Origin of the sequence: Streptomyces sp. NPDC018693 (assembly GCF_044391385.1) — a bacterium.
Lineage (GTDB): Bacteria > Actinomycetota > Actinomycetes > Streptomycetales > Streptomycetaceae > Streptomyces.
In genome coordinates, this window is record NZ_JBIRZZ010000002.1 from 207,885 (window position 1) to 265,555 (window position 57,671).

The 57,671-nt window shown below is 69.6% G+C and carries 49 protein-coding genes and 1 riboswitch (2 of these 50 cut by a window edge); of the genes, 27 read left to right on the plus strand and 22 right to left on the minus strand.

Annotated elements, in window-relative coordinates; translation table 11 throughout:
* A protein-coding gene (locus tag ACH5AC_RS05275) for an HAD-IIB family hydrolase (RefSeq protein WP_398860280.1) crosses the window boundary here: on the plus strand, window positions 1-658 show its 3' portion. 242 nt of this gene lie to the left of the window's left edge; 658 of the gene's 900 nt are visible here — the last part of the coding sequence; its start codon lies off the left edge, out of view; it ends in the stop codon at window positions 656-658.
* Window positions 659-672: 14 nt separating this feature from the next.
* On the opposite strand, the gene ACH5AC_RS05280 is transcribed toward ACH5AC_RS05275, so the two are convergent.
* From ACH5AC_RS05280 to hisC, 6 genes are all read right to left on the minus strand, one after another.
* Window positions 673-1,731: a peptidoglycan DD-metalloendopeptidase family protein gene (locus tag ACH5AC_RS05280; protein WP_398860281.1), complete on the minus strand. Its 1,059-nt coding sequence runs from the start codon at window positions 1,729-1,731 to the stop codon at window positions 673-675.
* A 129-nt stretch (window positions 1,732-1,860) separates the two neighbouring features.
* Entirely contained in the window at window positions 1,861-3,456 is a 1,596-nt protein-coding gene (locus tag ACH5AC_RS05285; protein ID WP_398860906.1) for a GAF domain-containing sensor histidine kinase, read from the minus strand.
* A 158-nt stretch (window positions 3,457-3,614) separates the two neighbouring features.
* On the minus strand, window positions 3,615-7,148 hold the full coding sequence (cydD, locus tag ACH5AC_RS05290; protein WP_398860282.1) for a thiol reductant ABC exporter subunit CydD: 3,534 nt from the start codon (window positions 7,146-7,148) through the stop codon (window positions 3,615-3,617).
* Between the two features lie 32 nt (window positions 7,149-7,180).
* Window positions 7,181-8,185 (minus strand): cytochrome d ubiquinol oxidase subunit II, encoded by a 1,005-nt coding sequence (gene cydB / locus ACH5AC_RS05295; protein ID WP_398860283.1) that lies wholly within the window; start codon window positions 8,183-8,185, stop codon window positions 7,181-7,183.
* A gap of 20 nt (window positions 8,186-8,205) precedes the next feature.
* Entirely contained in the window at window positions 8,206-9,714 is a 1,509-nt protein-coding gene (locus ACH5AC_RS05300) for a cytochrome ubiquinol oxidase subunit I (RefSeq protein WP_398860284.1), read from the minus strand.
* A 250-nt stretch (window positions 9,715-9,964) separates the two neighbouring features.
* Entirely contained in the window at window positions 9,965-11,044 is a 1,080-nt protein-coding gene (gene hisC, locus ACH5AC_RS05305) for a histidinol-phosphate transaminase (protein WP_398860285.1), read from the minus strand.
* Between the two features lie 417 nt (window positions 11,045-11,461).
* Between hisC and ACH5AC_RS05310 the strand changes: the two genes are divergently transcribed.
* The 3 genes from ACH5AC_RS05310 (at window position 11,462) to ACH5AC_RS05320 (ending at window position 15,075) form a co-directional block, all read left to right on the plus strand.
* Window positions 11,462-12,574, plus strand: coding sequence for a LacI family DNA-binding transcriptional regulator (locus ACH5AC_RS05310; RefSeq protein WP_398860286.1), 1,113 nt, complete (start codon window positions 11,462-11,464; stop codon window positions 12,572-12,574).
* A 318-nt stretch (window positions 12,575-12,892) separates the two neighbouring features.
* A complete protein-coding gene (locus ACH5AC_RS05315) occupies window positions 12,893-13,978 on the plus strand; it encodes a metallophosphoesterase (protein ID WP_398860287.1) in 1,086 nt (361 codons plus the stop codon).
* Window positions 13,979-14,181: 203 nt separating this feature from the next.
* Entirely contained in the window at window positions 14,182-15,075 is an 894-nt protein-coding gene (locus ACH5AC_RS05320; protein ID WP_398860288.1) for a hypothetical protein, read from the plus strand.
* 177 nt (window positions 15,076-15,252) lie between these two features.
* Here the strand turns inward: ACH5AC_RS05320 and ACH5AC_RS05325 are convergent, their stop codons facing one another.
* Window positions 15,253-16,227, minus strand: coding sequence for a LysR family transcriptional regulator (locus tag ACH5AC_RS05325; RefSeq protein WP_398860289.1), 975 nt, complete (start codon window positions 16,225-16,227; stop codon window positions 15,253-15,255).
* Window positions 16,228-16,396: 169 nt separating this feature from the next.
* Here ACH5AC_RS05325 and ACH5AC_RS05330 point away from each other — a divergent pair, with 169 nt between their 5' ends.
* On the plus strand, window positions 16,397-16,783 hold the full coding sequence (locus tag ACH5AC_RS05330; RefSeq protein WP_398860290.1) for a VOC family protein: 387 nt from the start codon (window positions 16,397-16,399) through the stop codon (window positions 16,781-16,783).
* A 175-nt stretch (window positions 16,784-16,958) separates the two neighbouring features.
* Here ACH5AC_RS05330 and ACH5AC_RS05335 read toward each other — a convergent pair whose 3' ends face one another.
* On the minus strand, window positions 16,959-17,555 hold the full coding sequence (locus ACH5AC_RS05335) for a DUF1326 domain-containing protein (RefSeq protein ID WP_398860291.1): 597 nt from the start codon (window positions 17,553-17,555) through the stop codon (window positions 16,959-16,961).
* Between the two features lie 181 nt (window positions 17,556-17,736).
* A complete protein-coding gene (gene thiC, locus ACH5AC_RS05340) occupies window positions 17,737-19,533 on the minus strand; it encodes a phosphomethylpyrimidine synthase ThiC (protein ID WP_398860292.1) in 1,797 nt (598 codons plus the stop codon).
* Window positions 19,526-19,715, minus strand: a riboswitch (TPP riboswitch). It overlaps the preceding gene by 8 nt.
* Before the next feature lie 71 nt (window positions 19,716-19,786).
* Between thiC and ACH5AC_RS05345 the strand changes: the two genes are divergently transcribed.
* Window positions 19,787-21,625: a YibE/F family protein gene (locus tag ACH5AC_RS05345; RefSeq protein ID WP_398860293.1), complete on the plus strand. Its 1,839-nt coding sequence runs from the start codon at window positions 19,787-19,789 to the stop codon at window positions 21,623-21,625.
* 101 nt (window positions 21,626-21,726) lie between these two features.
* On the opposite strand, the gene ACH5AC_RS05350 is transcribed toward ACH5AC_RS05345, so the two are convergent.
* From ACH5AC_RS05350 to ACH5AC_RS05365, 4 genes are all read right to left on the minus strand, one after another.
* Window positions 21,727-22,173, minus strand: a complete 447-nt coding sequence (locus ACH5AC_RS05350; RefSeq protein ID WP_398860294.1) for an SsgA family sporulation/cell division regulator — start codon at window positions 22,171-22,173, stop codon at window positions 21,727-21,729.
* Between the two features lie 107 nt (window positions 22,174-22,280).
* A complete protein-coding gene (locus ACH5AC_RS05355) occupies window positions 22,281-22,994 on the minus strand; it encodes an IclR family transcriptional regulator (RefSeq protein WP_398860907.1) in 714 nt (237 codons plus the stop codon).
* A 345-nt stretch (window positions 22,995-23,339) separates the two neighbouring features.
* Window positions 23,340-23,552 (minus strand): DUF5326 family protein, encoded by a 213-nt coding sequence (locus ACH5AC_RS05360; protein WP_398860296.1) that lies wholly within the window; start codon window positions 23,550-23,552, stop codon window positions 23,340-23,342.
* Window positions 23,553-23,731: 179 nt separating this feature from the next.
* On the minus strand, window positions 23,732-24,049 hold the full coding sequence (locus ACH5AC_RS05365; RefSeq protein ID WP_398860908.1) for a cupin domain-containing protein: 318 nt from the start codon (window positions 24,047-24,049) through the stop codon (window positions 23,732-23,734).
* Between the two features lie 58 nt (window positions 24,050-24,107).
* On the opposite strand from ACH5AC_RS05365, the gene ACH5AC_RS05370 reads away from it, so the two are divergent.
* From ACH5AC_RS05370 to ACH5AC_RS05400, 7 genes are all read left to right on the plus strand, one after another.
* Window positions 24,108-24,485: a phage holin family protein gene (locus tag ACH5AC_RS05370; protein WP_398860297.1), complete on the plus strand. Its 378-nt coding sequence runs from the start codon at window positions 24,108-24,110 to the stop codon at window positions 24,483-24,485.
* Between the two features lie 3 nt (window positions 24,486-24,488).
* Window positions 24,489-24,980 carry a low molecular weight protein-tyrosine-phosphatase gene (locus ACH5AC_RS05375; protein WP_398860298.1) on the plus strand — a complete coding sequence of 164 codons (492 nt, stop codon included), beginning with the start codon at window positions 24,489-24,491 and terminating at the stop codon, window positions 24,978-24,980.
* On the plus strand, window positions 24,977-26,116 hold the full coding sequence (locus tag ACH5AC_RS05380) for a cystathionine gamma-lyase (protein WP_398860300.1): 1,140 nt from the start codon (window positions 24,977-24,979) through the stop codon (window positions 26,114-26,116). Before ACH5AC_RS05375 ends, ACH5AC_RS05380 begins: the two co-directional genes overlap by 4 nt.
* Window positions 26,117-26,346: 230 nt before the next feature.
* Window positions 26,347-27,252 (plus strand): LysR family transcriptional regulator, encoded by a 906-nt coding sequence (locus ACH5AC_RS05385; RefSeq protein ID WP_398860301.1) that lies wholly within the window; start codon window positions 26,347-26,349, stop codon window positions 27,250-27,252.
* A 112-nt stretch (window positions 27,253-27,364) separates the two neighbouring features.
* Window positions 27,365-27,847 (plus strand): NUDIX domain-containing protein, encoded by a 483-nt coding sequence (locus ACH5AC_RS05390; RefSeq protein ID WP_398860302.1) that lies wholly within the window; start codon window positions 27,365-27,367, stop codon window positions 27,845-27,847.
* Between the two features lie 176 nt (window positions 27,848-28,023).
* Entirely contained in the window at window positions 28,024-28,890 is an 867-nt protein-coding gene (locus tag ACH5AC_RS05395; RefSeq protein ID WP_398860303.1) for a GNAT family N-acetyltransferase, read from the plus strand.
* A 117-nt stretch (window positions 28,891-29,007) separates the two neighbouring features.
* On the plus strand, window positions 29,008-29,460 hold the full coding sequence (locus tag ACH5AC_RS05400; RefSeq protein ID WP_398860304.1) for a GNAT family N-acetyltransferase: 453 nt from the start codon (window positions 29,008-29,010) through the stop codon (window positions 29,458-29,460).
* Window positions 29,461-29,513: 53 nt separating this feature from the next.
* Here the strand turns inward: ACH5AC_RS05400 and ACH5AC_RS05405 are convergent, their stop codons facing one another.
* Entirely contained in the window at window positions 29,514-30,899 is a 1,386-nt protein-coding gene (locus ACH5AC_RS05405; protein WP_398860305.1) for a serine hydrolase domain-containing protein, read from the minus strand.
* 274 nt (window positions 30,900-31,173) lie between these two features.
* Between ACH5AC_RS05405 and ACH5AC_RS05410 the strand changes: the two genes are divergently transcribed.
* Window positions 31,174-31,740, plus strand: coding sequence for a dihydrofolate reductase family protein (locus tag ACH5AC_RS05410; RefSeq protein WP_398860306.1), 567 nt, complete (start codon window positions 31,174-31,176; stop codon window positions 31,738-31,740).
* 122 nt (window positions 31,741-31,862) lie between these two features.
* Here the strand turns inward: ACH5AC_RS05410 and dnaB are convergent, their stop codons facing one another.
* Window positions 31,863-33,341 carry a replicative DNA helicase gene (gene dnaB, locus ACH5AC_RS05415; protein WP_398860307.1) on the minus strand — a complete coding sequence of 493 codons (1,479 nt, stop codon included), beginning with the start codon at window positions 33,339-33,341 and terminating at the stop codon, window positions 31,863-31,865.
* Window positions 33,342-33,801: 460 nt separating this feature from the next.
* Between dnaB and ACH5AC_RS05420 the strand changes: the two genes are divergently transcribed.
* On the plus strand, window positions 33,802-35,139 hold the full coding sequence (locus tag ACH5AC_RS05420) for an MATE family efflux transporter (RefSeq protein WP_398860308.1): 1,338 nt from the start codon (window positions 33,802-33,804) through the stop codon (window positions 35,137-35,139).
* A 72-nt stretch (window positions 35,140-35,211) separates the two neighbouring features.
* Here ACH5AC_RS05420 and rplI read toward each other — a convergent pair whose 3' ends face one another.
* From rplI to rpsF, 4 genes are all read right to left on the minus strand, one after another.
* Entirely contained in the window at window positions 35,212-35,658 is a 447-nt protein-coding gene (gene rplI / locus ACH5AC_RS05425) for a 50S ribosomal protein L9 (RefSeq protein WP_356579645.1), read from the minus strand.
* 18 nt (window positions 35,659-35,676) lie between these two features.
* Window positions 35,677-35,913 (minus strand): 30S ribosomal protein S18, encoded by a 237-nt coding sequence (rpsR, locus tag ACH5AC_RS05430; RefSeq protein ID WP_003949403.1) that lies wholly within the window; start codon window positions 35,911-35,913, stop codon window positions 35,677-35,679.
* Window positions 35,914-35,970: 57 nt separating this feature from the next.
* Entirely contained in the window at window positions 35,971-36,552 is a 582-nt protein-coding gene (locus tag ACH5AC_RS05435; protein ID WP_398860309.1) for a single-stranded DNA-binding protein, read from the minus strand.
* A gap of 77 nt (window positions 36,553-36,629) precedes the next feature.
* Window positions 36,630-36,920, minus strand: coding sequence for a 30S ribosomal protein S6 (rpsF, locus tag ACH5AC_RS05440; protein WP_003956532.1), 291 nt, complete (start codon window positions 36,918-36,920; stop codon window positions 36,630-36,632).
* 287 nt (window positions 36,921-37,207) lie between these two features.
* Between rpsF and ACH5AC_RS05445 the strand changes: the two genes are divergently transcribed.
* The 3 genes from ACH5AC_RS05445 to ACH5AC_RS05455 all read left to right on the plus strand — a co-directional run bounded on the left by ACH5AC_RS05445 (window position 37,208) and on the right by ACH5AC_RS05455 (window position 39,944).
* Window positions 37,208-37,525, plus strand: coding sequence for a hypothetical protein (locus tag ACH5AC_RS05445; protein ID WP_398860310.1), 318 nt, complete (start codon window positions 37,208-37,210; stop codon window positions 37,523-37,525).
* Between the two features lie 191 nt (window positions 37,526-37,716).
* The gene (femX, locus tag ACH5AC_RS05450; RefSeq protein WP_398860311.1) at window positions 37,717-38,838 is read left to right on the plus strand and encodes a peptidoglycan bridge formation glycyltransferase FemX; all 1,122 of its coding nucleotides are present in this window, start codon (window positions 37,717-37,719) and stop codon (window positions 38,836-38,838) included.
* 74 nt (window positions 38,839-38,912) lie between these two features.
* The gene (locus ACH5AC_RS05455; RefSeq protein WP_398860312.1) at window positions 38,913-39,944 is read left to right on the plus strand and encodes an alanine racemase; all 1,032 of its coding nucleotides are present in this window, start codon (window positions 38,913-38,915) and stop codon (window positions 39,942-39,944) included.
* A gap of 96 nt (window positions 39,945-40,040) precedes the next feature.
* Here ACH5AC_RS05455 and ACH5AC_RS05460 read toward each other — a convergent pair whose 3' ends face one another.
* Complete coding sequence (locus ACH5AC_RS05460) at window positions 40,041-41,540, minus strand: glycosyltransferase family 87 protein (RefSeq protein ID WP_398860314.1); 1,500 nt, start codon at window positions 41,538-41,540, stop codon at window positions 40,041-40,043.
* 130 nt (window positions 41,541-41,670) lie between these two features.
* Window positions 41,671-44,343, minus strand: a complete 2,673-nt coding sequence (locus tag ACH5AC_RS05465; RefSeq protein WP_398860315.1) for a transglycosylase domain-containing protein — start codon at window positions 44,341-44,343, stop codon at window positions 41,671-41,673.
* Between the two features lie 352 nt (window positions 44,344-44,695).
* On the opposite strand from ACH5AC_RS05465, the gene ACH5AC_RS05470 reads away from it, so the two are divergent.
* The 4 genes from ACH5AC_RS05470 to ACH5AC_RS05485 all read left to right on the plus strand — a co-directional run bounded on the left by ACH5AC_RS05470 (window position 44,696) and on the right by ACH5AC_RS05485 (window position 48,515).
* Window positions 44,696-45,379: a helix-turn-helix transcriptional regulator gene (locus ACH5AC_RS05470; RefSeq protein WP_398860316.1), complete on the plus strand. Its 684-nt coding sequence runs from the start codon at window positions 44,696-44,698 to the stop codon at window positions 45,377-45,379.
* Between the two features lie 44 nt (window positions 45,380-45,423).
* Window positions 45,424-46,506 carry an inositol-3-phosphate synthase gene (locus ACH5AC_RS05475; RefSeq protein WP_398860317.1) on the plus strand — a complete coding sequence of 361 codons (1,083 nt, stop codon included), beginning with the start codon at window positions 45,424-45,426 and terminating at the stop codon, window positions 46,504-46,506.
* A 137-nt stretch (window positions 46,507-46,643) separates the two neighbouring features.
* Window positions 46,644-47,912: an MFS transporter gene (locus ACH5AC_RS05480; protein ID WP_398860319.1), complete on the plus strand. Its 1,269-nt coding sequence runs from the start codon at window positions 46,644-46,646 to the stop codon at window positions 47,910-47,912.
* 132 nt (window positions 47,913-48,044) lie between these two features.
* Window positions 48,045-48,515 (plus strand): hypothetical protein, encoded by a 471-nt coding sequence (locus ACH5AC_RS05485; RefSeq protein WP_398860321.1) that lies wholly within the window; start codon window positions 48,045-48,047, stop codon window positions 48,513-48,515.
* Window positions 48,516-48,618: 103 nt separating this feature from the next.
* On the opposite strand, the gene ACH5AC_RS05490 is transcribed toward ACH5AC_RS05485, so the two are convergent.
* On the minus strand, window positions 48,619-50,082 hold the full coding sequence (locus tag ACH5AC_RS05490) for a CCA tRNA nucleotidyltransferase (protein ID WP_398860322.1): 1,464 nt from the start codon (window positions 50,080-50,082) through the stop codon (window positions 48,619-48,621).
* A 192-nt stretch (window positions 50,083-50,274) separates the two neighbouring features.
* Between ACH5AC_RS05490 and ACH5AC_RS05495 the strand changes: the two genes are divergently transcribed.
* The 5 genes from ACH5AC_RS05495 to ACH5AC_RS05515 all read left to right on the plus strand — a co-directional run.
* The gene (locus ACH5AC_RS05495) at window positions 50,275-52,683 is read left to right on the plus strand and encodes a DUF6049 family protein (RefSeq protein WP_398860323.1); all 2,409 of its coding nucleotides are present in this window, start codon (window positions 50,275-50,277) and stop codon (window positions 52,681-52,683) included.
* 44 nt (window positions 52,684-52,727) lie between these two features.
* Window positions 52,728-55,010, plus strand: a complete 2,283-nt coding sequence (gene murJ / locus ACH5AC_RS05500; RefSeq protein WP_398860324.1) for a murein biosynthesis integral membrane protein MurJ — start codon at window positions 52,728-52,730, stop codon at window positions 55,008-55,010.
* Between the two features lie 140 nt (window positions 55,011-55,150).
* Window positions 55,151-56,869 (plus strand): protein kinase family protein, encoded by a 1,719-nt coding sequence (locus ACH5AC_RS05505; protein ID WP_398860326.1) that lies wholly within the window; start codon window positions 55,151-55,153, stop codon window positions 56,867-56,869.
* 24 nt (window positions 56,870-56,893) lie between these two features.
* Window positions 56,894-57,622: an RNA polymerase sigma factor SigM gene (gene sigM, locus ACH5AC_RS05510; RefSeq protein WP_398860327.1), complete on the plus strand. Its 729-nt coding sequence runs from the start codon at window positions 56,894-56,896 to the stop codon at window positions 57,620-57,622.
* A protein-coding gene (locus ACH5AC_RS05515) for an anti-sigma factor family protein (protein ID WP_398860329.1) crosses the window boundary here: on the plus strand, window positions 57,619-57,671 show its 5' portion. The gene runs 829 nt beyond the window's last position; only the first 53 of its 882 coding nucleotides appear in the window; its start codon is at window positions 57,619-57,621; its stop codon lies off the right edge, out of view. Before sigM ends, ACH5AC_RS05515 begins: the two co-directional genes overlap by 4 nt.

Sequence of the window (57,671 nt, forward strand, 5' to 3'; positions counted from 1 at the left end):
CCTGGCCATCTGCGGCAACGGCGCCGCCGTGGTCGACCTGCACGGCGGCCCCGGCACCCACCGGTTCGTCAAGGTGCGGGAGCTCGCGCGGGGGAACGCCCTGGACGCCGTACGCCTGCTGCGTGAGGCGGCGCCGGGCACCGTGTACGCGATCGAGCAGACGTACGGCTTCAACCAGGAGCCGGACTATCCGAAGCTGCACATGGAGATACCGGACACCCTGGCGCCCGCCGAGGACCTGCTGGGGCCGGACGCCCGAAGCGCGCACGAGCCGGTGCTGAAGATCCTCGCCTATCACCCCACGCTCGACCCCGACGCCTTCCTCACCCTCGCCCGCCTCGCCGTCGGCGACCGCGCCAACGTCACCCGGTCCAGCCCCAGCGCCCTGCTGGAGATCAGCGGACCCGAGGTCTCCAAGGCCAGCACGCTCGCCCTGTGCTGCGCGGAGCGCGGCATCTCGCACGAGGAGGTCGTCGCCTTCGGGGACATGCCGAACGACGTCGAGATGCTGACCTGGGCCGGCCGGTCCTACGCCATGGGCAACGCGCACCCCGACGTGATCGCGGCGGCCTCCGGACGGACCGTCGCCAACAACGAGGACGGAGTCGCCGTCGTCATCGAGCAACTGCTGGACGAGCGCGGCCGACAGTCGGTCTGACTCAGACGGTCGGTCTAACTCAACGGCACCCCGCGGGCCGTCAGCCACGCCACCGGGTCCACCGCCGAGCCCATCTCGGGGGTGATCCGCACCTCGAAGTGCAGGTGCGGGCCGGTGGAGTTGCCGGTGCTGCCCGACTGGCCGATCCACTGGCCGGCGACCACCCGCTCCCCCTGGTCGACGGCGACCGAGGCCAGATGGGCGTACTGGGTGTAGTAGCCGCCGGTGTGTTCGAGCACGACCTGCATGCCGAAGGCGCCACCGCACGCCACCCGCGCCACCCGGCCCGCACCGACGGCCCGCACCGGCGTCCCCACCGGCACCGCGAAGTCCTGCCCGGTGTGCCGGTTCGCCCAGCGCGCCCCGCCGCTGCCGTAGCCCGCCGACATCTCGTACGTCTCCACGGGCGCCACCCACGCCTGCGTGAAGCGCGCCTGCGGCTGGTCGAGGCGTGTCGCGCCCCGGCACGCGCCCGCGGCGACCGAGGCGTCCGCCTGGCCCTGCAACTGCGACCGGGCCGCTTCCAGCTTGCGCTCGATGTCCTTCTTCAGGGTGGCGAGTTCGGCGTTGCGCCGCTCCAGCGCCTGCCAGGCCGCGGCCGCCTTCGCCTCGGAGGCGGCCAGCCGCTGCTCGGCCCGGCGGCTCTTGCCGATCGCGTTGTCCACGGCGAGATTGGCCTGCGAGAAGGCGTGCTGACCGCGCATCAGCTCTTCCGGGCTGTCCGCGAGGACGATCTGCGCGGCGGCCGGCAGCCCCCCGCCGCTGCGGTACTGGGCTCGGGCGATCCGGCCCAGGTCCTCCCGGAGGGCGGCGAGTTCGCGCCGCTTGCCGTCGAGGAGCGACTCGATCCGCGCGGCCTCGGCCCGCTGGACGTCGGCCGCGCGCCGGCCCTCCTCGTACTGCCGGGTCGCCGCGGCCGCCTCCTCGTACAGCCGCGCCACCTCGGCTCCGATCCCGGAGCCGTATCCCCCGGGGCCGCCGAGCCCGTCCCCCGTCGTCGGGCGTGCCGCGAGCACGGCGGCCGCGCACAGCAGGACGGAGACCAGCAGGAGGCAGCGGCGAAGTGAGCGCATGCCAGCGATCATGACCCGGCGCCGCGCAGCGGACCCTGTTCAAGTCATACGCCTGGGGGACGGGGCGCCTCGGATGGCCCAGGGCACGGCCCGGGGCAGTGGCTCGGTGGGTCGGCTGAGCGCGGCGGCTCAGTGGGGTGCCTCCCAGGTCACAGTCGCACCGGCGCCGTCTTCCCCGATGCCGGGGCCGTGGTGGCTGTCGCCGCCGAGGGACTCCGCGCGGCGCTGGAGATTGCGCAGGCCGCTGCGGCGGCCGCCGTCGGGGATACCGACCCCGTCGTCGGCGACGGTCAGACGGACGCCCGGGCGGCCGTCGGGCAGGGTGACGGTGGCGTCCACGACGACCTCGATCCGGGAGGCCCGCGCGTGCCGGAAGGCGTTGGACAGCGCCTCCCGCAGGGCCGCGACGAGGTTCTTGCCGGTGAGGTCGCCGACCAGGCTGTCGACCGGTCCGACGAAGCGGTGGGAGGGGCGGAAGCCGAGCGGCACCGCCGCCGTGTTGATCTCCCGCAGCACGCGCGTGCGCAGCCCCGACGTCACCTCGCCGGGCCCCTGCTGCAACGCGAAGATCGCGCTGCGGATCTCCTGGATGGTGATGTCGAGTTCGTCGACCGCCCTGCCGACGCCCCGGGTCACCTCCGGCACGACGGACCGGCGCTGGGCTCTCTCCAGCATCATGCCCGTCGCGAACAGCCGCTGGATGACGAGGTCGTGCAGATCGCGGGCGATCCGGTCGCGGTCCTCGAACACCGCGAGCCGCTCCCGGTCCCGCTGCGCCTCCGCCATCATCAGCGCGAGCGCCGCCTGCGAGGCGAACTGCGCGGCGAGGGTGCGCTCGGTCCCGCTGAACGGCCGCCCGCCGCGCGCGCGGGGCGTGACGAGCGTGCCCAGCACCCGCCCGTCGCTCTGCAGCGGCAGCATCATCACCGGGCCGTAGCCCCGGGAGTACGCGGCGACCAGGCGCGGGTCGTCGGCCGCGTCCGCGACGAACACCGCGCGCCCGGCGAGGAGTTCGGCGACGATCTCGCTGTCCGCCGGAACGACCCGGCCGAGCAGGCCCGACGGCTCGTCGGAGGCGACCGCGACGATCTCCAGGCCCCCCTCGTCGGCCGGGAGCAGCACGATGCCGGCGGCCGCCCCGGACAGCCTGCGGGCCTGCTCGGCGACGACCTGGAGCGCGTCGTCGGCGTCCCCGCCGGACAGCAGAGCGGTGGTCACGGCGACCGATCCGTCGATCCACCGCTCACGCTGCTTGGCGGCCTCGTACAGGCGGGCGTTGCCGATGGCGATGCCCGCCTCGGTGGCCAGCACCCGCACCAGGTTGAGGTCGTGGTCGTCGAACGGCTCCCCGTCCCGCTTCTCCGTCAGGTACAGGTTGCCGAAGACTTCGCCGTGCACCCGGATCGGGACGCCCAGGAAGCCGCGCATCGGCGGATGGTGCTCGGGGAAGCCGCAGGAGCGCGGGTCCTCGGTCGGATCCGTGAGCCGTACCGGCACCGGGTCGTGGATGAGGGCGCCCAGCAGCCCCTTGTGGCCGTCGGGACGCCGTCCGATGCGCTCCGCCGTCTCCTCGTCGACGCCGTGGTGGACGAATTCGGACAGGCCGTCCCGGTCCTCGGCGACCACGCCGATGGCCGCGTAACGGGCCCGGGTCAGCGCGGCCGCCGTCTCACAGATGCGGTCCAGCGTCGAGTGCAGCTCCAGCCCGCTGCCGACGGACCGCATCGCCTCCAGCAACTGGGGGACCCGCGCGGCCAGTTCCGCCGAGGGGTCGGCGGGCGGTTCGGAGAGCGGTGCGCTGGACACGATCTGCGCCTAGATCGACCTGGTGATCCGGGGAGGCCGGAATGGCGTTGCCCGGGAAACTCGGGGCGTCGGCCTGGTCATGCGGTCCTCAGCAGCGACTCCGCCGCTTCCTCCCGCTCGACCATCCTGCGCAGCGGTCCCTGGGCGGCGGCCAGCCGCGCGTACGGGCCGCGCTGCACCACCCGGCCCCCGTCCAGCACGATCACCTCGTCCACCGCCTCCAGTCCGGCCAGCCGATGCGTGATCAGCAGCGTGGTACGGCCCTCGGTGGCGGCCAGCAGATCGGCGGTGAGCGCGTCGGCCGTGGGCAGGTCGAGATGCTCGGCGGGCTCGTCGAGCACCAGCACCGGGAAGTCGGCCAGCAGCGCCCGTGCCAGTGCGAGCCGCTGCCGCTGCCCGCCGGACAGCCGGGCCCCGTGCTCCCCCACCAGCGTGTCCAGCCCCTCGGGCAGGCTGTCGGCCCACTCCAGCAGCCGGGCCCGCCCGAGCGCGTCGCGCAGCTCGTCCTCGTCGGCGTCCCGCTTGGCGAGCAGCAGGTTCTCGCGGACCGAGCTGTCGAAGAGGTGCGCGTCCTGGGCGCACAGCCCGACGAGCCGTCGTACGTCGTCGCCGTCCAGGGCGTACGCGTCCACGCCGCCCAGCGTGTACCCGCCGGCGTCCGCGTCCAGGAAGCGCAGCAGCACCTGGGCGAGCGTCGTCTTGCCGGAGCCGGAGGGACCGACCACGGCGATCCGACGGCCCTCGGCGAGGGTGAGGCCGACGTCGGCGAGCGCGTCCCGGTCCTGCCCGGCGTGCCGGGCGGTGAGCCCCTTGACCACGAGCGGGAAGGGCGATGCGGGCGCCTTGCGGGGCCGCTCCGGCTCGCGCACGGGCTCGGGGGAGTCCAGCACCTCGTGCACCCGCTCCGCGCTCCTGCGTACCCGCTGGCGGAACTGCACGGCGAGCGGCAGCCCGAGTACGGCCTCGAAGGCGGCCAGCGGGGTGAGCACCACGACGGCCATCGCGACACCGCTCAGCCGTCCGTCCACGACCGCCTGGGCGCCGACCAGCGCGGCGGCCGCGACGGTCAGCCCGGACACCAGCGCGGTGAGCCCGTCGCCGAGCGCGGTGGCCGTCGCGGCCCGCGAGGCGATCCGGGTGAGCACGCCGTCGGCCTCACGCGCCTCGGCGGTACGGGCGGGCAGCGCGCCGGCGACGGTCAGCTCGGCGGTGCCGGTGAGCAGGTCGGCCACCCGGGTGGCGAGCACCCCTCGGGCGGGGGCCAGCCGGCGTTCGGCGCGCCGGGCCACCGCCCCGGTGACCAGCGGGACACCCACGCCGGCCGCGAGCAGCCCGACGGCGAGCACCGCGCCGGCCTCCGGCAGCAGCCAGGCCGTGAAGCCGACGGCACCGGCGGAGACGACGGTCGCGGCACCGGCCGGGAGCAGCCAGCGCAGCCAGTAGTCCTGGAGGGCGTCCACATCGGCGACGAGCCGCGACAGCAGATCGCCCCTGCGGGTGCTGCGCAGGCCGGCGGGGGCCAGCCGCTCCAGCCGCCGGTACACGGCGACCCGGGTGTCGGCCAGCATCCGCAGCACGGCGTCGTGCGACACCAGCCGCTCGGCGTACCGGAACACCGCCCGCCCGATACCGAAGGCCCGCGTCGCCGTCACGGCCACCATCAGATACAGCACGGGCGGCTGCTGCGAAGCCCGCGAGATCAACCACCCGGAGGTGGCCATGAGCCCCACCGCACTCCCCAGCGCGAGGCTGCCGAGCAGCAGCGCCAGCCCCAGCCGACCGCGCCGGGGGCCGGACATGGCACGGACCCGGGCGAGCACACGGCGCGGCGCGCCACCCCCGCTCATGCCGTCACCGGCCACACCGCCCCCGCCTTCGCGAGGTGCCTCCGCCCCTTCCTTCTCGGTCAGCTGCCCCGCGGCGGCGGAGGGGCCCGGGGAACCGGCAGATTCCCTGGGAAGGGGCGGGTGGGCGGGCAGCATCGGCTCCGCGAGGCGCACCACCCGGTCCGCCACCCCCAGCAGCGCCGGCCGGTGCACCACCAGCAGCACGGTCCGCCCGGCCGCGAGCCGCCGTACGGCCGCCACGACCTCCGCCTCGGTCTCCCCGTCGAGCGCGGCCGTCGGCTCGTCGAGCAACAGGACCGGACGGTCCGCGAGGAATGCCCGGGCGAGTGCCAGCCGCTGCCGCTGCCCGGCGGAGAGCCCGGCGCCGTCCTCGCCCAGGACGGTGTCGAGCCCTTCCGGCAGCGCCTCGACGAAGTCCAGCGCACCGGCGTCCGCCAGCGCCCGGCGTACGTCGAAGTCGTCCGCGTCGGGCCGGGCCAGCCGTACGTTCTCGGTGATCGTCCCGGCGTAGAGGTGCGGCCGCTGCGGCACCCAGGCGATCCTCGACCGCCACCGCTCCAGGTCCAGGCCGGCAAGGTCGGCGTCCCCGATGCGCACCCGGCCCTCGGTGGGTCGTACGAACCCGAGCAGCACATTCAGCAGCGTCGACTTGCCCGCGCCGCTCGGCCCGACGAGCGCGACGGTCTCGCCGGGCGCGACGGTGAAGGAGGCGTTCGACACCGCGTCGGCGGACCGGCCCGGGTAGCGGACGGTCACACCGTCGAAGACCAGGGCGCCCTCCGGGACGGCCCCCGCGCCGGTCTCCGGCAGCGGCGTTTCCAGAACCTCGAAGATCTCCTCGGCGGCCGACAGCCCCTCGGCCGCCGCGTGGTACTGCGCGCCGACCTGCCGCAGCGGCAGATACGCCTCGGGCGCGAGCACCAGGATGACCAGGCCGACGTAGAGGTCCATCTCGCCGTGGACCAGCCGCATGCCGATCGTCACGGCGACCAGCGCCACCGAGATGGTGGCGAGGAGCTCCAGCGCGAAGGACGAGAGGAAGGCGATCCGCAGGGTCCGCATGGTGGCCTGCCGGTACTCGCCGGTGATGCGCTTGATGGACTCGGCCTGCGCCTTGGCCCGGCCGAACACCTTCAGCGTGGGCAGGCCCGCGACGACGTCCAGGAAGTGCCCGGACAACCGGGAGAGCATCCGCCACTGACGGTCCATGTGCGACTGCGTGGCCCAGCCGATCAGCATCATGAAGATCGGGATGAGGGGCAGGGTGCCGGCGATGATCGCGGCGGACACCCAGTCCTCGGTCACGATCCGCGCCAGCACCGCCACGGGGACGACCACCGCGAGGCCCAACTGGGGCAGGTAGCGCGAGAAGTAGTCGTCGAGGGCGTCGATGCCCCGGGTGGCGAGGGCGACCAGCGAACCCGTCCGCTGCCCGCTCAGCCATCCGGGACCGAGCGCGGCGGCACGCTCCAGCAGGCGCCCCCGCAGCTCCGACTTCACGGCCGCGCTCGCCCGGTGGGCGGACAGCTCGGTGAGCCATCCGACCACCGCCCGGCCGCCCGCCACGGCGGCCAGCAGCACCAAAGGCGTACGGAGTTCAGTGACCGTCAGCCCGTGCTGGAACGCGCCGACCACCACCTCGGCGATCAGCATCGCCTGCGCGATGACCAGCAGGGCCCCGACCGCGCCCAGGGCGACGACCGCCAGCAGGAAGAGCCGGGTGGTGCGGGCGTACCGGAGAAGACGCGGGTCGATTGGTTTCACGTGAAACACACCTCAGTGCACGGGTCGGCGATTCAGTGCACGGGTTCGGCGATGTGCTGTGTGCCGATCCGCTTGCGGAACACCCAGTAGGTCCAGCCCTGGTAGAGCAGCACGACCGGGGTGGCGACGGCCGCGCACCAGGTCATGATCTTCAGGGTGTAGCCGCTGGAGGAGGCGTTGGTGACCGTGAGGCTCCAGTCCTCGTTGAGCGTCGACGGCATGACGTTCGGGAAGAGCGTCAGGAAGAGCATCGCCACGGCGGCCACGATGGTGACGCCGGACAGTGCGAACGACCAGCCCTCCCGTCCGACCTGGTTGGCCACCAGCGCGGCGACCAGTGCGGCGACCGCCACGACCAGGGCGACCAGGCTCGTGGCGTCCCCCTTGTCGATCTGCGTCCACAGCAGGAAGACCAGCGCCAGCACGGCGGTGGCGATGCCCACCTGAAGCGCCAGCTTCCGCGCCCGCTCCCGGATGTCACCGACGGTCTTGAGGGCCGTGAACACCGCACCGTGGAAGGTGAACAGCGTCAGCGTCACCAGACCGCCGAGCAGCGCGTACGGGTTGAGGAGGTCCCAGAAGTCGCCGGCGTACTCGAGGTTCTGGTCGATCTTCACGCCTCGCACGATGTTGCCGAAGGCCACACCCCACAGGAGCGCGGGGATCAGGGAGGACCAGAAGATCGCGGTCTCCCAGTTGCGCTGCCAGTGCTCCTCGGTCCGCTTGGCCCGGTACTCGAAGGCCACGCCCCGGACGATCAGGCAGACGAGGATGATCAGCAGGGGCAGGTAGAAGCCGGAGAAGAGGGTGGCGTACCACTCGGGGAAGGCGGCGAAGGTCGCGCCGCCCGCGGTGAGCAGCCAGACCTCGTTGCCGTCCCAGACGGGCCCGATGGTGTTGATCAGCACCCGCTTCTCGGCCCGGTCACGGGCGAGCAGCTTGGTGAGGATGCCGACCCCGAAGTCGAACCCCTCCAGGAAGAAGTATCCGATCCACAGGACGGCGATCAGGACGAACCAGACGTCGTGCAGTTCCATGACTGTGCAGCTCCCTCGGCCTAGTACGAGAAGGCCATCGGCTTGTCGGCGTCACGGGAGTCGCCGCCGATCTTCGTGGGCGGGTTGAGGTCGGCCTCGGTGAGCTCCGGCGGGCCGGCCTTCACGTACTTCGCGAGCAGCTTGACCTCGATGACGGCGAGGATCGCGTACAGCGCGGTGAAGACGATCATCGAGGTGAGGACCTCGCCCTGGGAGACGCCGGGGGAGACCGCGTCGCTGGTGCGCAGGACGCCGTAGACGACCCACGGCTGGCGGCCCATCTCGGTGAAGATCCAGCCCCAGGAGTTGGCGATCAGCGGGAAGGCCAGGGTCCAGATCGCGATGCGCCAGGCCCAGGGGGTGAGCTTCGCGCCGAGCGCCTTGTTCCTGAACAGGACCAGGTGTGGCACCTCGTCGTCGGCGACCCGCAGGTGCCGCGGCAGCAGGAACTTCTTGCGGGTCAGCCAGAGGCCGATCAGACCGATGGTGAAGGACGCCATGCCGAAGCCGATCATCCAGCGGAAGCCCCAGTAGGCGACGGGGATGTTGGGCCGGTAGTCGCCGGGTCCGTACTGCTCCCGCTCGGCCTTGTTGATGTCGTTGATGCCGGGGACGAAGGAGCTGAAGTCGTCCTTGGCCAGGAAGGACAGCAGGCCCGGGATCTCTATGGCGACCTTGTTGTGGCCCTCGTCGACATCACCGACGGCGAAGATCGAGAAGGGTGCTGGTTCCTCGCCGTCCCACAGCGCCTCGGCGGCGGCCATCTTCATCGGCTGCTGCTCGTACATGATCTTGCCGAGGACGTCGCCGCTGATGGCGGTGAGCAGACCGCCGATGACCACGGTGACCAGGCCGAGCCGCAGCGAGGTCTTCATCTCGACCACGTGCTTCTTGCGGGCGAGGTGGAAGGCCGCGATACCGACCATGAAGGCACCGCCGGTCAGGAAGGCGGCGGAGAGGGTGTGGAAGACCTGGCTGAGGGCGGTGTTCTGGGTCAGGACGGCCCAGAAGTCGGTCAGTTCGGCGCGGCCCTTCTCCTCGTTGATCTTGTAGCCGACCGGGTGCTGCATCCAGGAGTTGGCGGCGAGGATGAAGTAGGCCGACAGAATGGTGCCGATCGACACCATCCAGATCGTGGCGAGGTGGATCTTCTTCGGCAGCTTGTCCCAGCCGAAGATCCACAGGCCGATGAAGGTGGACTCGAAGAAGAAGGCGATCAGCGCCTCGAAGGCGAGCGGAGCGCCGAAGATGTCACCGACGAAGCGGGAGTAGTCCGACCAGTTCATGCCGAACTGGAACTCCTGGACGATGCCGGTGACGACACCCATGGCGATATTGATCAGGAAGAGCTTGCCCCAGAACTTGGTGGCTCGGAGGTACTTCTCCTTCTCCGTGCGCACCCAGGCGGTCTGCAGTCCGGCCGTGAGGGCGGCCAGCGAGATCGTCAGCGGGACGAACAGGAAGTGGTAGACGGTGGTGATGCCGAACTGCCAGCGCGCCAATGTCTCCGGCGCCAGAGCCAGGTCCACGTCGCTTTCTCCTTACATCGCCGTGGTACAGCGGCAGTTTGCCCCTTATGTCTCACACACAGATGGAGCAACCGGGACACGCTTGTGAACGCGTTCACATTCACAAGCATTATGCAGCATGAACGTTCGATGGTTGAGGGGCGGGGGGTCCCTCTCACGGACCGGGTGGCCCGGCGGGCATGCCTGAAAGGCCCATGGCGATCACCGGCAGTTGCCTACGCCATGGGCCTGACCTGCGATGACGTCCTGCTCAAAGCTCCTTGCGGAACGACTCCGTCACCTTCAGGAAGATGTCGTTCGCCTCGGCCTCCCCGACCGTGACGCGCACGCCCTCACCCGGGAAGGGCCGGATCACCACACCGGCCTGCTCACAGGCCGCGGCGAAGTCGACCGTGCGCTCCCCCAGCCGCAGCCACACGAAGTTCGCCTGGGTCTCGGGCACCGTCCAGCCCTGCGCGCGCAGCGCGTCGACCACACGGTTGCGCTCGCACACCAGCGAGCCGACCCGGCCGAGCAGCTCGTCCTCGGCGCGCAGCGAGGCCACGGCCGCGTCCTGCGCCAGCTGGCTGACGCCGAACGGCACCGCCGTCTTGCGCAGCGCCGCCGCGACCGGCTCGTGCGCGATCGCGAACCCGACCCGCAGACCGGCCAGGCCGTACGCCTTGGAGAACGTCCGCAGCACACACACGTTCGGCCGCTCGCGGTAGATCTCCACACCGTCCGGCACCTCGGCGTCCCGGATGAACTCCCGGTACGCCTCGTCCAGCACCACCAGCACATCGCCGGGCACCCGGTCCAGGAAGCGCTCCAGCTCGGCCCGCCGTACGACCGTGCCGGTCGGGTTGTTCGGGTTGCAGACGAAAATCATCCGGGTGCGGTCGGTGATCGCGTCCGCCATCGCGTCCAGGTCGTGCACCTCGCCCGAGGTCAGCGGCACCCGCACCGACGTGGCACCACTGATCTGCGTGATGATCGGGTACGCCTCGAAGGACCGCCAGGCGTAGATCACCTCGTCGCCCGGGCCCGAGGTGGCCTGCAGCAGCTGCTGGGCGACACCGACCGAGCCGGTGCCCGTGGACAGGTGGGAGAGGGGCACGCCGAAGCGGTCGGACAGCTCGTTCATCAGCCCCGTACAGGCCATGTCCGGGTAGCGGTTGAACGACGAGGCGGCGGCCGTCACGCTCTCCATCACGCCGGGCAGCGGCGGGTACGGGTTCTCGTTGGAGGACAGCTTGTAGGCCACGGGGCCGCCGGCCGCGGCGGGCTTGCCCGGCTTGTAGGTGGGAATCCCCTCCAGCTCGGCACGCAGCTTCGGGCTCGTCTCGCTCACCGCAGTCCTCCTCGTGACCACACCGGCTCACCGGCTCCAATACTGCTCACCTTATGAGGATTCGGTCCGGCTGCGAAGCGGTCGGCACTGAACTGGCAGGTCACACCGGCATCAGGGGCATCACCGCACGAAGCCCGACGAATCGGCGACGGCCAGGGGGCGCGTCGTACATATATCTACGCGCCGGTGGCTCACGCCGTGGCGCGCATCCCTCGTGCAGGTGAGTTGAGACCTCTTCGAGACATCGACCCCTTGGCAGGCTCATGCGCGCCGACAAGTTGCGTATTGGCATGAGAACCGTCAACTGGCTTTGTTTCTAAGGTAGTTGGTATGTAATGACCTTGCAGAAACGTGCCTGTCAATGCGTGCATATGCGTCCGCCCTACCCCACCGGATGAGCCCTACTATCGGCTCGCCATGACAGCAGCAGGGAAGCACCAGGTGAGTCGCGCGGAAACCTCACGCCGAGGCAGCCGGCCGGGCCGGGCGGGCATCAGGGACGTGGCCGCCGCCGCCGGAGTCTCCATCACGACCGTCTCCGATGCCCTGAACGGCAAGGGCAGGCTCCCTGATGCCACCCGACGCCATGTGCGCGAGGTCGCCGACCGGCTGGGCTACCGGCCCTCCGCAGCGGCCCGCACGCTCCGTACGGGCAAGTCAGGACTCATCGGTCTGACCGTGACCACATACGGGGATGAACCTTTCACCTTCACCGAGTTCGCCTACTTCGCCGAGATGGCGCGCGCCGCCACCTCCGCCGCGCTCGCCCGCGGCTACGCGCTCGTCATCCTGCCCGCGACCTCCCGCCACGACGTGTGGTCGAACGTCGCGCTGGACGGGACCGTCGTGATCGACCCGTCCGACCAGGACCCGGTGGTCAGCGAACTCGTCCGGCAGGGTCTGCCGGTCGTCTCCGACGGCCGGCCGGCCGGCACGCTGCCGGTCACCGCGTGGGTCGACAACGACCACGAGGCCGCCGTACTCGACATCCTCGACCACCTCGCCGACGCCGGCGCACGCCGGATCGGCCTGCTCACGGGGACCTCCACCGACACGTACACCCACCTGTCGACCAGCGCGTACCTGCGCTGGTGCGAGCGGGTCGGACAGGACCCGGTCTACGAGGCGTACCCCGCGCACGACCCGTGCGCCGGCGCCGTCGCCGCCGACCGGCTGCTGGCCCGGCCCGACCGGCCCGACGCGGTCTACGGCCTGTTCGACCCCAACGGCACCGACCTGCTCGCCGCCGCCCGCCGCTACGGGCTGCGCGTGCCGGAGGACCTGCTGCTGGTCTGCTGCAGCGAGTCGACCGTGTACGCGAACACGGAGCCGCCGATCACGACGCTGTCGCTGAAGCCGCGCCGCATCGGGACCGCCGTCGTCCAGCTCCTCATCGACGCGATCGAGGGCGTGGAGTCGGACCGCCCCGTCGAACAGGTGATACCGACCGAGTTGATCGTACGTACCTCATCCCAGCGACGTCCGCCGCGCACTACGGTGAGCCCGCCTCGGGGGCCGGAGCGGGGGTAGGGGGCGGGAGGTGCCCCCTCTGGGGGAGGAGGCACCGCGTCAACGCCGGGCCGCGCGACCCACCCCCCTCCCACGCCGGCTGGTCGAAGGAGGGGCGCGCGGTAGTCGTACACGGCGCACGTCGGCGCGGCCCGCTGGGTCGAAGCCCGGGTCAATCGGGGCGAATGCCGCGTTGAACAGGAACATTGCTCCGATTGACCACCCCTGGGTCATCACACGGCACGATCCGCATTCCTATGATGGGCCCACGACACCGCGGGCCGCTGCGACCAGGCAGTCCAAAGCGGTGCAGCTGCGGCGCGATGGTGGAGGGGTCTGATGACTCAGGGGGCCGGTCAGGGGCCGGAAGTGGAGCGGACGGCGACGCTGCGCGACTTCCGGGTACCCGCGTACGTCCATGAGACCGGTCCGTACGTCGACAGCGCCCATCCCGGCAACGTCGTACCGCCCCTCGACGAGAGCGTGGACCACCCCGAGGGCTACACCCCGACCCAGCGCGACCTGCCCGTCATCAACCGGGGCGACACCGTCCAGGTGCCCGTCGACCCCGCCCCCGCCACCCCCGCGCCGCCCCCCTCGAACCGGCCGGGCCCGCTGTTCGTGGTCGGCGACGTCCACGGCTACCTCGACGAACTCGTCGCCGCCCTCCAGGAGCAGGGCCTGATCGACGCGGCGGGCCGCTGGTGCGCCGGCACCAGCCGGCTGTGGTTCCTCGGCGACTTCACCGACCGCGGGCCGGACGGCATCGGCGTCATCGACCTGGTGATGCGCCTGTCCGCGGAGGCGGCCGCGGCCGGCGGCTACTGCAAGGCCCTCATGGGCAACCACGAGCTGCTGCTGCTCGGCGCCAAGCGGTTCGGCGACACACCCGTCAACTCGGGTGCCGGTACCGCCACCTTCCAGGCGGCCTGGCTGCTCAACGGCGGCCAGAAGTCCGACATGGACCGGCTCCAGGACCACCATCTGCAGTGGATGGCCCGCCTCGACGCCGTCGAGGAGGTCGACGGCTACCTGCTCGTCCACTCCGACACCACCGCGTATCTCGACTACGGCGACTCGATCGAGGCCGTCAACGACACCGTCCGCGAGACCCTCACACGCAATGACGCGGACGAGTGCTGGGACCTCTTCCGCAAGTTCACCAAGCGGTTCTCCTTCCGCGACGAGGGCGGCGCCGACGCCGTGCGTTCCCTGCTCGATACGTACGGCGGCACCCGGATCGTTCACGGCCACAGCCCGATCCCCTATCTGCTGGGCGAAGTCGGCTCCGAGGACGGCGAGGACGACACCGGTCCGTCGGTCGAGGGACCGCACGTCTACGCCGACGGTCTCGCCATCGCGATGGACGGCGGCGTGACCATGGCCGGAAAGCTGCTGGTCCGGCAACTGCCGCTGGATGTCTGAACCTTCACCGGGCAGACGCATCCCCGACGCACCCACGGAGGACCACGTCGACGACGGCGCAGGCCAGGGGCCAATTTCAGCAAACCCCCTGTCACCGTGCGCCGTCACCGCTCTACCATCGACCTATCCGTAGCAGGCTCCCCTCCGTTTCTGCCCGACGGCTCGTTGGCATGCGAGCCCCAAGCCCTACGGAGCATCGGGGGATGCACATGAACAGCGTTCCGCAGCACCTGCACAGCGAGGACCGCCAGGAGTACGAGCGGGTCCTCGACGAGGCGCTGCGCTCCGCACCACGCCACCCGGAACTGGCCGCTGTCGGACAGCGGCTCAACCCCGAACAACTGCGCACCATGGCCCTCAACGCCACCGCCCTCATCACGGCGGCCGCGGCCACCGAGTACCAGCACTACGTCAAGGTCCGCGCGGAAATGCGCCAGCCGGCCCCGTCCGCCTCATCACCCACCTCGTCGTCTGCCTCGTCGTCCGCCCATGAGTCCGGCTCGGGGGAGCCGGGCGGAGGCGCGATGGGGCTCGCCGCCACCATGGGGGAGGCCGCCGAGGCCGCCGGGGCGGGCGCCGTCGCCGTCGCCGCCGTCCTGACCCCCGTACTCGCCGGAACCGCCGCGGTGATCTTCCTGCTCGTGGGGTACGTCCTGCGCATGCTCGACCCACGGCCCGCCTTCGCGGACACCATGCTCACCGCGGGCTGGGTGTTCGGCGCGGTGACCGCCGTCGCGATCCTCGTCGCCACCGTGGGACTGCTGCTCACCGCGCTGCGCAACCAGCCCTCCCTGGAAGCGGGCACCTACGGCGAGCAGAGCGCCGAGGTCGACCGGGCCAGGGAGGCATGGCGGGAGGCCCTGCTGACACGCGGCATCCTGCCCTTCCTGAGGGAGGCCCTCGCCGACCCCGACACAGCCGCCGCCCTGCCCCACACGGGGCCCCCGGCCCCCTCCGGCCGCCTCCCCAAAATCGGCTACGACCGCCCCGGCTTCACGAGCCCCGACGACGGCCCCGGACGAGGCTCCCGACCGAGCTTCAGCAGCCCCGACTACACAAGCCCGGATTTCGGAGGCCCGGAGCACCGGCCGGAGTGACGGGGCCGACAGCGCTGGAGCCCGGCGCCCCTGGGGCCCGTCACGCCTCGGACCCGACAAGCCTCGGACCCGCCACGCTGGGGAACCGGCGTCCTGCGCACATCAGCACCTGGAAGTCGAGGAAGCCACCGAACCAGCCCGACAGCCGGGCGCGCGGCTCGACCTCCGGGCCGTGGATCAGCGCGGTCCCGGCAGTGACACCGCCGCCCGGTCAGCCGCATCGGCGGCACCGATCGCATCGGCCGCAGCAGTCGTAGCAGCCGCAGCGGTCTCAACGACCGCATCTGCCGCAGCCCGGACGAACGCACGTATTCGCTCGGTCGTGTTGCCCGGCGACCAGACGAGCCCCCGCTCGATCGGCCGTGCGTCCTGGAGGGATACGTAGGCGATGTCGGGCCGAGGGTAGTACCGACGGCAGTGTTCGCCGACCGGGAGGACCCCTCTGCCCATCGCGACAAGCGTGAGCATCTCGGAGAAGGAGCCGCCGGCCGGGCCCTTGGGCACGGGTCTGCCCGACGGGGTGCGATCCGGGGTGCGGTCTGCCTTGAACCCCGCCGAGGTCACGGCCGGATACTGCACCACAGGGTGATCGGCGAGCACTTCGACCGACACCGACTCCTCACCGGCCAGTGGATGTCCGGCCGCGACGGCAAGCACCCGCGCCTCGCGCATCAGCACCGGCCCGCACGCCATCCCGTCGAACGGGTAGGACGCGAGCAGGATGTCGACCGAGCCGTCCAGCAGACTCCCCCGTGAGTTGGACAGTTGAACCTCCCTCACCTCGACCCGGCAGTCCGGATGACGCTCGCTGAACACACCGACCGCTCTGAGCAGTACGGGTGCCGTCCACTCACCGAGGAAGGCCACCCGCAGCTCGCCCGTGACACCGCGCTGGGCGTCGGCGGCCCGGCGCACCGCCTCGTCCATCGCGGCGACCAGGGGTGCGAGATCGTCGGCCAGTCGCCGTCCGACCGGGGTGATGCGGACGGTACGGCTGTTCCGTTCGAACAGCGGGCCGCCGACCCTGCGTTCCAGCTTCTTGATCACCTGACTGACCCGCCCGGTCGTGAGCCGCAACCGCTCGGCTGTCCGGCCGAAGTGCAGCTCCTCGGCGAGCGTCAGGAAGGTCTCGATCTCCAACCGCTCCAGCACGATGTCTCTCTCACCCCCCGGCGTTTAGTCCTGCTCAACGGTCGTGTGTGGATCATGCGTTGATGATGTCCGGCCCGTGGCCGATCGTGGAAGGCGTCCAACCGGTCAGCTGGTCACCCGGCTTCTCGTCTCCACTCCTCCCCTCCCGTTTCTGAAAGGAAGCTCTCCCGTGCGTGTGAAGGCATTCGACCACCTGGTGCTCAACGTCGAAGACGTCGAACGCTCCCTGCACTTCTACACCGGACTCCTCGGCCTGGAGCCGGTCCGCGTCGAGGAGTGGCGGGCCGGGAAGGCCCCCTTCCCATCCGTCCGGGTCACCCCGGAGACCATCATCGACCTGGTCAGCCGCCCCCGCGGCGAGTCCAACGTCGACCACATATGTCTCACGGTGGACCCGCTGGACTGGGACGAGGTCATCGCGTCCGGCGCCTTCGACGTGGTCGAGGGCCCCGTGCCCCGCTTCGGCGCGCGGGGCACCGCCACGTCGGTCTACGTCCGGGACCCCGACTCCAACACCGTCGAGCTGCGCTGGTACCCGCAGGACGCTACGGCGTGACCGAGCCGGCGGTTCCGGTACGGGCGGGCGGCGGCGGCCCGTACCGGAACCACACGGCGGGGTTCAGTCCGCGATCGGCAGACACACCCGGTTCCCGGCGGCCGCGAACACACATGCAAGGAATGCGGCGCGAGCAGTCGCACCGGGCTGGCTGGGAAGACGAACGGGCAGGTCTTCAGGCACTCCACTCGATCGTGGTCCCGTCCCCGTAACCCCAGCTTTCGTAGGGCCGAAGGTCTGGGTCATGGAAGGAGCCGGAGGCCCCGAACAGCTTGAGTTCGGCCATCCCGAAGGCGACGGCGACCGGTGCGTCGACCACCCTGGTCTGCCTGCCGTCCTCCGTCTTGATCGCGTCGAGCGTGAAACCGCCGTGGTCGCCGATGCTGAAGCTCGGTGTGTCGCCGTCCTCGACCGTGATGCGCACGGTCCGAGTCGGGAGCCACTCGCCAATGAGGCTCCGCGCGTTCTCCCAGAGCCCGCCGCGCTCCCCATGGAGGATGGCTTCCAGCGCATCCCGCTGTGCCTTGGGCGTGTCCTCGTCGAAGTACACGCGCGCCTTGTCGATACCGCTCACGAAGTCCTTGGGGCACTGGAAACTGGCCGCGAATATCGCGCCCGAGAGATCGACACCATCCGACTGCCCGTCCTCGACCACGGCCGCGAGGGTGGATGAGCACCATCCCTGGTCCGGATCCGTGGGGCCGAGCGCGCACCGGCAGTTCATCTTGCAACTACACGCCTCATAAGACGTTGCGCGGACTGTCCACGACATCAGAAGCCTCCCGAGTCGCTGATCACCCCTGTTTCCAGTCTCCCCCGCGCCTGTCTGTAGTCAAGATCCCGTATCACGCCCGACAGCGAGTGCGCGGCGGTGGCGAACTCCTGCCGACGCCCAGTACCCCGAGGCGCCGCCCCAGGAAGCGCAAGCCTCTGGGACGGCGCTCACGTAAACGTCAGTCGGCGAGCGGCAGATAGACCCGGTTGCCCAAGGCCGCGAACTCCTTCGACTTCTCCAGCATCCCGGCCTCGATCTCCTCCGGGGTGGCGTCCGGGCCACCACCGAACTGCTCTGTGATGCTTCTGCTGATCTTCATCGAGCAGAACTTCGGCCCGCACATCGAGCAGAAGTGGGCCGTCTTGGCGGGCTCGGCCGGCAGTGTCTCGTCGTGGAACTCCCGTGCCGTGTCCGGGTCGAGGGCCAGGTTGAACTGGTCCTCCCAGCGGAACTCGAAGCGGGCGTCGGACAGTGCGTCGTCCCACTCCTGGGCTCCGGGATGCCCCTTGGCGAGGTCGGCCGCGTGGGCGGCGATCTTGTAGGTGATGACGCCGGTCTTGACGTCGTCACGGTTGGGCAGGCCCAGGTGCTCCTTGGGCGTGACGTAGCAGAGCATGGCCGTGCCCCACCAGGCGATCATCGCGGCACCGATGCCGGAGGTGATGTGGTCGTACGCCGGCGCGACGTCCGTCGTCAGCGGGCCGAGCGTATAGAACGGAGCTTCATCACAGATCTCCTGCTGAAGGTCGATGTTCTCCTTGATCTTGTGCATCGGGACATGTCCCGGGCCCTCGATCATGGTCTGTACGTTGAAACGCTTCGCGATCCGGTTGAGTTCCCCGAGCGTGCGCAATTCCGCGAACTGCGCTTCGTCGTTGGCGTCCGCGATCGAACCGGGGCGCAGGCCGTCGCCCAGCGAGTAGGTGACGTCGTAGGCCGCGAGGATCTCGCAGAGTTCCTCGAAGTTCTCGTAGAGGAAGCTCTCCTTGTGGTGGGCCAGACACCAGGCCGCCATGATCGAACCGCCGCGCGAGACGATGCCGGTCTTGCGGTTGGCGGTCAGCGGTACGTACGCCAGGCGCACGCCCGCGTGGACCGTCATGTAGTCCACGCCCTGCTCGGCCTGTTCGATGACCGTGTCCTTGTAGATCTCCCAGGTCAGCTCCTCGGCCCTGCCGTCGACCTTCTCCAGCGCCTGGTAGAGCGGCACCGTGCCGATGGGGACGGGGGAGTTGCGCAGCACCCACTCGCGGGTGGTGTGGATGTTGCGGCCGGTGGACAGGTCCATGACCGTGTCGGCGCCCCAGCGGGTCGCCCAGGTCATCTTCTCGACCTCCTCCTCGATGGAGGAGGTCACCGCCGAGTTGCCGATGTTCGCGTTGACCTTCACCAGGAACCGCTTGCCGATGATCATCGGCTCGATCTCCGGGTGGTTGACGTTCGCGGGCAGCACGGCCCGGCCCGCCGCGATCTCCTCACGCACCACCTCGGGAGAAACGTTCTCCCTGATGGCCACGAACTCCATCTCCGGCGTGATCTCGCCCCGGCGCGCATACGCCAGCTGTGTGACCGCCTGGCCGTCACGGCTGCGACGCGGCAACCGTGGCCGCCCCGGGAACACCGCGTCGAGATTGCGCAGACCGCCGCGCGGCGAGGTGTGCTTGATCCCGTCGTCCTCGGGACGGACGGGGCGGCCCGCGTACTCCTCGGTGTCGCCGCGGGCGATGATCCAGTTCTCCCGCAGCGGTGCCAGGCCCCTGCGGACGTCCGTGTCGACGAGTGGATCGGTGTACGGGCCCGATGTGTCGTACAGCGTGACCGACTGCCCGTTGGTGAGGTGCACCTGCCGGACCGGCACCCGAAGGTCGGGGCGAGCGCCCTCGACGTACGCCTTGTGCCAGCCGATGGACTTCCCGGCCTCCTGGGACTTCTCGTCCTGAACGGAGGCAGGCGTGCGTGCGTCCTTGTTGGCCATGAGACCTACTCCCTACGCCGGCATTACCCGGTAACAGGTTCGGCGGTCGACGCAGCGGTCACCGTCTGCCGACGTTCCGTGTGAGGCATCACTCGATTCCGGTGACGTTCCACGTGAAACATCGCGAAGACGGAGGTCAGCGCCCTCTCAGCCCGGTGCTCCGAGCTCCCGCGTGTGCAAAGGTGCCTCCACGCTAGCGTCATTTGTGGCGCGGTGAACAGTGGGCCTCTGTCGTTCTTGCGATGATCGGTCGGTGACCACGACACACCGTCCCCCGTACCCGCCGCCGGAACCGCCCCGCGAGCCCGGTCCCGGAAACTCCGGTGGCAACGGCTCCGGCCCCGGCCCGAGTCCCGCCCCGGGCAGCGCTCCTGGCCGCGGGCCCCGCCTGGGGCACGGTGGTGACCGGTACTTCTCCGGGCCTCCGCAGGAGGGCGGTTACGGCGGCTACGGGGGCTATGGCGGCCGAGGACCGGGAGAGACAGCCGGCGGGTTCGACCCAGCCGACTCCCGTGGCGGTCCCGGACCCGGCCCTGGTGAGGAGCGCGCTGGGTACGGGCGAGGTCCCGCCGGCGAACATGGCGGGCACGGGCCAGGGCCTGGTGATACGTACGGCGACCGCGGGCAGGAACCTGGCGACGGACACGGGCACGGATACGGCGACGAGCATGGCCGGCACGGGCACGGGCACGGTTCCGGTGACAGGCACGGCGGGCACGGGCGCGGTCCCGGCGACGGGCGTGGTTCGGGTTCCGGCGGCGGCCACGGGCACGGTCCCTCCCACGGGCACAGCCACAGCCACGGGCCGGCGGCCCCCGTCTCCAAGCATCTGCGCAAGGTCATCGCGGCCGTCCTGATCCCCTTTGCCGCTGCCGTGCTGGTCGGGCTCGCGGTGCTGTGGCCCGGCGGTGCCCCGCCGCACGAGCGCACCGGCGTCGGCTTCGACCGGCAGACGCAGCAGGCCACGGTGACCGAGGTCGTCAAGGTGAGCTGCCAGGCCGTCAACGCCTCCGCGGACACCCCGACCGGGGACACCTCCACCGCCGAGGGCTCCTCCGCCCAGCAGCAGGCGAACGGCACCTGCAAGAAGGCGACCATCAGGGTCGACACCGGCCCGGACAAGGGCCGTACGTTCACCGAGATCGTGCAGCCGGACCAGTCACGGCAGCTGAGCGAGGGCCAGAAGGTCGTGGTCGCCTACGAGCCCGCCGCGCCGGAGGACCTGCAGTACTCGGTGGCCGACATCAACCGCCGGTTCCCGATGGCGCTCCTCGCCGGCATCTTCGCACTCGCCGTCGTGGTCGTCGGGCGGTTGCGGGGCGTCATGGCGCTGGTCTCGCTGGCCATCAGCTTCCTGGTGCTGAACTTCTTCGTCCTGCCCGCGATCCTGCAGGGCTCCAACCCGCTGATCGTGGCGGTGGTGGGGGCGAGCATCATCATGCTGATCGCGCTGTATCTGTGCCACGGCCTGTCGGCCCGGACGTCCGTGGCGGTGCTCGGCACGTTGATCTCCCTGTCGCTGATCGGCGTTCTCGGCTCGCTGTTCAACAGCTGGGCCGCCCTCACCGGCAACACCGACGACAACACCGGCCTGATCCACGGGCTGTACCCGTCGATCGACATGAGCGGTCTGCTGCTCGCGGGCATCATCATCGGCTCGCTCGGTGTCCTCGACGATGTGACGGTCACCCAGACCTCTGCGGTCTGGGAGCTGCACGAGGCGAACCCGACGATGGGCTGGCGCGGGCTGTACCGGGCCGGTACCCGTATCGGCCGCGACCACATCGCGTCCGTGGTCAACACCCTGGTCCTCGCCTACGCGGGTGCCGCGCTGCCGTTGCTGCTGTTGTTCTCGATCGCGCAGAGCAGTGTGGGCACGGTCGCCAACAGCGAGCTGGTGGCGGAGGAGATCGTGCGCACCCTGGTGGGTTCGATCGGTCTGGTCGCCTCGGTGCCGGTCACCACGGCGCTGGCCGCCCTCGTCGTCGCGGCCGACCGCCCGGAGCGGCAGGCCGCGGCGGGGGCGCCGGCCCTGGCGGGCGACGGCCCGACTCCGCCGCGGGTCGGCCGCGGACGGCGGCGCAAGCGCTGAGGCCCGGAGGCTTCGTCGCTGAGCCCCAGCCTCGGGGAGAAGCGTTCCTGCATCCCCCCTGCCCACGCTGAAGCGTTACGCCACACGGGTGCCGTAACGCTTCAGCCGGCGCTCTGTTCCTCCGCCAGGATCCGGCCCAGCGCTTCGTCGAGGTGGGCGTCGAAGTCGGCGAGGGCTCCCTCCTGGCCGAGCGGCACCAGCTTGTCGGTGCGGTCGAGGAACGCAACCAGGGGCGCCACCGAAGCACGGAACAGCGCCTGGTCGCCGCCGACCTGAAGCCGGATCAGAATCTCGCCGAGCGTGTCCGCGTCGGCGGGCGAGATCCGTACATCGCCCTCGCCGCACGGCCGCCCCACCCCGTCGATCATCAGCTCACGCGCGAAGGCCCAGGTCACCGGCGCGTCACCGGGCAGATGGAAGGTGAGGCGCACCGCGTAGGGATCCGCGGCCTCGTAGCCCAGCTCCACCGGGATGCGGAATGACAGCTCCTCGGACACGAGAAAGCTCATCATGACCTCTGCCTGTACCGCCTGTACGGACTCGCGCATCGCCTATCGCCTTACCCCGTCATGTGTCGTGGACTGGCCGGGAATGTACCCCTGACAGTGCCCCGAATCTTGCTGAACGTACATCACAGATCACAAGGAGTGAGTTTTCAGATACTGATAGAGAGGGCGAGTGACCCCAGCAGACGTCCGATCTCGCTCTGCAGCCGCTGGGCCGCCGGCAGCAGCCGGTCGGCCTGGGTGAGGGGCAGGGAGAGTGCCATCGTGGCCGCGGTGGTGCCCACGGTGAGGGGAATCGCGGCACACACCGTGCCCAGCGCGTACTCCTGGCGCTCGATCACCGGCTCCATCCGCCGCGTCCGCTCCAGTCGGCGCAGCAGCGTGCCGTTGTCGCGCACGGTGTACGGGGTGATCGGCTGCACGGGGTAGCGGGCGAGGTGGTCGCGGCGGGCGTCCTCGTCGAGCTGGGACAGCAGGCACTGGCCGATGGCGTGCGCGTGCCCGGTCTCACGGAAGTCGGCCCACTCCTCGACCGCCGGATTGCCCGGGGTGTCGGAGACGCACATGACCTCGATCTCACCGTCGCGGTACATGGCGTAGTACACGGGGACGCCGAGGGAATCCCGCCAGTGCGCGAGTGTGTCGACGACTGTGCTGCGACGTTTCTGCGCGGCTCCTCGGCTGCTCAGCCGCTCGGCTGCCTCGCCGAGGAAGAAGAGTCCCTTGTCGCGCCGCAGATAGCCCTCGTGCACGAGGGTGCGCAGCAGGTGGTAGGCGGTGGGCAGGGCGAGGCCGGTCTCACGGGCCAGTTGTTTCGCCGGGGCCCCGCACTGGTGGTCGGCGACGGCCTCCAGCAGACGCATGGCTCGCTGTACGGAACCGATGAGGGTGGTCGCGGAGTGCGGCTGGTCGTGGCGGGTGAGGTTCGGGGGCCGCTGGAGCGGGGGTGTGGAGGAGCGCGGCCGCATGGGGGCTACGTACGGTTCTGCGGATGCGGTGTCAACCGTGGCCAAGGGTCACTCCGGAAGCGCGAGGGGGCGGGCCGTGCGGGGGAACACGGGAGGGGTGTACGCCGCTCGCGGGGTGGTCCCCGCGACGAGTTCCGGACTCTAGCCCTCTGCCACCGCTCGCAGCCGGGCTGTCCGGAAAACTTCCCTCGGCCGAGGGAACCGGTGATTGCTGTTACCGATCACCGGCTCCCGCATCGCTCACCAGTCGCTGCGCGACGAGGAGCTCGACGTGAACTTCCGTACCACGTAGATGACTCCGCCGACCAGGGCGACGAAGACCAGCAGCTTGAACAGCAGGTTGATCACGAAGCCCACGACGCTGGCTATCAGCCCGCCGAACACGACGAGGGCGATGACCGGCACCGCGATCCACTTCACCCACCACGGCAGTCCCGCGAAGATCTCTCGCATCGCCCTCGTCCTTACCTCTCCGCCCGTCGCTGTGCCGGGTCCTGACGGGGTCCGGCAGTCCTGCCGGACCCTTTCGATCTGTCCTGCCTTCGATGCTAGGGCGGGAAGGTGCCCCGGCGGGGGCCTCGCGTCCCTTGTCCTCCCCTGACCGATCCCCTAGGGAACCCTGAGGCGCGAGATCACGCCTCGGGCGGAGAGAACACCACCAGGACCCTCAGGTCCTCGCTGATGTGGTGGAACTTGTGGGCGACCCCGGCGGGCACGTACACCACGCTGCCCCGCGCCACCTGCGTGGTCTCCATGCCCACGGTGAGGGAGGCGCGGCCGGACACGACGAAGTAGACCTCGTCCTGCTTGTGCGGGTTCTGCGGGTCGTGCTCCCCGGCGTTCAACGCGTACAGCCCGACGGACATATTGCGCTCATGCAGGAACTGCAGGTAGGCGCCGTCGTTGGCGGCTCGCTCCGCCTCCAGTTCATCCAGCCGGAATGCCTTCATCAGGTTCGTCCGCCCTTGCCCGGTGCTCGTGTCCGATCTCTCTGCCACGATCAGACACATGAAGAATTTCCTAGTCAAGACGATCGCCAACGCCGGCGCCCTGGCGGTCGCCGTCTGGCTGCTCGACAAGATCACGCTGACCGGTGACAGCACGGGCAAGAAGACCGGCACCCTGCTGCTCGTCGCCCTGCTCTTCGGCCTGGTCAACTTTGTCGTCAAGCCGGTCGTGAAGATACTGACCTTCCCGCTGTTCATCCTCACACTCGGCCTGATCACCCTGGTGGTGAACGCGCTGATGCTGCTGCTCACCTCATGGCTCGCCGACAAGCTCGACCTGAGCTTCCATGTCGACGGATTCTGGACGGCGGTCGTCGGCGGCCTGATCATCTCCGTCGTCTCCTGGGCGCTCAACGTCGTCCTGCCCGACGGGGACTGAGCAATGGCCTACCGCGTCTGCTTCGTCTGCACCGGCAACATCTGCCGCTCCCCGATGGCCGAGTCCGTCTTCCGGGCGCGCGTGACGGAGGCCGGGCTCGACGACCTGATCGAGGTCGACAGCGCCGGCACGGACGGCTGGCACGAGGGCGACGGCGCCGACCCGCGCACCGTCTCCGTCCTGGAGGAGCACGGCTACGCCGCCCACCACACGGCACGGCAGTTCAAGCCGTCCTGGTTCGCCCGCCTCGACCTCGTGATCGCCCTGGACTCCGGCCACCTCAGGGCCCTGCGCCGGCTGGCCCCCACCGAGGAGGACGCCCGCAAGGTGCGCCTGCTGCGCTCCTACGATCCCGCCTCAGGTGACGACGTCGACGTGCCCGACCCGTACTACGGGGGCATGGACGGCTTCGAGGAGTGCCTGGAGATGGTGGAGGCGGCCGGCACCGGACTGCTCGCCGCCGTACGCGACGACGTGCGGGGACGGGCCGCGTGAGCAGCCATGACGGTGGTACGGGCGAGGGCACGCGCGCGGTGCGCGCCGGACTGCCCGATCCCGTGAAGTACGAACCCGCCCTGCCGGGGCCGGTGTTCGCCGCCCACTACCACCTGCCGGGCGAGCCCACCGGCCCGTACACCTACGGCCGCGACGAGAACCCGACCTGGACGCGCCTGGAGCAGGCCATCGGCGAGCTGGAGGCGCCCGGGCAGGACGGCGTGGAGACCCTCGCGTTCGCGTCCGGTATGGCGGCGACCTCCGCCGTGCTCTTCTCCCAGCTGCGCTCCGGAGACACGGCCGTCCTGCCCAGTGACGGCTACCAGGCGCTGGCCCTGGCGCGGGCGCAGCTGGAGGCGTTCGGCATCGAGGTGCGCACCGCGCCGACGGGCGGCGACGCCCAGCTCGACGTCCTGGACGGCGCGAAGCTGCTGTGGATCGAGTCCCCGTCCAATCCCGGGCTCGACGTGTGCGACATCCGCCGGCTCGTCGAGGCGGCACACGCGCGTGGCGCCCTGGTGGCCGTCGACAACACGCTCGCCACACCGCTCGGACAGCGCCCGCTGGAACTCGGCGCCGACTTCTCGGTGGCCAGCGGCACCAAGCAGCTCACCGGACACGGGGACATCCTCCTTGGATACGTCACGGGCCGCGCCGGCGAGCCCATGACGGCCGTACGGCGCTGGCGGAAGATCGCCGGAGCGATCCCGGGGCCCATGGAGGCATGGCTCGCACACCGCTCGCTCGCCACGCTGCAGCTGCGCGTCGACCGGCAGAGCACCACCGCGCTGGCCGTCGCTCAGGCCCTGCGGGAGCGGTCCGAGGTGAGCGGGCTGCGCTATCCCGGGCTGCCCGACGACCCCGCGCACAAGGTCGCCTCGCGCCAGATGCGCCGCTACGGATGCGTGGTGTCGTTCACCCTGCCCACGCGCGCGCGTGCCGAGCGTTTTCTCGACGCGCTGCGGCTCGTGGACGACGCGACGAGCTTCGGCGGCGTGCGCTCCACCGCCGAACGGCGCGGCCGTTGGGGCGGGGACGCGGTGCCGGAGGGCTTCATCCGTCTGTCCGTCGGGGCGGAGGATCCCGAGGACCTGGTGGCGGATGTGCTGCGCGCGCTGGAGGAGTCGGCGCGATGACCCGCTTAGGGACGCCCCGGACAGGGTCCTACGCGCAACGGACGGTCCGAGCCTCCCCCCTCGTGGCTCGGACCGTCCTCGGTTCTGCGCGCCAAGAACCGCGCGACCTAGGCTAGTTGACTCTGTGTCAGTGTCCAATCACAGTAGCGACAGAGACCTATCGACTTATTTATAGTTGGGGCCCTGTCTCGGGGGGCGAGAGAAAGGCAGGGAAGGGGGAGGGCGTGCCCATGGATCTGGCCTTGCTGCGCACGTTCGTGACCGTGCACCGGGCCGGTTCCTTCACCCGCGCCGCCGCTCTGCTGGGCCTGTCCCAGCCGGCCGTCACCTCACAGATCCGCACGCTCGAACGGCAGCTCGGCCGCCCTCTGTTCCTACGACAGGCCCGCGGAGTCACTCCGACGACCATCGGCGACGAACTCGCCCACAAGGCCGCCCCGCATCTCGACGCCCTGGTGGAGATCACCGAGACCGGCCTCGACGACGAGTCCTCGCTGCGCACCCTGCATCTCGCCGGGCCGCCCGAGTTCACCGCCGAACAGGCCCTGCCGGCGCTCACCGGACTCACCGGGGAGGACGGCCAGGCAGTCGCACTGCGCGTCTCCTTCGGCCATGCCGAGGAGGCCCTGGAGGGCCTGGCCGCCGGGCACCACGACCTGGCGATCAGCACCGCCCGACCGCGAGGTGCTCTGTTCACGGCGACCCCGCTGTGCGACGAGGAGCATGTCCTGGTCGCCGCCCCGCGGTGGGCCGAGCGGGTCGGATCCGGACAGCCGCGCCATCGCAGTCGGGTCGCCCTGGAGCACCTCCCCGTCGTCGAGGTCCATGAGTCGCTGCCCTTCGTCTCCCGCTACTGGGCGTCCGTCTTCGACTCCCGTCCCGCCGTCTCCGGCACCGTCGTCGTCCCGGACCTGCGTGCGGTCCTCGCCTGCGCGAGCGCGGGCGCCGGTCTGGCGGTGCTGCCCCGCTATCTGTGCGTGAACGCTCTGGAGCGCGGTGACGTCGTCACCCTGTACGAGCCGCCCGTACCACCCCTGCGGACGTACTTCCTGGTGGTGCGGAGCGGCACCTTGGCGATGCCGCATATCGCGCGGGCCCATGAGTGGCTGCTCCGGGCTGCGGCCGAGTGGCGCTGAAGGTTCGGCCTGCGGGCGTCGCTCGACGAGGTCGGTTGGTTACGTTTCGCGATGTTTCACGTGGAACCAGCAGCGATGTTTCACGTGGAACCAACGGGGCCACATTTCTCCCATGACCGTCCGACCCGTGGTCAAGCGCACCGCCCGCGCCGTCCTGCTGGACGGCGACTACCTCATCCTGATCAAACGCACCAAGGCCGGCGTCGATCCCTACTGGGTCACTCCCGGTGGCGGGGTCGAACCCGGGGACACCACCGTCGTCGACGCCCTGCACCGCGAGGTGTACGAGGAACTCGGCGCCAAGATCACCGATGTGGTGCCCTGCTTCGTCGACACCGTCGAGCACATTGGCGAGGACGGCGGAGCGACCGGCGTGAAGGTGCAGCACTTCTTCGTCTGCCGGCTGGAGTCCATGGACACCTCTCTGCGGCACGGCCCCGAGGTCGATGAGCCCGCCGGCGACTACGAGATCGTCCGTGTGCCGTTCACCCGCGTCGGGATCGCCTCCGTGCATCTCGTGCCGCTGTCACTGCGGCACTACCTGGACGGCAACATCGAGGGTGTCCGCGCGATGCACGCACCCGATCTGGGCTGACCTGCGTGGCGCCGGATCTGGCTGCTGTGGTCGAGGCACTTCCCGACGGCCGGGTCACGTGAAACGGCTTCCGTCTTTCGACAAGCTGTGCACACGGCTACGACATGGCCAAAAGCACGTATCTCTCCGACGAAACGGGTGGACGCGGGGGCCACCGTTCGGACAGCCTGACCTGCGTGCCAACTCCTCTCCCCATCGCTCTGCCCATCCGCCGACTGACGTTTCGCGATCTCACCGCATGCGCCGACTTGTCCGAGGACCGGGGGTGGCCGCGCGAGGAACACAAGTGGGGTCTCCTCCTCACGGCCGGGAGGGGGTACGGCATCGACGATCCCCACGGGGGCTTGGTCGCCGCCTGCGTCGTCACCTCCTACGGCCCGCAGGAACGCCCCGAGCTCGGAGCCGTCGGCATGGTGCTGGTCGCCGAGCGACACGCCCGGCAGGGCATCGGGCGGTATCTGATGCGTCATGTCATCTCCGTGATGGACACCACCCCCGTGACCCTGCATGCGACGCCGAACGGGCGGCCTCTCTATGAGGAGTTGGGCTTCAAGACGACCGGGCGGGCCGAGATGGTGCGCGGCCACTTCGTCCCCGGCGGACCGCTCCCCGAGATCGCCACCCGCCCGGCGACGGCCGAGGACCTCACCGCGATCCTCCGTCTCGACGAAAAGGTGTTCGGCGCCGATCGCACGCACATCATCACCCGGCTGCCGGCTTTCGCCGACCGGCTGCGGGTCGCCGAGGAGAACGGTCGGATCATCGGGTACGCGGCGCTCTGGCCCAACATGGACACCCATGTCGTGGGCCCGCTGATCGCCCGGGACACCGAGACCGCGAAGGCCCTGGTGACCTCCCTCGCCGCCCACACCGACCGGCCGCTGCGCACCGACATCGACGTACGCCACGAAGAACTGCTGGCCTGGATGAAGGCACGGGGCCTGGCCACCGTCGCCTTCAACGCCGTCATGACCTACGGCATCACGGAGCTGCCCGGCGACTGGAACCGACGGTTCGCCCCACTGACCGTGGCGGCCGGCTGAGGCACTCCCGACACAGTGACGACCATGTTCGTGCTCTGTTCGGGTGCTCCAGGGCTGCCGAGAGGAAGGCAAGCAGCAGACCGACGCGGGCTTAGGGGCTCCGCATAGGGTGCGGGCATGGGAGATCTTGAAATACGCGCTGCCGTCGCCGAGGACATCCCCGCGATCGTCGCGATGCTCGCGGACGACCCCCTGGGGGCCCAGCGCGAGTCGCTGGACGACCTGACCCCGTATCTGACCGCACTGGACCGCCTCGCCGCCGATCCCCACCAGCGGCTGGTCGTCGCCGTCCGCGAGGGTCGCGTCGTCGGCACGCTCCAGCTCACGATCATTCCCGGCCTCTCCCGGCGCGGAGCCACTCGCTCGATCATCGAGGGCGTCCGCGTGCACGCCGACGAGCGCGGCAGCGGACTGGGCACGCGGTTCATCGAGTGGGCGATCGAGGAATCCCGCAGCGCGGGCTGCCAGTTGGTGCAGCTGACCTCCGACAACACCCGCACGGACGCCCACCGCTTCTATGAACGACTGGGGTTCGTGGCCTCGCACGTGGGTTTCAAGCTCCAGCTGTGAACGCCGGAGGGGGCTGTTTCACGTGAAACAGCCCCCTCCGCGCGTGGTCGGCTCTAGCCGATGCCTCGCCACCCCTCGGGGTCGACACCACCGGGGACTGCGGCACCCTCGTCGTACGGCTGACGCGTGAACACGAACGACCCGAGGTCCAGATGGTCCACCGTGCCGTCCGACCGCCGTACGGCCCGCAGGAGTTCTCCGGCGAAGTAGCCTTCGAGTCCCGTCCACGTCCCGTCACCGTTCGCCTGGAACCGTGAGCGCCGTCCACCGCCGGACAGCGGCCCCAGCGAGACGAGGCCGTCGGCCGTCACCCGCAGGGCGAACGGGTAGGTCCCCCAGTACCACTGGCCCGCCAGCTCGAGGACGGCCTGGTCGACGTCCCGCAGTGGGCGCCAGGGCTCGGGGATCCGCGGCTCCGCCTCGGCGACGATACTGACCAGATCGGCACCCAGCAGGACCACCGGCGGGCCCGAGGTGCAATTGGCCAGGACGACGGCGCCGACGTCGTCGGCCAGCGAGACCGAGAGATTCGCCAGGAAGCCCGGCACCGAGCCGGAGTGGCCCACGAGCAGCCGTCCCTCCCGGTGCAGGATCTGCAGTCCCAGGCCGTACGAGCTGCCGTCCACGACGTCCGCGGCCTCGACGGGCGCCGCCGGCGCCTGCATCTCCCGCAGCGTCCGCGCGCTCAGCACCCGGTCGTCGCCCCGCATCAGGAAGACCGCGAACCGCGCCAGGTCGGCCGTGGTGGACCAGAGCTGGCCGGCGGGGGCCATCGGACCGTACTCCTCGACGGGTTCCGGCAGCATCACGTCGGCCCACGGGTGCACCGCCCAGGCGCCCGCGTGCGGCGCCTCGGGGCGGGCGCTCGTCCGGTCGAGGCCCAGGGGTTCGAGCACCTCTCGTCGCAGCACCTCCTCCCAGGGAGCACCGCGCAGCCGCTCCACCAGGGCACCGAGCAGGGCGTACCCGGGGTTGGAGTAGTGGTGGCGGCGGCCGGCAGGGTGCAGCAGGGGCTGATCGCCGAGGACGTCGGCGATGCCGGGCCGCAGCAAGCCCGGGGTCCGCTCCCACCACGGCCCGGGCGTCTCGGCCGCCAACCCACCTGTGTGGGCGAGGAGTTCGACGATGGTGGCCTCCCCCGCCGCAGTGCCGGGCAGATGCTTCTCCAGCGGGTCCCCGAGGTCCAGCGCGCCCTCGTCACGCAGCCGCAGCACCAGCACGGCGGTGAACGTCTTGGTGATGGAGCCGATCCGGTACTGCACGTTCTCGTCCGGTGCGTGCCCGTCCACCGACGTCCGCGCTCCGTGCCACACGACTCGCCCGTCCCGCACGACCGCGGCGACCAGCGAGGGGGCACGCCCCTCGGCCTGGGCAGTGGCGATCCGGTGCAGCAAGGCACGCCGCGTAGCGGGAAGCAACTCGTCCTGAAGTCTCGTCATGCCCCCAGTGCACCGCGCCACGGCTCCCGGCGTCGAACTCATTTCACCGAGGCTGTGGGGTCTCGCCGCTCGTGACATGTCGATCTTGCGTGACCTGGGCGTTCTTGGCTGTCTCACGGCCTTGTCACCCGTGATCACGGCTTGCCCGTGTCGGCCGAGTACACCACGCTGAGCCCCGAGCACGAGGGCTACCGGCGAGCCCAGATCGCGCACCGATGAGTTTCCCGCGCCGCGCTGGTCTCTACCCGGACACCCACGGACGGAAGGCTGGGCCATGCGGAAACTGATCTACGGCATGAACCTGACCCTGGACGGCTACATCGCCGCGGCCGGTGACGACATCGGCTGGAGCGGACCGCCGAGCGACGAGCTGTTCCAGTGGTGGCTCGACCACGAGCGGGCGAGTGGTCTGTCGCTGTATGGGCGCAAGCTGTGGGAGACGATGAGTTCCTACTGGCCGACCGGCGACCAGCAGCCCAACGCCACCCCGGCGGAGATCGAGTTCGCGCGGAACTGGCGGGACACGCCGAAGGTGGTGTTCTCCTCGACGATCGACCAGGTCGACTGGAACACCCGCCTGGTCACCGGCGACGCGATCGCCGAGATCACCCGACTCAAGGCGGAGGACGGCGGCCCAATGAACATCGGCGGCGCAACGCTCGCCGGGGCGGCCATGCGCGCCGGGCTGATCGACGAGTACGTGATCGCCGCCCATCCGGTCCTGGTGGGCGGAGGCACGCCGTTCTTCACCGCGCTGGACAGCTGGGTGAACCTGACCCTGGTGGAGACGCGGACGTTTCCCGGCGGCGTGGTGCTGACCAGGTACGAGACGAGGCGCTGAGCATCAGCACCCATGCGCCAGGGACTGTCTCGACGTGATGTGCCTAGCGGTGCCGGTAGCAGAACCTCAGCGCTCCCTCCCGGCAGCCCGACCACCGCCCCTCAAAGAGGCGCCTCACCGGATCAGGTCTGGGCCATGTCCACGAAGCGTGAGTAGTGGCCCTGGAAGGCGACCGTGATGGTGGCCGTCGGGCCGTTTCGGTGCTTGCCCACGATGATGTCCGCCTCGCCCGCGCGGGGCGACTCCTTCTCGTACGCGTCCTCGCGGTGCAGGAGGATGACCATGTCGGCGTCCTGCTCGATGGAGCCGGACTCACGCAGGTCGGACACCATCGGCTTCTTGTCCGTGCGCTGCTCGGGACCACGGTTGAGCTGCGAGAGCGCGATCACGGGCACCTCGAGCTCCTTGGCGAGGAGCTTGAGGTTACGGGACATGTCCGAGACCTCCTGCTGACGGCTCTCGGAGCGCTTGGAGCCACCGGACTGCATCAGCTGCAGATAGTCGATGATCACGAGCTTGATGTCGTTGCGCTGCTTCAGCCGACGGCACTTCGCACGGATCTCCATCATCGACAGGTTCGGGGAGTCGTCGATGTAGAGCGGCGCCGACGACACTTCCGGCATCCGCCGTGCCAGGCGGGTCCAGTCCTCGTCGGTCATCGTGCCGGACCGCATGTGGTGCAGGGCGACACGGGCTTCGGCGGACAGCAGACGCATGGCGATCTCGTTGCGGCCCATTTCGAGGGAGAAGATGACGCTGGGCAGATTGTGCTTGATCGACGCGGCCCGGGCGAAGTCCAGCGCCAGCGTGGACTTGCCCATGGCGGGACGGGCCGCGATGACGATCATCTGGCCCGGGTGCAGCCCGTTGGTGAGCGAGTCGAGGTCGGTGAAGCCCGTGGGCACACCGGTCATCTCGCCGCTGCGCGAACCGATCGCCTCGATCTCGTCGAGCGCGCCCTCCATGATGTCGCCGAGCGGCAGGTAGTCCTCGCTGGTGCGCTGCTCGGTGACGGCGTAGATCTCCGCCTGGGCGCGGTTGACGATCTCGTCGACGTCGTCGTCGGCCGCGTATCCCATCTGTGTGATGCGTGTGCCGGCCTCGACCAGGCGGCGCAGGACCGCGCGCTCGTGCACGATCTCCGCGTAGTACTCGGCGTTGGCCGCCGTCGGCACCATCTGGACGAGGGTGTGCAGATACGAGGCGCCGCCGACCTTGTTGATCTCGCCGCGCTTGGTCAGCTCGGCGGCGATCGTGATCGGGTCGGCCGGCTCGCCCTTGGCGTAGACGTCGAGGATCGCCTGGTAGATCGTCTCGTGGGCGGGCTTGTAGAAGTCGTGCCCCTTGAGGATCTCGACGACGTCCGCGATGGCGTCCTTGGACAGCAGCATGCCGCCCAGGACGGACTGTTCGGCGTCGAGGTCCTGCGGCGGGATGCGCTCGAAGGGGGTGCCGCCGCCGTCCCATTCCCCGTTGTCCCGGCCCCGGTCGTGCTGCTCGTCGCGGCCCCGGCCGCCGTCCCCGCGCCGACGGGAGGCGGGGAGACGATCACTTGGACCGCTGTCGGCCCACGGGTCGTCCAAGGGCTCGGAAATGCTCACCGAGCGACCTCCTCCCGTCCGCCGAGCGGACCTCGCCGTGCCCCTCATTTCTACGGCACGGCACTGACAAATAAGAGGCCCTTCTCCGGTTCTGGCGCGTCGGGTTTGTGAGGGTTTCCCCAGCAGCGAACGGAGCGGGCGCCGGACCACGGTAGGCCCGTCGGCGACGTCAGCCAATCTGGTTATCCACAGGCCATGTGGACGACGGCCCGGATGCTGTGGAGAACTCCGCGAAACCTGTGCACGACCCGGTGGACAGCCTTGTGAACAAGACCTCGACTTTTTCGAAAGGACTTACTCTGACCTGCATGTTTCCCATCCACCGGCTGTGCAGAAGAAAAAGTTGCCCAGTCGGATCAAGATCACTTCGAACGGTGCGCGAAACGACACACAGCGAGGCCAGAGGTAAGGGTCACATAGCAATTGCATCTCTTACCTGTGGACGATTAGATTGATGCGCATGACACAGGCATCCGTGACCCCCAGAGCCACCCGGCGGCAGCACGACCGAGAGATCGTCGCGCTGGCCGTTCCGGCCTTCGGCGCACTCGTCGCGGAGCCCCTCTTCGTCCTGACCGACAGCGCGATCGTCGGCCACCTCGGCACCGCACAACTCGCCGGACTCGGTGTCGCCTCCGCCCTCCTCACCACCGCCGTCAGTGTCTTCGTCTTCCTCGCCTACGCCACCACAGCGGCCGTCGCCCGACGGGTCGGCGCCGGGGACCTCCCCGCCGCCATCCGCCAAGGCATGGACGGCATCTGGCTGGCGCTCCTCCTCGGCGCCGCCGTGATCGCCGTCGTCCTGCCCACGGCACCGGCACTCGTCGAACTCTTCGGCGCCTCCGACACAGCCGCCCCCTACGCGACCACCTATCTACGGATCTCCTCGCTCGGCATCCCCGCCATGCTCGTCGTCCTGGCCGCGACCGGTGTGCTGCGCGGCCTCCAGGACACGAGGACCCCGCTCTACGTCGCTGTCGCGGGCTTCGTCGCGAACGCCGCCCTGAACGCCGGGCTCGTCTACGGCGTCGGCCTCGGCATCGCCGGTTCCGCGTGGGGCACCGTCATCGCCCAGTCCGGCATGGCCGCCGTCTACCTCACGGTGGTGGTCCGGGGTGCCCGTCGCCACGGTGCCTCGCTACGGCCCGACGCCACCGGCATCCGGGCCTCCGCACAGGCCGGAGTGCCCCTGCTGATACGCACCCTCTCCCTGCGGGCGATCCTGATGATCGCCACGGCGGTCGCCGCCCGCCTCGGTGACGCCGACATAGCCGCCCACCAGATCATCCTGTCCCTGTGGAACCTGCTGGCCTTCGCCCTCGACGCCATCGCGATCGCCGGACAGGCCATCATCGGGCGTTACCTGGGCGCCGACGACGCGGAGGGAGCCAAGGCGGTCTGTCGCCGCATGGTGCAGTGGGGTGTGGCGGTCGGTGCCGCGCTCGGTCTGCTGGTGTTGCTCACCCGCCCAGTGTTCCTCGCCCTGTTCACCGGCGATTCCACCGTGCACGATGCCGCCCTGCCCGCCCTGGTGATCGTGGCCCTCTCCCAGCCGATCTCCGGGATCGTCTTCGTCCTCGACGGAGTGCTGATGGGCGCGGGAGACGGCCCGTATCTGGCCTGGGCCATGCTGCTCACACTGGCGCTCTTCGCTCCCGTCGCCCTGCTGGTGCCGGTGTGGGGCGGTGGACTCACGGCTCTCTGGGGAGCCATGACGCTGATGATGACCGTGCGGATGCTGACCCTGTGGCTGCGCACCCGCTCGGGCCGCTGGGCCGTCACCGGAGCGACGCGCTGACCGTTTCACGTGAAACAGCGAAAGGGGCCGCACCCGAAGGTGCGGCCCCTCACTGCTCAAGCGAGCGCAGCGTTACGCCGCGATGACCTCGATGTTGACCTTGGCGGCAACCTCGGGGTGCAGACGCACGGACGTCTCGTGGGCGCCCAGCGTCTTGATCGGCGCGCCCAGCTCGATGCGGCGCTTGTCGACCTCGGGGCCACCGGCAGCCTTGATCGCCGAGGCGATGTCGGCCGGGGTGACGGAACCGAAGAGACGACCGGCGTCGCCAGAGCGGACGGCCAGACGGACCTTCACGCCCTCGAGCTGGGCCTTGACGGCGTTGGCCTGCTCGATGGTCTGGATCTCGTGGATCTTACGGGCGCGACGGATCTGCTCGACGTCCTTCTCGCCACCCTTGGTCCAGCGGATAGCGAGCTTCCGCGGGATGAGGTAGTTGCGAGCGTAACCGTCCTTGACGTCGACAACGTCGCCGGCGGCACCGAGGCCGGAGACCTCGTGGGTGAGGATGATCTTCATGATTCGGTCACCCTTCCCTTAGCGCGCGGTGGAGGTGTAGGGCAGCAGCGCCATCTCACGGCTGTTCTTGACGGCCGTGGCGACGTCACGCTGGTGCTGCGTGCAGTTGCCGGTCACGCGGCGGGCACGGATCTTGCCGCGGTCGGAAATGAACTTCCGCAGCATGTTCGTGTCCTTGTAGTCCACGTACGTGACCTTGTCCTTGCAGAAAGCGCAGACCTTCTTCTTCGGCTTGCGCACAGGCGGCTTCGCCATGGTGTTTCTCCTGTGTGATCAAGAAGTTGGGGTACGTCCCGCCCTCGGTCCGGAGACCTAGAAGGGGGGCTCGTCCGAGTAGCCGCCACCGCCGCCGGAGCCGCCGCCCCAGCCGCCGCCACCCTGTTGGCCACCGGCAGGAGCGCCGCTCGCCCACGGGTCGTCGGCCGGAGCGCCGCCCTGCTGGCCGCCACCGGGGCCGCCGCCCCAGCCGCCGCCACCCTGCTGGCCGCCGCCACCGCCGTAGCCGCCGCCACCGCCCTGGCCACCGCGGCCTGCGGTCTTGGTGACCTTGGCCGTGGCATTGCGCAGGCTGGGGCCGACTTCCTCGACGTCCAGCTCGAAGACCGTGCGCTTGACACCCTCACGGTCCTCGTAGGACCGCTGCTTCAGTCGGCCCTGCACGATGACGCGCATGCCTCGCTGGAGCGACTCCGCGACGTTCTCCGCCGCCTGGCGCCAGACCGAGCAGGTCAGGAAGAGGCTCTCGCCGTCCTTCCACTCGTTCGTCTGGCGGTCGAAGGTGCGGGGGGTGGACGCGACACGGAACTTCGCGACCGCCGCACCGGAAGGGGTGAAGCGCAGCTCGGGGTCGTCGACAAGATTGCCGATGACCGTGATGACGGTCTCGCCTGCCATGGGGGAACCTCTCGGCGGGTTTGCTGCTGGCTGCTGGTGGTGCTACTCGAATCCCGAGATCAGCTGAGCAGGAAGGCTCAGTGGGTCTCGGGGCGGAGGACCTTGGTCCGGAGGACCGACTCGTTCAGGTTCATCTGGCGGTCGAGCTCCTTGACGACCGCAGGCTCGGCCTGCAGGTCGATGACCGAGTAGATGCCCTCGGGCTTCTTCTTGATCTCGTACGCGAGACGACGACGGCCCCAGGTGTCGACCTTCTCCACCTTGCCGTTGCCCTCACGGACGACGGAGAGGAAGTTCTCGATCAGGGGGGCGACAGCGCGCTCCTCCAGATCCGGGTCGAGGATGACCATCACCTCGTAGTGACGCATGTGGAACCCACCTCCTTTGGACTCAGCGGCCACGGTCGTTCCGTGGCAGGAGGGTTGTGATGCGTACGCAACGGTATCGGCCGCCACTGACAATCGGGGGTCGTCTCACGACATCCCCGCTCTGAGCTGGGCGGACTCCCTGGCTGTGCCTGGGCAGACACCGGTGCAGACGGTACAGACTACCCGCACCCCCGCTTCCGGTTGAAATCCGGGCCCGGGCACCGACAATCTGTACACGTCGGGTGTGTATGGCGCTACAACGCGCCGCCTTTCGCAGGAGGTGCCCCATGGCACAGGCATTGCGACCGAACACCGGAGTCGGCTCCCTCTTCGCCACCGACGGCAAACCCCATCCCCTTCAGCACGCTCTGCTCGCGGCGACCCTGGTGCTGGGTGCCGTGTCGTTCATCACGGCGATGTTCCACAGCCTGCATCTGGTGAGCTCGTGGACCGGTCTGCTGGGGATCTTCACCGGCGCCTACGGGCAGTGGGTCTCCGAGACCACCCGCGAGCGCTTCGGCCTGATCCTGGGCCTCGGTGCCTCCGGCGTCGGCTTCTTCCTCGGCATGGCGCACGGCGGTCTCTTCGGCGGGGTCTTCGGCTGACCCAGCACACGAGGGCCGGGCATCGCCTTCCCGGCGCCTCGTAGAACACCGTGAAACGCTCCGGCCGCCTTTTGGCCGGGGCGTTGGTGGCGTGCGCTTAATTGGCGCGCCCCCAAGGCGCAGTAGGCTTCGGCGCGAGAGCCGGAGCCCCTGTACCCATGGGGACACACCAGCCCGAGGAGCGCCCCGACATGAGCCTGACCCTGAGGACGATCAGCCGCGAGCAGCATCTGGCGTACATCCAGAGCCTGCCGGCGGCGAGCCACATGCAGGTTCCGGCCTGGGCTGACGTCAAGGCGGAGTGGCGCTCCGAGAGTCTCGGCTGGTTCGACGAGCGCACCGGCGAGCTGGTCGGCGCGGGTCTGGTCCTCTACCGGCAGCTGCCCAAGATCAAGCGCTACCTCGCCTATCTGCCCGAGGGCCCGGTCATCAACTGGTTCGCGCCGAATCTGACCGAGTGGCTGGAACCGATGCTCGCGCACCTCAAGCAGCAGGGCGCCTTCTCCGTGAAGATGGGCCCGCCGGTGATCATCCGGCGCTGGGAGGCCGGCTCCATCAAGCAGGGCATCCAGAGCCCGGACGTGAAGCGGCTGCGCGACATCGAGGCCGACTTCATCGAGCCGCGCGCCTTCGAGGTGGCCGACAAGCTGCGTCGTATGGGCTGGCAGCAGGGTGAGGACGGCGGTGCCGGCTTCGGTGACGTCCAGCCCCGCTATGTCTTCCAGGTGCCGCTGGCCAACCGCTCCCTGGAGGAGGTGCACAAGAACTTCAACCAGCTGTGGCGGCGCAACATCAAGAAGGCCGAGAAGGCCGGCGTCGAGGTCGTCCAGGGCGGCTATCACGACCTGGAGGAGTGGCAGCGGCTGTACGAGATCACGGCCGTGCGCGACCACTTCCGGCCCCGCCCGCTGTCGTACTTCCAGCGCATGTGGACGGCCCTCAACACCGAGGACCCCAACCGGATGCGGCTGTACTTCGCCCGCCACAACGGTGTGAACCTGTCGGCGGCGACCATGCTGATCGTCGGCGGGCACGTCTGGTACTCCTATGGGGCCTCCGACAACATCGGCCGTGAGTTCCGGCCGTCGAACGCCATGCAGTGGCGGATGCTGCGCGACGCCTACGCTCTCGGCGCGACCGTCTACGACCTGCGCGGCATCTCCGACTCGCTGGACGAGAGCGACCATCTCTTCGGCCTGATCCAGTTCAAGGTCGGCACGGGCGGCCAGGCGGCCGAGTACCTCGGCGAGTGGGACTTCCCGCTGAACAAGCTGCTCCACAAGGCGCTCGACATCTACATGTCGCGTCGCTGAGCCCCGGCTGTTTGCTTCCATAGCTTCCATACCTCTGATACACCGCAGCCACGAGAAAGGTTCCAGGTCCGGCCATGGCGCTCACGCTCTACGTCGACACCGCGCGCTGGCGGGCGCACCACAAGCACGTGCAGGAGCAGTTCCCGGGACTCGTCCCGGTCTGCAAGGGCAACGGCTACGGCTTCGGGCACGAGCGGCTGGCGGAGGAGGCCACGCGGCTGGGCACGGACGTCCTCGCCGTCGGCACGACCTACGAGGCCGCACGGATCAAGGACTTCTTCAGCGGTGACCTGCTGGTGCTGACGCCGTACCGGCGCGGCGAGGAGCCCGTGCCGCTGCCCGACCGCGTCATCCGCTCGGTGTCGTCCGTAGACGGCGTGTACGGCCTGGTGGGTGCCCGTGTGGTCATCGAGGTGATGTCCTCGATGAAGCGGCACGGCATCAGCGAGCAGGATCTGCCGCAGCTGCACGCCGCCATCGAGAACGTCCGTCTGGAGGGCTTCGCGATCCACCTGCCGCTGGACCGCACCGACGGCTCGGACGCCGTCGAGGAGGTCATCGGCTGGATGGACCGGCTGCGTGCGGCCCGGCTGCCGCTGCACACGATGTTCGTCAGCCACCTCAAGGCGGAGGAGCTGCATCGGCTGCAGCAGCAGTTCCCTCAGACCCGTTTCCGCGCCCGTATCGGCACGCGGCTGTGGCTGGGGGACCACGAGGCCACCGAGTACCGTGGCGCGGTCCTGGACGTCACCCGCGTCACCAAGGGGGACCGCTTCGGCTACCGCCAGCAGAAGGCGGCGTCGGACGGCTTCCTGGTGGTCGTGGCGGGCGGTACGTCGCACGGGGTGGGTCTGGAGGCCCCGAAGGCCCTGCACGGCGTCATGCCGCGCGCCAAGGGCGTCGCCCGGGCCGGCCTGGCCACGGTCAACCGGAACCTTTCGCCTTTCGTCTGGGGCGGCAAGCAGCGATGGTTCGCCGAGCCGCCGCACATGCAGGTGTCCATCCTGTTCGTGCCCGCGGACGCCCCCGAGCCCCAGGTCGGCGACGAGCTCGTGGCGCATCTGCGGCACACCACCACCCAGTTCGACCGGCTCATGGACCGCTAGGCGCGCCCACGACAGGCATCCGCCCCTACGGCGACGGCGAAGGCCGTGCACGGAGCCCGTGTACGGCCTTCTCACGTCCTGGCGCGGCCCACTGGGTCAGGACGGCCCGTCGGACGGCTCCTGCCGGCCCCAGTCGACCTGTGGGCTCTCATGGGGTGCCGCGTGCCGATCGGGAGGGGTCGAGGGGCCCAGGGCGAACACGTCCTCCGCGCCGTCCAGCACTCCACCCGAAGGATCGTCGTCACCGGACCGCCGTACGACGTCGTGTTCCGGCAGCATGATGTCCCGTACGACGACTGCGCACAGGTAGAGCGTGCCGACCAGGTGCACCCCGATGGCCCAGTGGTAGCCGTCGGTCGGCAGGCCCTTGTGGGCGTCTCCGCTGGTCGTGTACGCGAGGTACATCCAGATGCCGAGGAAGTACATCACCTCGCACGCCTGCCAGATCAGGAAGTCCCGCCACTTCGGCCGGGCCAGCACCGCCAGCGGAACCAGCCAGAGCACGTACTGCGGCGAGTAGACCTTGTTGGTGACGATGAAGGCCGCGACCATGAGGAACACCAGCTGCGCGAAGCGGGGACGGCGCGGGGCGGACAGTGCCAGCCATCCGATGCCGAGGAAGCAGAACACCACCAGCAGCGTGGCGAGGGTGTTGACCGAGTCCGTGGTGAGCGGGTCGGAGGAGTTCTGGGCCATGATCAGCCAGAAGGAGCCGAAGTCGACGCCCCGCTCCTGGCTGAAGGTGTAGAACTTCGACCAGCCTTCGAAGGCGAACAGCATCACCGGCAGGTTCACCATCAGCCAGGCGACGGCGGCCCCGCCCAGGGCCGTGCCGAAGTCCCGCCACTTTCCGGCGCGCCAGCACAGCAGGAACAGCGGGCCGAGCAGGAAGACGGGATAGAGCTTGGCGGCCGTGGCGAGTCCCAGCAGCACCCCGAAGGCGAGGGAGCGGCCCCGCGACCACATCAGCATCGCGGCAGCCGTCAGAGCGACCGCCAGCAGGTCCCAGTTGATGGTGGCGGTCAGCGCGAAGGCGGGCGCCAGCGCGATCAGCAGCCCGTCCCAGGGGCGGCGGGCGTGCGTACGGCTCACACAGACGGCGATGACGACCGCGCAGACCATCAGCATCCCGGCGTTGACCATCCAGTACCACTGCTCCTGGCGCTGGATGCTCCCGCTGCCAGGCGTCAGCCAGGCGGCCACCTCCATGAAGACTCCGGTCAGCACCGGGTACTCGAGGTACTCCATGTCGCCGGGGATCTTGTCGAAGTAGGGCACGAGTCCGTCGGCGAAGCCGCGGCCCTGGTACAGGTGAGGGATGTCCGAATAGCAGGCGTGGGTGTACTGGGAACTGGCGCCGTAGAACCAGCCGCCGGTGTAGCAGGGCGCCTTCTGGACCAGGCCGAGGGCGAACATTCCGATCGCCACCAGCGCGATGACGCGGACGGGCGTCCACCAGGATGTGCCCAGCAGAGCCCGTCGGCCGAGAGGGCCTCCGATCAGCTCGCTTCCGGCCCTGGCGACCTCGTCATTCCTGGTCGGCTGCACCGGGTCCGGACCGTGCACGCTCGCTTGCGTCGATTCTGCGCTGGGCATGGCTCACATCCTGCCGTACAGACCTAGGAAAACACCGAGGGCCGTCACACCTCATGCGGTGTGACGGCCCTCGTTTCACGTGAAACATCCACATGTTTCACGTGAAACACCCGTGCCGGGCGAAGTGCGGCTAACCGAAGATGCCGCCACCGCCGTTGTTTCTGCCGCCGCTGTCATCCGTCGGCGTGTCCGTCGGTGTCGGATCGGCGGTGACTTCCCCTGTCGTGCCTTCCGTCTGGCCTTCGTCCGTGCCGGTGGAGTCACACTTCCGGCCGAAGATGTTGCAGGTCTCGCTCGCAGAGGGCGACGGCTCGGGCCTGCCCTTGTCGGGCTTGGTGTCACTCGGGGACGGGCTCGGCGAAGGCTCCTCGCTCTGGCTGGGCGAGGGACTCGGGCTGGGCTCCGGCTCGGCGTTGAGGACCTCACCGATGGGCTCCGGAGTCGGGAACGACTTCGCGGGCTCGCCCTTCAGGGCCTCCTCCATGTAGTCGTGCCAGATCTCGGCCGGGAACGAGGCGCCGTGGATCTTCTTCTGGCCGCCCGTTCCGAACATCGACAGGAACTCACGGTTCTTGTTGGACTCGTCGTCGTCGTAGCGGAACATCGTGACCGCGGTCGACAGCTGCGGGGTATAGCCCACGAACCAGGCGGACCGGTTCTCGTCGGTGGTACCGGTCTTGCCCGCCACGTCACGGCCCGGCAGCTTGGCCGCCGTACCCGTGCCCTTCTCGACGACCGTCTTCAGAACGTCCGTGACGTTGTTGGCGACCTTCGGCGTGAAGGCTTCCTTGGTGACGGTCTTGTGCTCGTAGGCCACACCGTTCTTGCTGGTGACCTTCTCCACGGAGTACGGGTCGCGCTGCTTGCCGCTCGCGGCGAAGGTGGCGTAGGCGCCCGCCATACGGATGGCGCTGGGGTCGGAGATGCCGATCGAGAACGCCGGGAAGCTCGCACCCGTCAGGCTGCTCTCCTTCACGCCGGCGGCGACGGCGGCGTCCTTCACCTTGTCCAGGCCGACGTCCATGCCGAGCTGGACGAAGACGGAGTTCGCCGACTCGCGCATCGCCTCACGCAGATCGACCTTGTAGTTCGGCGGCGAGCCGAGCGAGACGTTGCCGTCGTTGGGCTGCAGCCACTCCTTGCCCTCTTCGTTCTTCCAGATGGTGCCGTCGTAGTTCTTGATCTTGAGGTTGTTCTTGCCGCTGTACAGGCTCTTGGGGGAGACGATGGTGCGCTCGTCCTGGGCCTGCGAGGAGCCGAGCTCCGGGTTGCGGACACCCCAGGTCATGGCGGCGGCGAGCACGAACGGCTTGAACGTCGAACCGACCTGGGCACCGGTCTGGTCGGCGTTGTCGGTGAAGTGCTTGGTCGCGTCCTCACCGCCGTAGATGGCCCGGATGGCGCCGGTCGCCGGATCCACCGAGGCCGCGCCGAACTGGACGTGGGTGTCGTATTCGGGGCGCTCTTCCGGCTTGATGTTCTTCTTGTAGACGTTGGTCACCACCTTCTCGAGATCATCGACCTTCTTCTTGTCGAAGGTCGTGTAGATCGAGAGGCCACCTTGGCGCAACGTGCTCTCAGTGATGTCCGTGTTGTTGAGCAGGTAGGCGTTGGAGAGGTCGACCAGATAGCCGATCTGGCCGCTCAGCCGGGTGTTGGAGCGCGGGTTCTGCCACTTGGGCAGCGTCGTGAACTCGGCCCGCTTGGCGGCGTCGAGGTGCCCGTACTCGACCATCTTGTCGAGCGTGTCCTGCATCTGGATCAGGGCCCGCTTGGCGTTCGCCTGGGGCGTCGCGGCGGCGTCGATGGAGGTCGCGCCCGCGGGGTCGTAGTACGTGGCGCCCTTGAGCATCGCCGCGAGGAAGGCACACTCGCCCTCGTTGAGGTCGAGGGCGTTCTTGTTGAAGTACGCCCGTGCGGCCGCCTGGATCCCGTAGGCGTTGCGCCCGTAGTACGCGGAGTTCAGGTAGCCGGCCATGATCTCGTCCTTGTCGACCTCGGCACCCACCTTCACCGCGACGAAGATCTCTTTGACCTTCCGGGAGATCGTCTGCGACTGGTCGTTCAGCATGGCGTTCTTGACGTACTGCTGGGTGATGGTCGATCCACCCTGCGTCTGTCCGCCCCGGGCCATGTTGAGGAAGGCGCGGCCGATGCCCTTGGGGTCGATGCCGCTGTCGGTGTAGAAGGTCTTGTTCTCCTGGGAGATGACGGCCCAGCGCATCGCCTCGGGGATCTGCGACAGATCGACGATCTGCCGGTTCGTCTCACCACCGGTGGCAACCATCTGGCTGCCGTCCTTCCAGTAGTAGACGTTGTTCTGCGCCGTGGCGGTCTCGTCGATCTTCGGGATGCCCACCATGGCGTAGCCGATCCCGGCCGCGGCCACCAGGCTGCCGACGAACCCGATGAACAGACCGGAGACGAGCTTCCAGGAGGGCACCCAGCGGCGCCAGCCGTCCTTGTCGTAGCGCGGATAGTCGATCAGGCGCTTCTTGGGCGGCCCCTGGCGACCCCTGCCCCGTCCGGGTCCGGTGGGAGCGCCCCGACGCCCCCCGGTGGGGTCGGCAGCCCTGCGGCGGCCTCCGGCGCCTCTCTGCGCCGCGCGCCGGGCTTCGGCGCGGCCACCGTATGACTGATCGCCCCCCGGCCCGTACTGATCCGATCCATAGGAATCGGAAGGAGAACCGGTGGCGCCTCGCGGTGCCGCACGGCGGCCGGAGGACGAGCCGGACTGGCCGCGTCGGGCCGCGGCACGTCCGCCTCCCTGCGGCTGCGGCGGTTTGCGACGGTGCTCGCTCATCGAACGACTACTCCTCGGGCAGGCGCACCCGTGCGCGCCTGGAAACGGCGGCTGGTTTCCGGTCCCCCCGAAGTACGGATGTGGTCGGTTCCGCATTCACCCGTACTGCACCGAGAGCATCGACGCCCCCCGGCGCCACACAGTTCCCGGTGGTGTGCATGCCGCACAGACTACGCACCACCAAAACCCACCGAGCCCAGAAGTTCACCCCAAATCAGGCAACTTGCTTCCAACGAATCGGTGATGTGATCCCGTTCACGATTCCCCCTCTTGTCGCATGCGGAAGGCCGTTCTATCGTCTTGATGTATCGAGTCGATACATCAGCGCGAGATAAGGGGAGAGGAGGCGACCATGAGCCGGCGTTCCGGCATCCTTGAGTTCGCCGTACTCGGCCTGCTCCGCGAATCCCCGATGCACGGCTATGAGCTGCGCAAACGACTCAACACGTCATTGGGCGTGTTCCGGGCCTTCAGCTACGGGACGCTCTACCCCTGCCTCAAGACGCTGGTCGCCAACGGCTGGTTGGCGGAGGAGGCGGGCCACAGCCCCGAGGACGCCCTGGCCGCACCGCTCGCCGGGCGGCGTGCCAAGATCGTCTACAGGTTGACGGCGGAGGGCAAGGAGCACTTCGAGGAACTCCTCTCCCAGACCGGGCCCGACGCGTACGAGGACGAGCACTTCGCCGCTCGCTTCGCCTTCTTCGGGCAGACCTCCCGCGATGTGCGTATGCGCGTCCTGGAGGGCCGCCGCAGCCGGCTGGAGGAGCGCCTCGAGAAGATGCGCGCCTCCCTCGCACGCACCCGGGAACGCCTCGACGACTACACGCTTGAGCTCCAGCGCCACGGGATGGAGTCCGTGGAGCGCGAAGTGCGCTGGCTGAACGAGCTCATCGAGAGCGAGCGGGCCGGACGGGACCTGAGAGGTTCCGTCTCCGGGGGGTCCGCTCAGCAGAACACCACAGATGGAGCGACGGGCGGCCTGCCCCGTCCCGGGGAGACCCCCCGGACGGATACGCCCGGCGACACCGCCACGTGAGCGCCCAGTCAGGGCCTCACTCGTACACACAGGGAGCAACCGGAATGGGTTCGGTTCGCGTAGCCATCGTCGGCGTGGGCAACTGCGCCGCATCGCTGGTGCAGGGCGTCGAGTACTACAAGGACGCCGACCCGGCGTCCAAGGTCCCGGGCCTGATGCACGTCCAGTTCGGCGAGTACCACGTCAAGGACGTCGAGTTCGTCGCCGCCTTCGACGTCGACGCCAAGAAGGTCGGCCTCGACCTCGCGGACGCGATCGGCGCCTCCGAGAACAACACCATCAAGATCTGCGACGTGCCCACCACCGGTGTGACGGTCCAGCGTGGCCACACCCTCGACGGCCTCGGCAAGTACTACCGCCAGACCATCGAGGAGTCCGCCGAGGAGCCGGTCGACGTCGTCCAGGTCCTGAAGGACAAGCAGGTCGACGTGCTGGTCTGCTACCTGCCGGTGGGTTCCGAGGACGCGGCGAAGTTCTACGCCCAGTGCGCCATCGACGCCAAGGTCGCCTTCGTCAACGCCCTTCCGGTCTTCATCGCCGGCACCAAGGAGTGGGCGGACAAGTTCACCGAGGCGGGCGTCCCGATCGTCGGTGACGACATCAAGTCCCAGGTCGGCGCCACCATCACGCACCGCGTCATGGCGAAGCTGTTCGAGGACCGCGGTGTCATCCTGGACCGCACCATGCAGCTGAACGTCGGCGGCAACATGGACTTCAAGAACATGCTCGAGCGCGAGCGCCTTGAGTCCAAGAAGATCTCCAAGACGCAGGCTGTCACCTCCCAGATCCCCGACCGGGAGCTCGGCGAGAAGAACGTCCACATCGGCCCGTCCGACTACGTCGCCTGGCTGGACGACCGCAAGTGGGCCTACGTCCGTCTCGAGGGCCGCGCCTTCGGTGACGTCCCGCTGAACCTGGAGTACAAGCTCGAGGTCTGGGACTCCCCGAACTCCGCCGGTGTCATCATCGACGCCCTGCGCGCCGCGAAGATCGCCAAGGACCGCGGCATCGGCGGCCCGATCCTGTCGGCCTCCAGCTACTTCATGAAGTCCCCGCCGGTCCAGTACTTCGACGACGAGGCCCGCGCGAACGTCGAGAAGTTCATCAGCGGCGAAGTCGAGCGCTAGCCGACACCTCACAGTGCGCTAGCCGACACCGCGCGGTGCGCTGGCCGACGCAACGCTCCATACGCTCCTGCCAGGGCTGACGAGGGTCCCCGGGTCGCACGACCCGGGGACCCTCCCCGTATGTGAGGCTGTGCCCCATGCCCGTCGTCCGTGATCTGCGCGTCCTACTGCGCTTCCGGAACTTCCGGCGCCTGCTGGCCGTCCGGTTGCTCTCCCAGTGCGCCGACGGTGTCTATCAGGTGGCGCTGGCCACCTACGTCGTCTTCTCCCCGGAGAGGCAGGCGTCAGCCGGGGCGATCGCCTCCGCGATGGCGGTGCTCCTGCTGCCGTACTCCCTCGTCGGCCCCTTCGCCGGCGTCCTGCTGGACCGCTGGCGCCGCCGCCAGGTCTTCCTCTACGGCAACCTGCTGCGCGCCGTGCTGGCCACGGCCACGGCCCTGCTGATGGTCGCCGAGGTCCCGGACTGGCTCTTCTACGTCTCCGCCCTGTGTGTCACCGCCGTCAACCGCTTCGTCCTGGCAGGTCTGTCTGCGGCCCTGCCCCGGGTGGTGGACGCCGAGCGCCTCGTGGTGGCCAACTCCCTCTCCCCGACCGCCGGTACCCTCGCCGCGACCGCGGGCGGCGGTCTCGCCTTCGTCGTACGGCTGATCGCCTCGGACTCCGACGCCCCAGTGGTGCTGCTGGGTGCCTCGCTTTACCTGTGCTCCGCCCTGGCTTCCCTGCGTATGACACGCGAGTTGCTCGGCCCGGAACCGGAGCTGGTGCCGTCCCGGCTGCTGGTCGCCCTGCGGGGCACGGCGCGCGGACTGGCGGCCGGGCTACGGCACCTGGCCGAGCCACAGCGCCGGCCGACCGCATGGGCGCTGGGCGCGATGACCCTGATGCGGTTCTGCTACGGAGCCCTCACTGTCATGGTGCTGATGCTCTGCCGGTACGCCTGGACGTCCGGCCGGAACACGGACGAGGGGCTCGCTCTGCTCGGACTGGCCGTGGGGATCTCCGGCGCGGGCTTCTTCGTGGCGGCCGTCGTGACCCCGTCGGCAGTGGGGCGGCTGGGGCCTGGCCGCTGGATCCTCGTCTGCTCCGCGGCGGCGTCCGTCCTCGAACTCACGCTGGGGCTTCCCTTCGCCAAGGCGTCGGTGCTGGCGCTGGCCTTCGTTCTGGGCCTGGTCACCCAGGGCGCGAAAATCGCCACGGACACCGTCGTCCAGTCCTCCGTGGACGACGGCTACCGTGGGCGGGTCTTCTCCCTCTACGACGTCCTCTTCAACGTCGCCTTCGTCAGCGCCGCCGGCGTAGCGGCCCTGATGCTGCCGCCGGACGGCCGTTCTGCGGTGCTGGTGATAACAATTGCCGTTATCTACGCGGCGATTGCTGCGACTATGGGCAGGTTTGCACGCCCGTAAGCGTCACATCAGGGACCACGGAGCCCACTTAGGACACGGAACTGTCAGTAGCAGCCTGTACTTTACGTGGGTCTTACGTCGCGCCATGCGCACCACTTCTTCCAGCACGTTCTCCCAGGGGGGACTTCCAACGTGACCACTCCTCCGCCGCAGGGCCAGAACCCGTTCGCCCAGGGCCAGCAGCCCGCCGACCAGCCCCAGGCCCCCTACCCCCCGTACGGGGCGGCCCCGCATGCTCCCGTCCCGCCGCAGCCCCGTCGCAAGGTCAGCTTCAAGCTGATCAAGAACGTCGTCATCGTGCTCGCCGTCATCGGTGTCGCCATCGGCGGCTACATAGCGAGCCAGGACGACGCACGCACCGCCAGTGTCGGCGACTGCATGCATCGGGGCAGCAGCAACGACACCAACCCGGATCTTGAGGTCGTCGACTGCGAGTCCGCGGACGCCCAGTTCGTCGTGCTCGCCAAGATCGAGGGCACGTACAAGACCGAGATCGCAGCGAGCACCAAGTGCGAGGCCGCGGCCAAGGACTTCGAGTACACGTACACAGAAAGCGGTGACGGCACCGACTTCCTGCTCTGTCTGAAGGAGTACACGAAGTAGGGATGCAGGCGCAGAAAGAGGGCGATGTTTCACGTGAAACATCGCCCTCTTCGCGTCTCTGGGGGCCATGTTTCACGTGAAACATGGCCCCAGAACCTCGGCCTCAGTCCTGCCCGGCCCACCACTCCTTCAGGGCCGCCACCGCCGCGTCGGGCTCCATGGGGCCGTGCTCCAGGCGCAGCTCCAGCATGTGCTTGTACGCCTTGCCGACCACAGGGCCGGGACCGACACCGAGGATCTCCATGATCTGGTTGCCGTCGAGGTCCGGGCGGATCGCGTCCAGCTCCTCCTGCTCCCGAAGCTGGGAGATGCGCTCCTCCAGACCGTCGTACGCCCGCGACAACGCGGCCGCCTTGCGCTTGTTGCGCGTTGTGCAGTCGGAGCGGGTCAGCTTGTGGAGGCGGTCGAGGAGGGGTCCCGCGTCACGGACGTAGCGGCGGACGGCCGAGTCCGTCCACTCGCCGGTGCCGTAGCCGTGGAACCGCAGATGGAGCTCGACCAGGCGGGAGACGTCCTTCACCAGTTCGTTGGAGTACTTCAACGCGGTCATGCGCTTCTTGGTCATCTTCGCGCCTACCACCTCATGGTGGTGGAAGGAGACCCGGCCGTCCTTCTCGAAGCGACGCGTGCGCGGCTTGCCGATGTCGTGCAGCAGCGCCGCCAGGCGGAGCGTCAGGTCGGGGCCGTCCTTCTCCAGCGCGATCGCCTGCTCAAGGACGATCAGCGTGTGGTCGTAGACGTCCTTGTGCCGGTGGTGCTCGTCGCGCTCCAGGCGCAGTGCGGGCAGCTCCGGGAGCACATGGGCGGCCAGGCCCGTGTCCACCAGCAGCGACAGGCCCTTGCGCGGGTGGGCGGAGAGGATCAGCTTGTTCAGCTCGTCCCGCACACGCTCGGCGGAGACGATCTCAAGACGACCGGCCATCTCCGTCATCGCCGTGATGACCTCGGGGGCGACGTCGAAGTCGAGCTGGGCGGCGAAGCGCGCGGCCCGCATCATCCGCAGCGGGTCGTCCGAGAAGGACTCCTCGGGCGTGCTCGGGGTGCGCAGCACGCGGGCGGCGAGGTCGCCCAGACCGCCGTGCGGATCGATGAACTCCTTCTCCGGGAGAGCGACCGCCATCGCGTTGACGGTGAAGTCCCTGCGGACGAGGTCCTCCTCGATGGAGTCACCGTAGGACACCTCGGGCTTGCGGGAGGTACGGTCGTACGACTCGGACCGATAGGTGGTCACCTCGATCTGGAAGCGTCGGACGGCGTCTCCGACGCGCGCCTCCTTCTGGGCCCCCACCGTGCCGAAGGCGATCCCGACGTCCCAGACGGCGTCCGCCCATGGCCGCACGATCTTCAGTACGTCCTCGGGCCGGGCGTCGGTGGTGAAGTCCAGGTCGTTGCCGAGCCTGCCGAGCAACGCGTCCCGGACCGAGCCACCGACCAGGGCGAGTGAGAACCCGGCCTCCTGGAAGCGGCGGGCGAGGTCGTCGGCGACAGGAGCGACCCGCAGCAGTTCCGTCACTGCGCGGTCCTGCACCTGGCTCAGGGCGATGGTGTCTTCGTTGGCGTTCGGCACAACAGAAAAGGGTACGTGGCCCCGCAGGCCCCGGGCTCCCTGTTAATAGGTGTACATAGTGGACGGCCCCACTGTCCCATGATCTTGTGGAGCACTCCGCGGCACTTCCCCTCGGCGCACATCGTTACCATGCGTGGACGCACATTCCGACGACCACTGACGGACTACTGACGACGAGGGACGGACGAGCGCGTGGCCGAGGCGGCAGACTTCCCGGGGATGACTCCCTCACCTGCCCGCCGGTGGCTGCGGCGCACCGGAGCACTGCTCGCGGGGGCGCCTCTGCTGGCCGGTCTGCTCCAGCTGCCCATGGTCTCCTCCGCGCACGCGGTCGGCTGGGAAGGCGCCAAGGAAGCCGCGGACACGGGCTCCGTGGCCGTCTCCGTCGACTCGCTCACCCCCAGCGCGCCCACCGAGGGTGACACCGTGACCGTCTCCGGCACGGTCACCAATCAGGGCAAGCAGAAGGTCACCGAAGCCCATGTGGACCTGCTGGTGGGCTCCGCGCTGACCACCCGCTCGGCGGTCACCGACACCGCCAAGCACGCCGACGAGCTGCCCGCCCACGACGGCCGGAAGGTGGACGACGAGTACCGCGCGACGTTCGCCGAGCTCACCCCGGGCGTCTCGCAGCACTTCACGATCTCCGTACCCGTCGACAAGCTCGACCTCGGCGACGACGGGGTCTACCCGCTCGGCGTCACCCTGTCCGGCCGGACGTCCTCCCAGTCGTGGGACAGGGTGCTGGGCGTCCAGCGCACCTTCCTGCCCTGGCAGCCCGAAGAGGCGGACACACGGACGAAGACGACCGTGCTGTGGCCGCTGGTCTCCACCGTCCACATGACGGCGGAGACCGGTTCGAACGAGCAGCAGACGCCGATCTTCCTCAACGACGACCTCGCCAAGGAGATCTCCCCCGGCGGCCGCCTCGACCAGCTGCTGTCACTCGGCAGGGAACTCGACGTCACCTGGGTGATCGATCCGGACCTGCTGGCGTCCGTCGATGCCATGGCCGGCGGCTACCGGCTGCGCGTCGACGAGGACACCACCACGGAGGGCACGTACCAGGCGGTCGCCAAGGAGTGGCTCGCCCAGCTGCAGGACGCGGTGGCGGGCAAGGACGTCGTCGCCCTGCCCTTCGCCGACCCGGACCTGGCCTCCCTCGCCCACAACGGCACCAACGTCACCGGCTCGCTCAGCCAGCTGAAGGCGGCCACCGACGTCGCCGCCACCACCGTGCGGACCGTGCTCCACGTGACGCCGAGCACCGACTTCGCCTGGCCGGTGGAGGGTGCCGTCGACCCTTCAATCGTCAAGGTCGCGACCTCCGCGGGCGCCGACAAGGTGATCGTGCGCAGCGACAGCCTGGCGGAGACCAGCGGTCTGTCCTACACGCCCTCCGCGGCCCGCCCGATCGGCGGCGGCACCACCGCGGTCGTCGCGGACTCCCGGCTGTCGACGTCCTTCGAGGGCGATCTGACCAGGGCATCCGCGTCGACACTCGCCGTGCAGAAGTTCCTCGCTCAAAGCCTCATGCTCACCCTGCAGACGAACAAGCAGCGCAGCATCGTCGTCGCCCCCCAGCGCACGCCGACCGTGGGTCAGGCGCGGGCGATGGCCGAGGCCGTGTCGGCCCTCCAGAGCGCCACCTGGTCCCAGGCGCAGGGACTCACCGCGGCGGCCACCGCCAAGCCCGACCCGGGGGCCACCACCAAGGTGCCGTCGGCATCGTCGTACCCCTCCTCCCTGCGCAAGCAGGAACTGCCGCGGACGGCGTTCCAGCAGATCGCGGCCACCCAGAACAAGCTCGACAACTTCAAGGTGATCCTCAGCGACCAGTCCCGGGTGGTGACCCCCTTCGGGCGGGCCGTCAACCGTGAGATGTCCACCTCGTGGCGGGGCCGGTCCACCGAGGCCGCCGGCTTCCGCCAGGGCGTGCAGCAGTACCTCTCGACGCTCACCAGCCAGGTCAAGCTGATCGACAAGTCGGAGACCAAGCTCTCCGGACGCAGCGCCACGATCCCCGTGACCGTGCAGAACAACCTGGTGCAGGGCGTCGACCGCCTGGTGCTGCGGCTGACCTCCACCAACCCGACCCGGCTGGAGATCGCCGGCAAGGACTACGACGAGCAGCCCATCGCGGTCTCCGGCGGACACAACACCTCGGTGAAGTTCACCACGTCCGCCAACACCAACGGCCAGACGAGGGTGATCGCGCAGCTGTACACGCAGGACGGCCAGCCGTACGGTGCCCCGGTCGCCTTCGACGTGAAGGTCACCGAGATCACGGCCACCGTGATGCTGGTCATCGGCGGCGGTGTCCTGCTGCTCGTGCTGGCCGGCTTCCGGATGTACACCCAGCGCAAGCGCGCCGCCGCCCGCGAGGCCGAGGAGGCCGTCGAGGCGGCGAAGGACGGCGACGACGAGACGGGCGAGGCCGTCGACGGCCCGGAGAACCCCGAGCGCCCCGACGACCGTCTCAAGGACGAGTCCGCCGCCGGCTCCGGGGCGGACGAGCCGGAGCAGCCGAGTGACGGGACACCGGACACCGCAGCGGAAAGCGCAGACCCGTCCGGCACGGGTGAGAGAGTGGACCGTTGAGGATGTCGTGGCCGGTGGGCCCGGGACGATGAGGTGGGGTAACCATGAACGCGCCGTACGACGGTGACCGCGGCCAGGCCGCGGGCAGCTCGGGCTACCCCGAGGGCCCGCCGCCCGAGCACGGCCAGGTGCCCCAGCAGCACCCTGCGGACATGTACCTCCAGGACGCCTACGACCAGGACCCGTACCAGGCGCAGGACCTCAGCGCGCAGGACCCGGTCGCCGAGGCGCTCTACGACCGTGCCGCGCACCCGCCGCCGCCCCCCGGTGCCCACCAGCCGCAGCAGCCGCTGTACGCGCAGCCCCAGCAGTCCCCGTACGCGCCCGACCCGCGGGTGTGGGCGCAGACCCCGGCGCCCGAGCCGGAGGGGCCCACCCAGTACCTGCCGTACGGCGACGACCCGCGCACGACCCAGTTCGTGGGCGTGGACGACCTCGTCACCCATTCCAGCGAGGAGCGGCACCAGCCGGATGCCTTCGCGCACCTCTTCCGGGACCAGCAGGGCAGCGGTTCCCACGGCTCGGCGGAGCCCCCGGTCGTACCGGGACCGGCCGCGGCACCGGGTGGCCAGGGGCCGGCGCCGCAGTACCAGGCCCCGGTGGCCGCGGACGACCGGACCATGAACCTCGGCACGACTCCGGCCGAGGCCCTTGAACCGACCTCCGAGCCGGCCCCCGCTCCGGCCGCCAAGAAGGGCGGCAAGGCCGCCGGGCTGCTGAAGTCCAGCGCCGTGATGGCGGCCGGCACGATGGTCTCCCGGCTCACCGGGTTCATCCGCTCCGCGCTGATCGTCTCCGCGCTCGGTGTCGGCCTGCTCGGTGACACCTTCCAGGTGGCCTACCAGCTGCCCACGATGATCTACATCCTCACCGTCGGCGGCGGACTCAACTCCGTCTTCGTGCCGCAGCTGGTGCGCGCCATGAAGGAGGACGAGGACGGCGGCGAGGCATACGCCAACCGTCTGCTCACCCTCGTCATGGTGGCGCTCGGCCTGCTGACCGTGGCCGCGATCCTCGCCGCGCCGATCCTGATCCGCATGCTGTCGGACTCGGTCGCCAGCGACCCGGCCGCCAACGAGGTCGGCATCACCTTCGTCCAGTACTTCCTGCCCTCGATCTTCTTCATGGGCGTCCATGTCGTGATGGGTCAGATCCTCAACGCGCGCGGGAAGTTCGGCGCGATGATGTGGACGCCGGTCCTGAACAACATCGTCATCATCGTGACGCTGGGCACGTTCATCTGGGTCTACGGCACCGCCGCCGAATCCGGCATGAAGGTCACCAACATCCCGCCGGAGGGCCAGCGGCTGCTCGGCATCGGCATCCTGCTCGGCCTGGTCGTGCAGGCCCTGGCGATGATCCCGTACCTGCGCGAGACCGGCTTCCGGATGCGGCTGCGCTTCGACTGGAAGGGTCACGGCCTCGGCAAGGCGGCCACGCTCGCCAAGTGGACCATCCTGTTCGTCCTCGCCAACCAGGCCGGCGCACTCGTCGTCTCCCAGCTGTCCACCGCGGCGGGCGACAAGTCGCCCATCGACGGCACCGGCTTCGCCGCCTACGCCAACGCCCAGCTGATCTGGGGCCTGCCGCAGGCCATCATCACCGTCTCCCTGATGGCCGCCCTGCTGCCGCGCATCTCCCGCTCGGCGGCCGAGGGCGACGGCGGCGCCGTCCGCGACGACATCTCCCAGGGCCTGCGCACCACGGCCGTCGCGATCGTCCCGATCGCCTTCGGCTTCCTCGCCCTCGGCATCCCGATGTGCACGCTGATCTTCGGTTCCTCGGGCACCAGCGAGGCCACCAACATGGGCTACATGCTGATGGCCTTCGGCCTCGGCCTCATCCCGTACTCCGTGCAGTACGTCGTCCTGCGCGCCTTCTACGCCTACGAGGACACCCGCACCCCCTTCTACAACACGGTCATCGTGGCCGCCGTCAACGCGACTGCCTCCGCGGTCTGTTACTTCGTCCTGCCGGCCCGCTGGGCGGTGGCCGGCATGGCCGCCTCCTACGGCCTGGCCTACGCGATCGGCGTCGGCGTCGCCTGGAGCCGGCTGCGCAAGCGGCTCGGCGGCGACCTCGACGGCGCCCGTGTCCTGCGGACGTACGCAAGGCTGTGCATCGCCTCGGTGCCGGCCGCGGCGCTCAGCGGCGCCGCGTGCTACGGCATCGGCCACACACTCGGCCAGGGCGTCTTCGGCTCCCTTGCCGCGCTGCTCGTCGGCGGTGCCGTCCTGCTCGGAATCTTCTTCGTCGCCGCCCGCCGGATGCGTATCGAGGAGCTCAACTCGCTCGTCGGTACAGTCCGTGGGCGCCTGGGTCGCTGAGCCCAGGGAGGGTACACGCACAACCATCGTCCGCCGCTGTGTGTCGTGCATAGCGCCGGACTGTGGGCACAATTGGTTTCGGCGTCGGACGGCGCGCACTGGGTCGGACGCGCGCAACGAATGGGGAGGCAGGAACGACGGTGGCGGAACGGAGCACGGCTGCCGTCGACGTGGCAGACAACAGCGGCGACGAGCCGCTGACCGCACAGGCGGACCAGTCCACGGCCGACGGGGTGGCCACGAACCGGGAGCGGGACACGGACAAGGACGAGGCACAGGGGAGCGGCGGGACCGAGCGTCCTGGGAAGACCTCAGCGCCCGAGCTGCACAGCGGCCACAAACTCGCCAGACGGTACCGGCTCGAGGACTGTGTCACCCGTCTGGACGGGTTCAGCAGCTGGCGTGCGGTCGACGAGAAGCTGCGCCGCGCCGTCGGCGTCCACGTACTGCCCGCGGACCATACACGGGCCCGTTCCGTGCTCGCGGCGGCCCGCTCCTCCGCGCTGCTCGGCGACCCCCGCTTCGTCCAAGTGCTGGACGCCGTCGAGGAGAACGACCTCGTCTACGTCGTCCACGAGTGGCTCCCCGACGCCACCGAGCTGACCACGCTGCTCGCCGCCGGGCCGCTGGAGCCGCACGACGCCTACCAGATGGTCAGTCAGATCGCCGCCGCCATGGCCGCGGCGCACCGCGAGGGCCTCTCCCATCTGCGGCTGAACCCCAACGCCGTGCTGCGCACCTCCACCGGGCAGTGGCGCATCCGCGGCCTCGCCGTGAACGCCGCGCTGCGCGGCATCACCTCCGACACCCCGCAGCGCACCGACACCGAGGCGATCGGCGCACTGCTGTACGCGGCGCTGACCCAGCGCTGGCCCTACGAGAACGACGCCTACGGCCTGTCCGGGCTGCCCAAGGACATGGGTCTGATCGCCCCCGACCAGGTACGGGCCGGTATCCACCGCGGTCTGTCGGAGTTGTCCATGCGGGCCCTCGCCAACGACGGCGCCACCGCCTCCCGGCACGAGTCCGCATGCACGACGCCGGAGGAGCTGGTGAAGGCGATCGGTGAGATGCCCCGCATCCGCCCGCCGGAGCCCGTGTTCACCGCACCGCCGGAGTACCAGCGCACGACGTACCAGCAGGGCACCTACGGCCGCCCCGCACCGCACCCGGGCGTCACCCAGCCGGTCCCCACCCCGCCGCCCCCACTGCAGAGCCGCACCGGTCGCGCCCTGAAGTGGGCCGTCTCCGCGCTCCTCATCGCCGCCCTCGGCCTCGGCAGCTGGCAGCTCGCGGACGCCCTGATGGACCAGGGCAACAAGTCCGACGACACCAACCAGACGCAGACGACGGACGGCGACGACAAGAAGCCCACCTCCGAACCGGCCAAGCCGCTCACGATCCAGGGCGCCACCGAATACGTGGCCAAGGGTGACGCCCAGGCGCCGGGGGACGTGCCGAAGACCTACGACGGCAACCCCTCGACGTACTGGCGTACCAAGAGCTTCAAGGACGGCCCGGAGATGAAGCCGTCCTTCAAGCCAGGCGTCGGCATCGTCTACGACCTCGGCTCGGAGGAGACGGTGTCCGCCGCGTCGATAGGGCTCCGGTACCCCGGCGACCACACGACGGTCACGCTGTACGCGACGGACTCCATGAGCTCGTCCACACCGGTGAGCTCGATGCAGCAGCTCGGCACGCTGACGACCACGGGAACGTCCGCGACGGTGAAGGTCACCGAGTCCGTGAAGACGCGGTACGTCCTGGTGTGGTTCACGGCCCTGCCGCACGCGGACGGCGACAACTACAGCGGCGCCGGCTTCAAACAGGCCATCACCGACGTGAAGTTCACGGGCTGACATCTCACCGGAGGGGGAGGTCCGATGGCGGAAGGCGGTGTCCGGTTCGACGGGGTGAGTGATCAGGATCTGCTCGCCCGCCATCTGGAAGGGGACCCCGACGCCTTCGGTGAGATCGTGCGGCGCCATCGCGACCGGCTGTGGGCGGTGGCCCTGCGGACGCTGGGGGACCGCGAGGAGGCCGCGGACGCTGTTCAGGACGCCCTGGTCTCCGCCTACCGGGCGGCGCACACGTTCCGTGGCCAGTCCGCCGTCACGACCTGGCTGCACCGCATCACGGTGAACGCCTGTCTGGACCGTGCCCGCAAGGCCGCCTCCCGCAAGACCGCGCCGGTCGACGACACCGAGCGCCTGGAACAGCTGCTGGAGCCGCATGAGTCGGCTTCCGCACCGGCCGAGCGCAACGACCTCCATCGCCAGCTCCTCGAAGCACTCGGCACGCTCCCGCCCGACCAGCGGGCCGCACTGGTCCTGGTGGACATGCAGGGCTACCCGGTCGCCGAGGCCGCCCGCATGCTCGACGTCCCCACCGGAACGGTCAAGAGCCGCTGCGCCCGAGGCAGAGCCAGACTCCTGCCCCTGCTCACCCATCTACGGCCGGAAAGCACCGGTGGCAAGACGGAACCGGGGACGGGACGGAACCGGACGCAGGGGGCATCCGTCCCACCGGCAGCGGGTCCTCGCACCAGAGGTCCGGACGGTGCCGGGACAGGGGACTCAGCCGCGGTGAAGGGCGGAGGTGGGCGAGCGTGACATCGACGACGGACATGACCGGACACCCGGACGTCATGGAGATCTCCGA

Coding starts and splice junctions, on each gene's coding strand:
- ACH5AC_RS05280 (WP_398860281.1), bottom strand. CDS start 1,731: ATGCGCTCACTTCGCCGCTGCCTCCTGCTGGTCTCCGTCCTGCTGTGC.
- ACH5AC_RS05285 (WP_398860906.1), bottom strand. CDS start 3,456: ATGCGGTCCGTCGGCAGCGGGCTGGAGCTGCACTCGACGCTGGACCGC.
- cydB (WP_398860283.1), bottom strand. CDS start 8,185: ATGGAACTGCACGACGTCTGGTTCGTCCTGATCGCCGTCCTGTGGATC.
- ACH5AC_RS05310 (WP_398860286.1), top strand. CDS start 11,462: ATGACAGCAGCAGGGAAGCACCAGGTGAGTCGCGCGGAAACCTCACGC.
- ACH5AC_RS05315 (WP_398860287.1), top strand. CDS start 12,893: ATGACTCAGGGGGCCGGTCAGGGGCCGGAAGTGGAGCGGACGGCGACG.
- ACH5AC_RS05320 (WP_398860288.1), top strand. CDS start 14,182: ATGCACATGAACAGCGTTCCGCAGCACCTGCACAGCGAGGACCGCCAG.
- ACH5AC_RS05335 (WP_398860291.1), bottom strand. CDS start 17,555: ATGTCGTGGACAGTCCGCGCAACGTCTTATGAGGCGTGTAGTTGCAAG.
- thiC (WP_398860292.1), bottom strand. CDS start 19,533: ATGGCCAACAAGGACGCACGCACGCCTGCCTCCGTTCAGGACGAGAAG.
- ACH5AC_RS05350 (WP_398860294.1), bottom strand. CDS start 22,173: ATGCGCGAGTCCGTACAGGCGGTACAGGCAGAGGTCATGATGAGCTTT.
- ACH5AC_RS05355 (WP_398860907.1), bottom strand. CDS start 22,994: ATGCGTCTGCTGGAGGCCGTCGCCGACCACCAGTGCGGGGCCCCGGCG.
- ACH5AC_RS05360 (WP_398860296.1), bottom strand. CDS start 23,552: ATGCGAGAGATCTTCGCGGGACTGCCGTGGTGGGTGAAGTGGATCGCG.
- ACH5AC_RS05365 (WP_398860908.1), bottom strand. CDS start 24,049: ATGAAGGCATTCCGGCTGGATGAACTGGAGGCGGAGCGAGCCGCCAAC.
- ACH5AC_RS05370 (WP_398860297.1), top strand. CDS start 24,108: ATGAAGAATTTCCTAGTCAAGACGATCGCCAACGCCGGCGCCCTGGCG.
- ACH5AC_RS05375 (WP_398860298.1), top strand. CDS start 24,489: ATGGCCTACCGCGTCTGCTTCGTCTGCACCGGCAACATCTGCCGCTCC.
- ACH5AC_RS05385 (WP_398860301.1), top strand. CDS start 26,347: ATGGATCTGGCCTTGCTGCGCACGTTCGTGACCGTGCACCGGGCCGGT.
- ACH5AC_RS05390 (WP_398860302.1), top strand. CDS start 27,365: ATGACCGTCCGACCCGTGGTCAAGCGCACCGCCCGCGCCGTCCTGCTG.
- ACH5AC_RS05400 (WP_398860304.1), top strand. CDS start 29,008: ATGGGAGATCTTGAAATACGCGCTGCCGTCGCCGAGGACATCCCCGCG.
- ACH5AC_RS05405 (WP_398860305.1), bottom strand. CDS start 30,899: ATGACGAGACTTCAGGACGAGTTGCTTCCCGCTACGCGGCGTGCCTTG.
- ACH5AC_RS05410 (WP_398860306.1), top strand. CDS start 31,174: ATGCGGAAACTGATCTACGGCATGAACCTGACCCTGGACGGCTACATC.
- ACH5AC_RS05420 (WP_398860308.1), top strand. CDS start 33,802: ATGACACAGGCATCCGTGACCCCCAGAGCCACCCGGCGGCAGCACGAC.
- rplI (WP_356579645.1), bottom strand. CDS start 35,658: ATGAAGATCATCCTCACCCACGAGGTCTCCGGCCTCGGTGCCGCCGGC.
- rpsR (WP_003949403.1), bottom strand. CDS start 35,913: ATGGCGAAGCCGCCTGTGCGCAAGCCGAAGAAGAAGGTCTGCGCTTTC.
- ACH5AC_RS05435 (WP_398860309.1), bottom strand. CDS start 36,552: ATGGCAGGCGAGACCGTCATCACGGTCATCGGCAATCTTGTCGACGAC.
- rpsF (WP_003956532.1), bottom strand. CDS start 36,920: ATGCGTCACTACGAGGTGATGGTCATCCTCGACCCGGATCTGGAGGAG.
- ACH5AC_RS05445 (WP_398860310.1), top strand. CDS start 37,208: ATGGCACAGGCATTGCGACCGAACACCGGAGTCGGCTCCCTCTTCGCC.
- femX (WP_398860311.1), top strand. CDS start 37,717: ATGAGCCTGACCCTGAGGACGATCAGCCGCGAGCAGCATCTGGCGTAC.
- ACH5AC_RS05455 (WP_398860312.1), top strand. CDS start 38,913: ATGGCGCTCACGCTCTACGTCGACACCGCGCGCTGGCGGGCGCACCAC.
- ACH5AC_RS05460 (WP_398860314.1), bottom strand. CDS start 41,540: ATGCCCAGCGCAGAATCGACGCAAGCGAGCGTGCACGGTCCGGACCCG.
- ACH5AC_RS05465 (WP_398860315.1), bottom strand. CDS start 44,343: ATGAGCGAGCACCGTCGCAAACCGCCGCAGCCGCAGGGAGGCGGACGT.
- ACH5AC_RS05470 (WP_398860316.1), top strand. CDS start 44,696: ATGAGCCGGCGTTCCGGCATCCTTGAGTTCGCCGTACTCGGCCTGCTC.
- ACH5AC_RS05475 (WP_398860317.1), top strand. CDS start 45,424: ATGGGTTCGGTTCGCGTAGCCATCGTCGGCGTGGGCAACTGCGCCGCA.
- ACH5AC_RS05480 (WP_398860319.1), top strand. CDS start 46,644: ATGCCCGTCGTCCGTGATCTGCGCGTCCTACTGCGCTTCCGGAACTTC.
- murJ (WP_398860324.1), top strand. CDS start 52,728: ATGAACGCGCCGTACGACGGTGACCGCGGCCAGGCCGCGGGCAGCTCG.
- sigM (WP_398860327.1), top strand. CDS start 56,894: ATGGCGGAAGGCGGTGTCCGGTTCGACGGGGTGAGTGATCAGGATCTG.